At 61.7% G+C, this 50,095-nt stretch carries 45 protein-coding genes (1 of these 45 running past the window's edge); 6 read left to right on the top strand and 39 right to left on the bottom strand.

Annotated elements, in window-relative coordinates:
- Window position 1: 1 nt before the first annotated feature.
- The 5 genes from ACNA1V_RS09945 to ACNA1V_RS09925 form a co-directional block, all read right to left on the bottom strand.
- Complete coding sequence (locus ACNA1V_RS09945; protein ID WP_415833459.1) at window positions 2–1,603, bottom strand: phytoene desaturase family protein; 1,602 nt, start codon at window positions 1,601–1,603, stop codon at window positions 2–4.
- Window positions 1,604–1,657: 54 nt separating this feature from the next.
- On the bottom strand, window positions 1,658–2,173 hold the full coding sequence (locus ACNA1V_RS09940; RefSeq protein WP_415833458.1) for a flavin reductase family protein: 516 nt from the start codon (window positions 2,171–2,173) through the stop codon (window positions 1,658–1,660).
- 12 nt (window positions 2,174–2,185) lie between these two features.
- A complete protein-coding gene (locus tag ACNA1V_RS09935; protein ID WP_415833457.1) occupies window positions 2,186–3,430 on the bottom strand; it encodes a styrene monooxygenase/indole monooxygenase family protein in 1,245 nt (414 codons plus the stop codon).
- A 126-nt stretch (window positions 3,431–3,556) separates the two neighbouring features.
- Complete coding sequence (locus tag ACNA1V_RS09930) at window positions 3,557–4,345, bottom strand: SDR family oxidoreductase (protein WP_415833456.1); 789 nt, start codon at window positions 4,343–4,345, stop codon at window positions 3,557–3,559.
- Window positions 4,346–4,676: 331 nt separating this feature from the next.
- On the bottom strand, window positions 4,677–5,585 hold the full coding sequence (locus tag ACNA1V_RS09925) for a SphA family protein (RefSeq protein ID WP_415833455.1): 909 nt from the start codon (window positions 5,583–5,585) through the stop codon (window positions 4,677–4,679).
- Window positions 5,586–6,027: 442 nt separating this feature from the next.
- On the opposite strand from ACNA1V_RS09925, the gene dctP reads away from it, so the two are divergent.
- The 4 genes from dctP (at window position 6,028) to ACNA1V_RS09905 (ending at window position 9,906) form a co-directional block, all read left to right on the top strand.
- Window positions 6,028–7,014: a TRAP transporter substrate-binding protein DctP gene (gene dctP / locus ACNA1V_RS09920; protein WP_415833454.1), complete on the top strand. Its 987-nt coding sequence runs from the start codon at window positions 6,028–6,030 to the stop codon at window positions 7,012–7,014.
- Between the two features lie 93 nt (window positions 7,015–7,107).
- A complete protein-coding gene (locus ACNA1V_RS09915) occupies window positions 7,108–7,641 on the top strand; it encodes a TRAP transporter small permease (protein WP_415833453.1) in 534 nt (177 codons plus the stop codon).
- A gap of 2 nt (window positions 7,642–7,643) precedes the next feature.
- On the top strand, window positions 7,644–8,963 hold the full coding sequence (locus ACNA1V_RS09910; RefSeq protein ID WP_415833452.1) for a TRAP transporter large permease: 1,320 nt from the start codon (window positions 7,644–7,646) through the stop codon (window positions 8,961–8,963).
- A gap of 10 nt (window positions 8,964–8,973) precedes the next feature.
- Complete coding sequence (locus ACNA1V_RS09905) at window positions 8,974–9,906, top strand: ketopantoate reductase family protein (protein WP_415833451.1); 933 nt, start codon at window positions 8,974–8,976, stop codon at window positions 9,904–9,906.
- Between the two features lie 90 nt (window positions 9,907–9,996).
- Here the strand turns inward: ACNA1V_RS09905 and ACNA1V_RS09900 are convergent, their stop codons facing one another.
- The 7 genes from ACNA1V_RS09900 to ACNA1V_RS09870 all read right to left on the bottom strand — a co-directional run bounded on the left by ACNA1V_RS09900 (window position 9,997) and on the right by ACNA1V_RS09870 (window position 19,139).
- On the bottom strand, window positions 9,997–10,713 hold the full coding sequence (locus ACNA1V_RS09900) for a response regulator (protein WP_415833450.1): 717 nt from the start codon (window positions 10,711–10,713) through the stop codon (window positions 9,997–9,999).
- Window positions 10,710–13,376, bottom strand: a complete 2,667-nt coding sequence (locus tag ACNA1V_RS09895; protein WP_415833449.1) for a DUF4118 domain-containing protein — start codon at window positions 13,374–13,376, stop codon at window positions 10,710–10,712. Before ACNA1V_RS09895 ends, ACNA1V_RS09900 begins: the two co-directional genes overlap by 4 nt.
- Window positions 13,377–13,455: 79 nt before the next feature.
- Window positions 13,456–15,444, bottom strand: a complete 1,989-nt coding sequence (kdpB, locus tag ACNA1V_RS09890; RefSeq protein ID WP_415833465.1) for a potassium-transporting ATPase subunit KdpB — start codon at window positions 15,442–15,444, stop codon at window positions 13,456–13,458.
- A gap of 108 nt (window positions 15,445–15,552) precedes the next feature.
- Window positions 15,553–16,236: a K(+)-transporting ATPase subunit C gene (gene kdpC / locus ACNA1V_RS09885; protein ID WP_415833448.1), complete on the bottom strand. Its 684-nt coding sequence runs from the start codon at window positions 16,234–16,236 to the stop codon at window positions 15,553–15,555.
- An 11-nt stretch (window positions 16,237–16,247) separates the two neighbouring features.
- The gene (gene kdpA / locus ACNA1V_RS09880; protein WP_415833447.1) at window positions 16,248–17,951 is read right to left on the bottom strand and encodes a potassium-transporting ATPase subunit KdpA; all 1,704 of its coding nucleotides are present in this window, start codon (window positions 17,949–17,951) and stop codon (window positions 16,248–16,250) included.
- A 132-nt stretch (window positions 17,952–18,083) separates the two neighbouring features.
- Window positions 18,084–18,179 carry a K(+)-transporting ATPase subunit F gene (gene kdpF / locus ACNA1V_RS09875; protein WP_415833446.1) on the bottom strand — a complete coding sequence of 32 codons (96 nt, stop codon included), beginning with the start codon at window positions 18,177–18,179 and terminating at the stop codon, window positions 18,084–18,086.
- Between the two features lie 195 nt (window positions 18,180–18,374).
- Window positions 18,375–19,139: a type 1 glutamine amidotransferase gene (locus ACNA1V_RS09870; RefSeq protein WP_415833445.1), complete on the bottom strand. Its 765-nt coding sequence runs from the start codon at window positions 19,137–19,139 to the stop codon at window positions 18,375–18,377.
- A gap of 294 nt (window positions 19,140–19,433) precedes the next feature.
- Here ACNA1V_RS09870 and ACNA1V_RS09865 point away from each other — a divergent pair, with 294 nt between their 5' ends.
- On the top strand, window positions 19,434–19,736 hold the full coding sequence (locus ACNA1V_RS09865) for a monooxygenase (RefSeq protein WP_415833444.1): 303 nt from the start codon (window positions 19,434–19,436) through the stop codon (window positions 19,734–19,736).
- 140 nt (window positions 19,737–19,876) lie between these two features.
- Here ACNA1V_RS09865 and ACNA1V_RS09860 read toward each other — a convergent pair whose 3' ends face one another.
- From ACNA1V_RS09860 to ACNA1V_RS09760, 21 genes are all read right to left on the bottom strand, one after another.
- Window positions 19,877–20,917 (bottom strand): TRAP transporter substrate-binding protein, encoded by a 1,041-nt coding sequence (locus tag ACNA1V_RS09860; RefSeq protein WP_415833443.1) that lies wholly within the window; start codon window positions 20,915–20,917, stop codon window positions 19,877–19,879.
- 60 nt (window positions 20,918–20,977) lie between these two features.
- Window positions 20,978–22,270, bottom strand: coding sequence for a TRAP transporter large permease (locus ACNA1V_RS09855; RefSeq protein WP_415833442.1), 1,293 nt, complete (start codon window positions 22,268–22,270; stop codon window positions 20,978–20,980).
- Between the two features lies 1 nt (window position 22,271).
- A complete protein-coding gene (locus ACNA1V_RS09850) occupies window positions 22,272–22,802 on the bottom strand; it encodes a TRAP transporter small permease (protein WP_415833441.1) in 531 nt (176 codons plus the stop codon).
- A gap of 52 nt (window positions 22,803–22,854) precedes the next feature.
- Window positions 22,855–23,583, bottom strand: coding sequence for an SDR family oxidoreductase (locus tag ACNA1V_RS09845; RefSeq protein WP_415833440.1), 729 nt, complete (start codon window positions 23,581–23,583; stop codon window positions 22,855–22,857).
- Window positions 23,580–24,068, bottom strand: a complete 489-nt coding sequence (locus ACNA1V_RS09840) for a Zn-ribbon domain-containing OB-fold protein (RefSeq protein WP_415833439.1) — start codon at window positions 24,066–24,068, stop codon at window positions 23,580–23,582. Before ACNA1V_RS09840 ends, ACNA1V_RS09845 begins: the two co-directional genes overlap by 4 nt.
- Entirely contained in the window at window positions 24,065–25,270 is a 1,206-nt protein-coding gene (locus ACNA1V_RS09835) for a thiolase family protein (RefSeq protein ID WP_415833438.1), read from the bottom strand. The genes ACNA1V_RS09840 and ACNA1V_RS09835 overlap by 4 nt, the downstream gene beginning before the upstream one ends.
- Window positions 25,267–26,961, bottom strand: coding sequence for an AMP-binding protein (locus tag ACNA1V_RS09830; RefSeq protein WP_415833437.1), 1,695 nt, complete (start codon window positions 26,959–26,961; stop codon window positions 25,267–25,269). The genes ACNA1V_RS09835 and ACNA1V_RS09830 overlap by 4 nt, the downstream gene beginning before the upstream one ends.
- A 10-nt stretch (window positions 26,962–26,971) precedes the next feature.
- A complete protein-coding gene (locus tag ACNA1V_RS09825; protein WP_415833436.1) occupies window positions 26,972–27,448 on the bottom strand; it encodes an aromatic-ring-hydroxylating dioxygenase subunit beta in 477 nt (158 codons plus the stop codon).
- Window positions 27,445–28,863 (bottom strand): aromatic ring-hydroxylating dioxygenase subunit alpha, encoded by a 1,419-nt coding sequence (locus ACNA1V_RS09820; RefSeq protein WP_415833435.1) that lies wholly within the window; start codon window positions 28,861–28,863, stop codon window positions 27,445–27,447. Before ACNA1V_RS09820 ends, ACNA1V_RS09825 begins: the two co-directional genes overlap by 4 nt.
- 75 nt (window positions 28,864–28,938) lie before the next feature.
- Window positions 28,939–29,907 (bottom strand): PDR/VanB family oxidoreductase, encoded by a 969-nt coding sequence (locus ACNA1V_RS09815; protein ID WP_415833464.1) that lies wholly within the window; start codon window positions 29,905–29,907, stop codon window positions 28,939–28,941.
- Between the two features lie 370 nt (window positions 29,908–30,277).
- Window positions 30,278–30,790, bottom strand: a complete 513-nt coding sequence (locus tag ACNA1V_RS09810) for a ClbS/DfsB family four-helix bundle protein (protein WP_415833434.1) — start codon at window positions 30,788–30,790, stop codon at window positions 30,278–30,280.
- 206 nt (window positions 30,791–30,996) lie between these two features.
- Window positions 30,997–31,788, bottom strand: a complete 792-nt coding sequence (locus ACNA1V_RS09805) for a cyclase family protein (protein ID WP_415833433.1) — start codon at window positions 31,786–31,788, stop codon at window positions 30,997–30,999.
- A 139-nt stretch (window positions 31,789–31,927) separates the two neighbouring features.
- The gene (locus ACNA1V_RS09800; RefSeq protein ID WP_415833432.1) at window positions 31,928–32,686 is read right to left on the bottom strand and encodes a maleate cis-trans isomerase family protein; all 759 of its coding nucleotides are present in this window, start codon (window positions 32,684–32,686) and stop codon (window positions 31,928–31,930) included.
- Between the two features lie 6 nt (window positions 32,687–32,692).
- Complete coding sequence (locus ACNA1V_RS09795; RefSeq protein WP_415833431.1) at window positions 32,693–33,712, bottom strand: carbon-nitrogen hydrolase family protein; 1,020 nt, start codon at window positions 33,710–33,712, stop codon at window positions 32,693–32,695.
- A gap of 18 nt (window positions 33,713–33,730) precedes the next feature.
- Window positions 33,731–34,654 carry a fumarylacetoacetate hydrolase family protein gene (locus ACNA1V_RS09790; protein ID WP_415833430.1) on the bottom strand — a complete coding sequence of 308 codons (924 nt, stop codon included), beginning with the start codon at window positions 34,652–34,654 and terminating at the stop codon, window positions 33,731–33,733.
- 150 nt (window positions 34,655–34,804) lie between these two features.
- Window positions 34,805–35,938, bottom strand: coding sequence for a cupin domain-containing protein (locus ACNA1V_RS09785; protein WP_415833429.1), 1,134 nt, complete (start codon window positions 35,936–35,938; stop codon window positions 34,805–34,807).
- A 64-nt stretch (window positions 35,939–36,002) separates the two neighbouring features.
- The gene (locus ACNA1V_RS09780) at window positions 36,003–38,330 is read right to left on the bottom strand and encodes a bifunctional salicylyl-CoA 5-hydroxylase/oxidoreductase (RefSeq protein WP_415833428.1); all 2,328 of its coding nucleotides are present in this window, start codon (window positions 38,328–38,330) and stop codon (window positions 36,003–36,005) included.
- A 155-nt stretch (window positions 38,331–38,485) separates the two neighbouring features.
- The gene (locus ACNA1V_RS09775; protein ID WP_415833427.1) at window positions 38,486–38,941 is read right to left on the bottom strand and encodes an acyl-CoA thioesterase; all 456 of its coding nucleotides are present in this window, start codon (window positions 38,939–38,941) and stop codon (window positions 38,486–38,488) included.
- Between the two features lie 32 nt (window positions 38,942–38,973).
- Window positions 38,974–39,501: a MarR family winged helix-turn-helix transcriptional regulator gene (locus ACNA1V_RS09770; protein WP_415833463.1), complete on the bottom strand. Its 528-nt coding sequence runs from the start codon at window positions 39,499–39,501 to the stop codon at window positions 38,974–38,976.
- A 353-nt stretch (window positions 39,502–39,854) separates the two neighbouring features.
- Window positions 39,855–41,387 (bottom strand): indolepyruvate oxidoreductase subunit beta family protein, encoded by a 1,533-nt coding sequence (locus ACNA1V_RS09765; protein WP_415833462.1) that lies wholly within the window; start codon window positions 41,385–41,387, stop codon window positions 39,855–39,857.
- Between the two features lie 102 nt (window positions 41,388–41,489).
- Window positions 41,490–43,826, bottom strand: a complete 2,337-nt coding sequence (locus tag ACNA1V_RS09760; RefSeq protein WP_415833426.1) for a thiamine pyrophosphate-dependent enzyme — start codon at window positions 43,824–43,826, stop codon at window positions 41,490–41,492.
- Window positions 43,827–44,155: 329 nt separating this feature from the next.
- Between ACNA1V_RS09760 and ACNA1V_RS09755 the strand changes: the two genes are divergently transcribed.
- A complete protein-coding gene (locus ACNA1V_RS09755) occupies window positions 44,156–44,605 on the top strand; it encodes a MarR family winged helix-turn-helix transcriptional regulator (RefSeq protein WP_415833425.1) in 450 nt (149 codons plus the stop codon).
- On the opposite strand, the gene ACNA1V_RS09750 is transcribed toward ACNA1V_RS09755, so the two are convergent.
- The 6 genes from ACNA1V_RS09750 to ACNA1V_RS09725 form a co-directional block, all read right to left on the bottom strand.
- Window positions 44,602–46,593, bottom strand: a complete 1,992-nt coding sequence (locus tag ACNA1V_RS09750) for an FUSC family protein (protein ID WP_415833424.1) — start codon at window positions 46,591–46,593, stop codon at window positions 44,602–44,604. The genes ACNA1V_RS09755 and ACNA1V_RS09750 overlap by 4 nt on opposite strands.
- Window positions 46,590–47,051 (bottom strand): MarR family winged helix-turn-helix transcriptional regulator, encoded by a 462-nt coding sequence (locus tag ACNA1V_RS09745; protein ID WP_415833423.1) that lies wholly within the window; start codon window positions 47,049–47,051, stop codon window positions 46,590–46,592. Before ACNA1V_RS09745 ends, ACNA1V_RS09750 begins: the two co-directional genes overlap by 4 nt.
- 109 nt (window positions 47,052–47,160) lie before the next feature.
- Window positions 47,161–47,766 (bottom strand): DUF2239 family protein, encoded by a 606-nt coding sequence (locus tag ACNA1V_RS09740; protein ID WP_415833422.1) that lies wholly within the window; start codon window positions 47,764–47,766, stop codon window positions 47,161–47,163.
- A gap of 16 nt (window positions 47,767–47,782) precedes the next feature.
- Window positions 47,783–48,256 (bottom strand): acetyltransferase, encoded by a 474-nt coding sequence (locus tag ACNA1V_RS09735; protein WP_415833421.1) that lies wholly within the window; start codon window positions 48,254–48,256, stop codon window positions 47,783–47,785.
- Window positions 48,257–48,590: 334 nt separating this feature from the next.
- Entirely contained in the window at window positions 48,591–48,815 is a 225-nt protein-coding gene (locus tag ACNA1V_RS09730; RefSeq protein ID WP_068370100.1) for a YbdD/YjiX family protein, read from the bottom strand.
- Between the two features lie 8 nt (window positions 48,816–48,823).
- Window positions 48,824–50,095 carry the 3' portion of a carbon starvation CstA family protein gene (locus ACNA1V_RS09725; protein ID WP_415833420.1) on the bottom strand. 825 nt of this gene lie beyond the right edge of the window, so only the last 1,272 of its 2,097 coding nucleotides appear in the window; its start codon lies beyond the right edge, outside the window; its stop codon occupies window positions 48,824–48,826.

Below are 50,095 nucleotides of genomic sequence, written 5' to 3'. Positions count from 1 at the left end.
CCTACTTCCCCCCCGAAATCCGCTTGGCCGCCAAATACCCCGACTGCCCGCCCAAACCCGGCCCTGGATGCACCGACGCGCCGATATGATGCAAATCCTTCACGGGCGTCCGGCCGGTACGTGCTGCCTTCACTCCGGCAAAAGGACGCATCCAGAAAAACTGATCGGGAGAACACACACCGGAATAAGGATCGCCCCCCACCAAATTCACATTCCAAGCCTCCAGATCGGCGGGTGAAAACGCCCGTCGATCCAGCACAGACTTACCCAAACCTGGCATCACCGTCTCCAGCCGGGCCTGCACGCGATCCGCATATGCCTCCCGCACCGCCTCATTCCAGCAGCCATCCTCGGGAATCGCAATCTCCCCTGCCATATCGCCCCGCAAACGGGAAGGCACATCCTGCATCTGCACCCAAAGAATCCAGCCGCCCTCTGGCGCACGCGTCGCATCCACTGCAACCGGCTGACCAACCGCCAGCGTAGGCCGGACAGGCAAACAACCATTATTCGCCTCGGTCACGGACAAACACACCTGCTCCAAACTCTCGGTCACATGCACCATAGGCACATGCTGCAGCTCAGGCTCGCACCAATTGGGCAAACGATCCAGTGTGAAATGAATCTGCATACCGCCACGGCCATGCCGGAAACGCTGCGCCTGCTCCAAAGCTGCGGCCGTCTCCGGCAGCGCCGGCAACAACTGCCCGTAAAGCTGACCCGGCGTCACATTGCACACCACGCCGCGCCGTGCCCGCAAAGTCTGCCCGCCCGCCTGCACCCCGACTGCCCGCCCGTGCTCGACCAGCACACGCTCGACATTCATCGAAGTCTGCACCGAACCGCCAGCCGCACTGATAATGTCGATAAAACCCTGTACCAAACGAGCCCCGCCGCCCTTGACGACCGGCATCCCGCCGGCCACAACCGCCGCGCAAGTCAACTTGCCGATCAACGCGGACGACGCTTCATCCGGCCCCAGCCCGCCATGCAGCACCCAGGGCGCCAGCAGCGCGCGGTTCACATTCCCGTGCATCGACCTGTCCGCCCAACGCCGCAAACTCTCCAGCGCTTCCGAACCAAAAGCCATCAACCCATCCAGGCCGCGCTTGCGCCACTCACCGAACAACAGCCGCGCGGTAGCGAAACTATAGGGATCATTACCCATCAGGCCGAACACCAGCCCGGCATCGGCGCCAAACATGCGCTGCGCCATTGCGGCGAACGCATCGCCATCACCAGCAGCTACCTGATTCATCCGCGCCGCGCTATCGGCAATATCCTTGCGCAACGCCAAACCCGGGCCGCCAGGAATGGCAACGCCAGTACTGTAATCGCAGGAAACAAACTCGACGCCAACCTGCTTCAACGGCTCGGCCAGCTCGGCGTACGCCGGCCCACCCAGAAACAACGGATACCAGCTCGACAGCACCTCATGCGTATAGCCCGGATACAGGCTCTCCGTCCGGATGCAACCACCCGGTGCCGGATTGCGCTCCAGCACCGTCACTGCCATACCACGCTGCGCCAGCAATGCTGCGCACACCAGCGAATTCATGCCGCTGCCGACAACAATCACATCGGCATCAGGATTTTTATTCATTCTTTGTCTCCTGTCCTTCCAAAAAAACGGCATCCGTCGGATGCCGTTCCTGGCTCAGCCTGCGGCCAAACGCGTAAAACGCCCCTGATGGAACACCGCCGGCGCATGACCGTCGGCCTCATGGCGCAACACCCGGCCGATAAACAACCGGTGATCGCCGCCCTCATGGCTGCGGTAATTCTCGCAGACAAAACGCGCGCTGCAACCGTCGATCAGGGGAATCCCTTCCTCGCAATCCATATGGCTGGCCATGGCGAACTTGTCTTCCACCCTGGGATTGGCAAAATTCAACGCCAGCTCCGCCTGGGCCTCGCTCATGATATTGATAGCGAAATGACTGCAAGCCAGGAACGTCTCCAGACTGGGAGAATGATTCACCAGGCTCCACAGAATCAGCGGAGGATCCAGGGACAGCGAGGAAAACGAATTGATGGTCAGCCCCACCGGCCGGCCATTGGCGCCACGCGTCGTCACGACCGCAACCCCCGTGGGGAAATGCCCCAACGCCTGCCGGAAGGCACGGCTATCAAGCACGACAGCCGGCTTTTCCTGGATGGAAGACACAGACATGGTATTTCTCCTTCAGGCCGCCAGACTGCCGGCCGCACAATCACTGATCAGTTTTTCGGCCGCGGCCATATCCGTCCAGGCCGGGAAATAGCTCGGCGGATGATTGAAACCATTCGCCAGAAAATGTGCCAAGGCCGGATGCGCCTGCGCGCCCATCAACAGACTGAGGGCCGACGGCAAGGGCGGCGCCAGCATGGAATTGGTCCATTGAACCACCTTCCCCGCATAGGCCCAATAGCTCTCAAACACCTGCTCCATCCAGGCTCGATCATAAGCCTGCTCGCCACGGGCCAGAATGGCATCCAGATAGACCTTGGCCGCCTTGGCCGCATTGTTGGAACCCTGGCCGGTAATCGGATCATTGACGACCACCGCATCCCCCATACCCAACACCATGCGGCCCGACGGCAAGGTCAGCACCGGCTTGCGCACGGTCGGAGGGAAAGCGCCGGACAGATAGCCCATCGAGTCAGTCAGCTCGACGTTGCGGGCACGGTCGGCTTCCCAAGGCAGAAAAGTACGCAGGAAATCCAGGCTGCGCTCCAGGTGGTCGGCCGGGCCCTGCACATCGCGCCAGCGGTCCAAGGGGCCGCCCGGCACCCCCTCGAACACCATGATGTCGCAAGGGCCGGACAGCGTCAGCGACGGAAACACGAAATACTCGCCTACACCCGGCACGAAATTGAAGGAAACACGCGAATATTCCGGCGTGGGCGCCAGGCCGTGCACGTAGGTCAGCGCCAGCGCACGCTGCGGCTTATCGTAAGGCGAACGGCTGGCATCGCGCTCGAACAACTTCACCACTTCGCCCTTCCCGGCAGCCAGAATAGTCAGATCATGCTCGGCGCTGATACGCTCCAGCTCCGCCACGCCTACATCCTCGATCACCAGATTGCCGCCGCGCTTGGCGAACTCCTCCAGCCAGGCCGGCATTTTCACGCGCTGGTCCACCGCCTGCGCCACGCGATCCAGACGGGCGCTCCAATCGACCGCCTTGCGGCCAGGATGCTCAGGATCGGGCAGTGCGAAACCTATCCCCTCGACGGGCGGACAGTCCGCCGCCCAGTGATCAATCCCCAATCCCGCTTCCACATCCAATGCATTGGCGAACATGCACTGGCTGGACATGACCCTGCCATTGCGGATGTCATCCGGCGTGCGATTGGTGTAAACCGACACCTCATAGCCGCGCTGCAGCAGCCCGAACGCCACCGGCATCCCTGCCTGGCCACCACCGATAATTGCAATCTTGCGCATTGTCTTCTCCTGATCTTCTCTATTTTTCCGGCCTGCCGGCATGGGATCCGGCATATTTGGCGCGATGCTTGAAATGAAAGGAACACAGGGCCAACGACAGGCCCTGCTGCCATGCCCGCCTGGCGCTCAGCCTGCCAGCAACGGAATCGCCGGCTTGCCCTGCTCCGGCCCCATGGCCGAGTAGCCGCCATCGACGGCATAGTCAGCGCCTGTCACGAAAGACGCGGCATCCGACAACAGGAAAGCCACGACTTCACCTACCTCGGCGGGGTTGCCCACCCTGCCAAGCATGTGGAACGGTGCGGCAACGCGATCTGTTTTGGCGCGGTCGCCACCGCTCAGCTCATCCATCACCCGTGACCAGATCCAACCCGGCGACACTGAATTCACACGGATGCCGTCCGCTGCAAAATCCAGCGCCATATTGCGCGTCGCCTGCAACAACGCCGCCTTGGAGACCGGATACAACCAGCGGCCCGTCTGCGCTACCTTGGACGAAATGGAGGTGAAATTCACAATGGCGCTGCCTTGCTGGCGCTGCAGGTGCGGACGCACCGCCAACGCCGCCTGGATGGCGCTCACCACGTTCACATCCAGCGCCTTGAGCCAGTCCGCGCGGCCCGAGCCAGGGCCATCATCCAGATAGGTACACGCCAGATTCACCAAGCCATCAAGCCGGCCGAAATGCTTGGCCACCGCTTCGATCCCTGCCTGCAGCGCCGCGTCATCAGTGATATCAACCTGATGGAACACCGCACGCGATGCGTCATCGCCAGCGGCACGGCGCCCGCCATCCGCATCAATATCAAAAATGGCCACGCGGGCGCCGTAACCCAGCAGCACCTCCACCACACCCGCGCCAATGCGCGTAGCGCCACCCGTGACCAGATACACCTTGTCTTGCAAACCTTTCATGCCCCTCTCCTTTTCTGTGCTATCGCGCCGGCCACCGTCTGGCTTCCGGCCCGCTGGATATCGACGGTTTCCATGCTAGAAGCGTGCTGCCGACACTGCTATCCACCCTGTGCAGACAGCATCCGTTTCGTGCAGGAAATTGAGCTCTGGCGCGCTTCTTCAGGGCAAACCCTTAAGACGCAGAGCAGTCCGAGACCCCAAAAAACCGGCGAGATAGTGGCGCTGCGCTCCCGCTGGCGCACGGCCGATGCCGATGTGTGCCGATGTCGCGCACAACAAAAAACGCAGGCCATTACGGCCTGCGTCCTGTCCTGCTGAAATGCCGCGCCGATCAGAACGGCAAGGATGCCTTGATCAGGAAGGCACTGCCTTCCGGACGGCTGCGCACGCCCATTTCGGTCTGCCACTTGGCAGTGATCATCAACCCCTTGTCATTGGCATAGCGCAAGCTGGGGCCGATGGCGAAAGCACGTGCCTTGCCAGGCCCGGCATTCGGGCCGTGGTCGTCCCCGACCTGCCGGAACCAGAACCCGCCTATGCCTGTCACCAGGCCATTGCCCCAACCCCAGCCGACGGCATAATCCACGTGCAGCGCGTTACCCGAACGGGTATCGGTATCGCTGTTCTTCCGGTTGATATCAAACATGAACTTGGCATCTACATTCAGGCCTGTAGCCGGCATATAGCTAAAGGCCGCAACAGGCTGGAAAGCCCAGTAATTGCGCCCCAGATTGGCCGAATCCTCCTTGCGATAACGTCCGGTCGGGGCATACACATCCAGGCCCAGCACATAGTGCATGCTCGCGCTGGGGTGGTAGCCCAGCGCCGGGCCGAACACGATATCCCCCAGCCCGCTCTTGCGCTGGCTTTCACCCATGGCTTCCGCCTTGACGGTCAGCAGCGGCGCAATCGCATGAAAGGCCAGTTGCCCGCCCAGCACCTGCTGATCCGTCACCCAGACCACGCGGGGCGCCACGACACCCACATTGACCTTGAAACCCGGAATGGGAATCCGATCGCCCGAAGCGTCCCGTACCTTGTCGTAATGCAGCGCGCCGGCATAGGTCATAAAGTGCACGCCAGGAGGCGGCAAAGCGCCCGACATGAAGTTTTCCAGCCCATCGGGATAGACCGGCAGGCCGCCTCCTTCCGTTGCATTAGCCGCGCCGCCCGCCAGGGCGCCACAGAGCAGCCCCAACGTCGCCAGCCGCAACCCAGCCTGTTTTCCTTTCTTCCGCATACTTGTTGTCTCCGGTTGTTGTCTTTGGCAGCAGCTTGCGCTGCCGCCTGAATGGCGCGCCCGGCCATGAACGGGCTGACGGCCCGGTCCGTGCGCCATCTGGCTGCTACGGCTGCGCCTGCTTTTTATCCAGGCCGTTGGCGGCAATGCTAGAAAAGCGCCCCGCAAGCAGCTATCCATTTCACGCAGCCATCATCCAATTCGCGCAAGGAAATCGGATTTCAAGGGAAAACCCCGCCCCGGCTTGTCGCCAGTATCCCCTCGTCCCGCCGGCGCCATCAGGGCATACGCTTAATGGTTTCCCATCATCCCCAAATTGATATGTTGATAAATAAAATATTCAATATGGAATTAATTCCATCACAGGCATCAAACCCTGGCCATGCGGTGTCCAGACATGCGCCACGCCGTTCTTCCATGCGGTTATCTCGGAACTTGCACCATGAGCAAAAAACACCTTGCCCTTACCCTGGCTGCCACTGTGCTGGCCTGTCACTCCCTGGCGATCCAGGCGGCAGAAACGACGTTGAAGGCGGTCAGTGCCTTCAACACCGATACTTTTTTCACCGACCGCTTCAAGGTATTTGTCGATAAAGTCAATGAAGACGGCAAGGGCATTCTGCAAATCCAGATGATCGGCGGCCCGGAAGCCATCCCCACCTTCGAAGTCGGCAATGCCGTACGCGCCGGGGTCGTGGATCTGGCCAATAGCTCTGCCGTGTTCCATGCCAACATGGTGCCGGAAGCGCTGGCCATGACCTTGACCGACAAGCCTATCCAGGAACTGCGCGCCAATGGTGGCCATGCATTGATGGATCAGATCCACCGCGAAAAAGCCAATATGCTGTGGCTCGGCCGCCTGACCGATGGCTTGCAGTACCACATCTACAGCAACAAGCCGGTCAATAGCGTGCAAGACCTCAAAGGCCTGAAACTGCGCAGCGTACCGACCTATCTGGCTTTCTTCCGCGCCGTGAATGCTTCCGCGCTGCAGATTCCGCCGGGCGAAGTCTATACCGCCCTGGAACGCGGCGTCGTGGACGGCTATGGCTGGCCCTCGGTTGGCGTGCTGGATCTGGGCTGGCAGGAAAAGACCAAGTACCGCATCGAACCGGGCTTCTATAACGTCGAAGTCAGCCTGTTCATGAACCAGAAAAGCTGGGAAAAGCTCGACGATGCGCAAAAAGCCTTCCTGAAAGAAAAAGTGGAATGGATTGAGTCACTGAACAAGGAAGACCTGGCGCTGGCCATCAAGGAAAAGGAACGCCAGGCCCAGGCTGGCGTGCAAACCATCACCTTGCCTGAAGCCGAAGCGCAGGCCATGCGGGCCGTCGCCTATCAGGCCGGCTGGGACGGCATTGCCAAGACCGGCTCGCGCCACGCTGCGGACATCGAACGCCTGTTCGGGCACGGCGACGCCAAGCCCTGAGCCTGACGTACTGATAGCTTCCCTGCTCCCTTCCTGCCCCGGGTGCTGCCCTGCACTGGCCCCAGCACCCGGGATTTATCCGAAAGGCACATCATGCACACCCCTGCCATAGAGCGCCAGGAGCGGCCGCGTTCGCCCCTGGCCCATGCCTATCAGCGACTCATGTCGGCTTGCGGCGCAGTCGGCGCCCTGACCTTCGGCCTGATGGCCCTCTTGATCGGTTGCGACGTCATTCTGCGCAACCTGGGCTTGAATTGGCTGCCCTCCAGCGTAGAAATCTCCGAGTACATGCTGATGCTCGCCACCTTCGTGGCCGCGCCCTGGCTGTTGTACCAGGGCGGCCATATCCGCATCGACGTTCTGATCACCAAGATGCCGCGCCTGACGGCCCAGCTATGTGAAGTGTTGTGCAACCTGACCGGCGTCATCGTCTGCGCCGTGCTGGCCTGGCAATCGCTGCTGGTGGCGATGGATGCAGCAACCCAGGGCAGCCTGGTCTTCAAGGAAATCGTCTTTCCCGAATGGTGGCTCAATATGCCGCTGCTGTTCGGCGCCAGCCTGCTCTGCATAGAGTTCCTGCGCCGGCTTTACCTGTCCCTGCAAGCGCTGCGTCAACAAGGAAACTGATCATGGACTGGTACTACGCACTGGCCCTTATGCTGGGCACCTTGTTCTTCTTCATGGCTATCGGTGCGCCGGTGGTCTTTTCCTTCCTGGCCGTCAACCTGATCGGCGCCTTCACCTTTCTGGGCGGCGAGATCGGCCTGGGCCAATGGGTGCGCAACACAACCTCGTCGCTGGTCAGCTTTTCACTCACGCCCATTCCCTTGTTCGTGCTCATGGGAGAAGTGCTATTTCATACCGGGCTGGCCTTCAAGGCCATCGACTCGATAGAAAAAGCCATCGACAAGGTGCCGGGCAAACTGTCCATCGTCAGCATCCTGGGAGGCACGACTTTCGCAACCCTGTCCGGTTCCTCCATTGCCAATACGGCCATGATGGGCGGCGTGATGATGCCGGAGATGATGAAACGCGGCTACCACCCGACCATGTCCATGGGCCCCATCATGGCGGTGGGCGGCATTGCCATGCTGATTCCGCCCTCGGCGCTGGCCGTCATGCTGGGCAGCCTGGCGGGCATTTCCATCGAACGCCTGCTGATCGGCGGCATCCTGCCCGGCATGCTGATGGCCATCGGCTTCCTGGGCTATGTCATCATCCGCAGCCGCTTGCGCCCGCAGGATGCACCGGCTTCCGACCAGGACGGCACCAGCCTCTCCGGCATGGAGAAATGGCTGCCTTTCGTCAAAAACGTGCTGCCGCTGCTGGGCATCTTCATCGCCGTCGTGGGCTCCATGCTGGCGGGCTGGGCCTCGCCCACGGAATCGGCCGCCATTGGCGTACTGGCCTCGGTGCTGGCAACCTTTTGCTACCGTGCCTTCTCTTTGCACGCACTGTGGAAGAGCCTGATCGAAACCGCCAAGGTGTCGGTGGTGATCCTGTTCATTCTGGCCGCCTCCACGACCTTCGCCCAGTTGCTGAGTTTCTCCGGTGCCAGCACCGGTTTTCTCAGCATGATCAAGGACATGAATCTGTCGCCCACGGTCCTGGTGATCTGCATGCTGCTGGTGCTGCTCGTCATCGGCACCGTGCTGGATCAGATCAGCATGATGATGATTACCCTGCCCTTCTTCATGCCCCTGGCGCTGGCCGCAGGTGTGGATACGGTATGGCTGGGTGTGATGATGCTGATCGCCCTGGAAATCGGCCTGCTGACGCCGCCATTCGGCCTGCTGCTGATCGTGATGCAAAGCGTCGTCCCGCCGTCCATCCGGCTGCCGCAGATCTATGGCGCCGCCGTGCCGTTCCTGGTGATAGAGCTGGTGATCCTGGCCAGCGTGTTCCTGATTCCCGGCATCGCGACCGGCTTGCCCAACCTGATCAACTAGCGGACCGCCCATGAAAATCGCCATTATCGGCGCAGGCGCGATGGGCAGCCTCTTCGGAGGCCTGCTCGCCCGTACCTGCCAGCCCATCCTCTACGACCGGAATCAGGCCCATGTCGCCGCCATCCAGAACGGCGGCCTGCGCATGCGCTTCGACGACCGCGACGCAGTCGTGCAGGTGGCTGCCACCAGCGACCCGACCAGCCTGCCGGCCATGGATGCCGTCATCCTGTTCGTCAAATCCCCACACACCCGCGCCGCGCTGCTCGACGGACTGCAAAGCGCCATTACGCCCGATACGCAGGTCATCAGCCTGCAGAACGGCCTGGGCAATATTGAAGTCATGCGGGAACTGCTGGCACCCGATCAGATCGTGCAAGGCTTCAGCACCCTGACCAGCGACCTCGATGGCCCAGGCCACATTCATGTCACCTGCGACCTGAATCTGCACACGGCGATGTGGCCGCTCAACCAGCAACCGGACGCACGCCTGCAGACACTGTGCGAACTGATGAACCAAAGCGGCCTGCACACTATCATTTCCGATCAGGTCGAACGGGAAGTCTGGATGAAGCTGCTGGTCAATGCCTCGCTCAACAGCTTGTGCGCCATCACCCGGCAAAATGTCGGCCATGTGGTCGATCATCCGGGCACACGGCAAATGCTTGAACGGATTGTGTTCGAAACCGCCGACATCGCCAATGCCAAAGGCTTGGGCATCTCACGGCAAGCGGCCTTGCAGCATGTGCTGCACGTGGCCGAGAAAACCCGGGGCCATATTCCTTCCATGGCCATAGATGTGTTCAACCGGCGTCCGACAGAGATCGAAGCCATCAACGGCGCCATCGTGCGTGCCGGCCAGGCGCTGCACCTGGCCGCGCCGGCTACCGAATGGGCGGCGCAGCTGGTACGCTGCCTGGAAAACTACGATAACTGGGCCGCCTAGGCGTTGCCATTGCCGCTGCCGCTTTTCCCTGGCCGGCCTCGCGCCACCTGCCCATTGCCGGGGCGGGTGGCGACCCATACCGGCAGTCACTCAAACCGGATTACCGGCGATAGACAGGCCGGACAAGCGATACCCGACCTGCAACTCGGTCAGCAAATGCCTGGGCTGCGACACGTCCTGCTCCAGTTTCTGCCGCAGCTGCATCATATAAACGCGCAGATAATGTGGCCGGTCGGTGTACGATGCGCCCCAGGTTTCATGCAGCAGCTGCTGATGCGTCAGCACTTTGCCATGCCCCCGGATCAAGGCCGTCAGCAACCTGAACTCTATCGGCGTCAAATGCACCAACTGGCCCGCCCGGGTGACTTCGTGCGTAGCCAGATCCACCACGACATCACCGAAACCGACTTTCGATGAAGCCGCCTCCGTATTGGCCACCACTTGCGAGCGGCGCAGCAAAGCCCGGATTCTGGCCGTCAGTTCGGGCACGCCGAAGGGTTTGACCAGATAGTCGTCCGCCCCGGCATTGAGCGCTTCGACCTTTTCTTCTTCGCGCTCGCGTGCAGACAGCACCAGGATTGGGGCAAACACCCAGCTGCGCAATTCCCGGATCAGGTCCTTGCCGTCCTCATCCGGCAGGCCCAGATCAACGATGATGAGATCCGGGCGGCGCGTCACGACCTCCATGCGGGCTTGCGCACCCGTCGCAGCCTCGGACACGCCCATGCCTTCCTGCTCCAGCGCAATCCGGACAAAACGCCGGATGTTCGACTCGTCTTCGACAATCAGTATCTTGTTCCGGCTCATGTCCCAGCTTCCTCGGCATCCACCTTTGGCGCGGCGCGCAGCGGCAAACGGATCTCGAATGTTACGCCGCGCGGCTGGCCGGGTTTGGCGCGGATCACGCCGCCATGCGCCGCCACGATGGCCCGGCAAAGCCCCAGGCCCAGCCCTACCCCGGCGATGGAAGATTCTTTCTGCCCACGGGTAAACCATTCGAACAGCTTTTCCGGATCCCCCGGCGGCAAGCCCGGGCCGTCATCGCTCACCATCAGGTACATGGCTTCGCCTGCGCTCATGCCCCGGATCGTGATGGTGCTGTCCGGCCCCGTGTATTTCACTGCATTGTCCAGCAGATTGATCAGCACGCGCTCCATCAGCACGGCATCGAGTTCTACCAGCGGCAGGTCGGGGGGAAAATCCGTGACCAGTTTACGCGGGCCCAGCGTCGTTTCGATACGCGCCAGGGCGCTGCCGACGATCTCGCTCAGCGCATGCCATTCCTTGTGCAGTTTTACCCCTTCGCTTTGGATCCGCGCCAGATCCAGCAAACTGCCGACCAGGCGCCGCAACTCATCGGATTCCACGCGGATGGAACGTGCGATGTCGGATTGCTCCTGCGCGGATAGCACACCCGGATGCTCCAGGGTTTCAGCCAGGCCCCGGATGGCCGTCAACGGCGTTTTCAGGTCATGCGACACCGCCGACAGCAAGGTATTACGCATTTTCTCGCCTTCCATGCGAACGATGGTGTCCTGGGCCACCTCGACAAAATGGATACGTTCCAACGCCTGCCCGATGGCGAAACAGCAGGCATCCAGCAAGCGGCGGCTGGCCGGGGTGCTCGATAGCGCTCGGGAGCCAGGCCGCACCGCCAGGACGCCGCGCGGCGCCATCGGCCCTTTCAGGGGTAGGTACAAGGCTTGCGCCCCGTTCAAGGTCTGCGTGCCCTGCCCGGCTTCTTCTTCATGGTCAAACACCCATTGAGCGACGGACAACTCGACGAACCCCGCATGCCGCGTCGTGAAGAGCCGTCCGCCAGGGTCTGGCAACAGCAGCGCCAGCTGGGTTTCAAACAATGGCGCTATGGTTTCCTGGCAAACTTCAACGACCTGTTCGACCGCAATGGCCCCGGCCAGGCCACGGGTAACGCGCACCAGCGCGGCTGCCCGCCGCTCGCCATCCCTGGCGCCCCGCACCTCGGCCTTCAGCTTGGCCGCCAGTTGCCCGATGATCAGCGCGACCGCCAGCATCACGCCGGACGTAAAGAAGTATTGGGTGTCGCGGATGGAAAACGAAAAACGCGGTTCGACAAAAAAGAACGTGAAACACCCGACCGACAGCAGCGATGCCCAGGCGCCCGCCAGGCGCCCCAGCATCAATGCGATGGCAACGACAGTCAGCAGGAACAGCATCACGACGTTGGAGTGATCGAAAAACTGCAGCAACTGGCTCGCCAGCACACTCGTCGCCACGCAGGCTAGCGTGGCCAGCCCCAGTGCCTTGGCGGGTTCTGGCGGTTTCTCGAACGTCCAGCGCAGCGGACGGCCCGAAACGCCGTCGATACGCACGAGTACGATACCCATTTCCGGATTCGCCCGCGCCACGCGTTCTGCCCAGCCACGCCTGAAGGGGATGGGCATCCGTGCCGCCGCATTGCCCATGACGAGCTTGGTCGCATTGCGCTGCCTGGCATAGCCGAGGATCATTTGCCCGACATCCTGGCCGGCGATATTGACGAACTCCGCCCCGACATGCTGCGCGCTGGCCGCCAGGCGCAATAGCGCTTCCTGCGCCTTGAAATTGCCGTGTTCGTGCGGCAGATCCACATGCAATACGATCCATGGCGCCTGCAATTGCTGCGCCAGCCTGGCGCCTTCGCGTATCAGCGCTTCCTGGGACGCATCGGCGCTCACGCATACCATCAGCAGTTCACGCGTCGGCCAAACGCGCCGGATGGCATGTGAAATGCGGTAAACATGCACATCGGCATTCACCCTGTCGGCCATGCGGCGCAACGCCAGTTCCCGCAAGGCGATCAGATTGCCGCGGCGGAAGAAATTCTGGCGCGCCTGCGCCGCCGATGGCGGCAGATAGACCTTGCCGGCGCTCAGGCGGGCCAGCAGGTCATCCGGCGGCAGATCCACCAGCACGACATCCGCCGCTCGGTCAAAGATACGGTCTGGCACGGTTTCCCGTACCCGCACCCCGACAATGCCTCCCACGACATCGTTCAGGCTATCGAGATGCTGCACGTTCAGCGCGGTATAGACATCAATCCCGGCATCCAGCAATTCCTCCACATCCTGCCAGCGCTTGGCATGCCGGCTGCCGCTGACATTCGAATGCGCCAGTTCATCGACCACCAGCAGCCGATAGCCTGACGCCAGCGCGCCTTCCAGATCGAACTCGGCCACCCGGCGGCCATTGTGCATCTGCATGCGGCGCGGCAAGGCTGGCAGCCCTTCCGTCAGCGCCAGGGTTTCCTGGCGGCCATGGGTTTCCACGATACCGATGGCCACCGCCACGCCTTCGGCCTGCGCCTGATGCGCGGCCTGCAACATGGCGTAGGTCTTGCCCACCCCGGCACAGGCCCCGAAGAAAATCTTGAGCTGTCCGCGCCGGGACCGCTGCAGGTCGTCTTCGATCACCTGCAGCAGTTCGTCGGGATCCGGACGATCCTCTGCCATCCTCTACCTCACCGCTTGATTTGCCATGGTGCTACCTGGAGATGCCGGCTGCCCCCACCCGCCGGGGCAGCTCTCGTGTTCAGAAAAATGGGATCAGGGCCAGATCTATCAGTTTGATCCCGATAAAAGGCGCAATCAAGCCTCCCAGCCCATATACCAGCAGATTGCGCTTCAACAGGCGGCTGGCCGGCTCGGCCCGATAGCGCACCCCCTTCAAGGCCAGCGGGATCAAGGCAATCACGACCAGCGCATTGAAGATGACCGCCGCGAGAATCGCGGAACCAGGGCTATGCAGATGCATGATATTCAGCGCATCCAGAGCAGGATAGGTCGCCACGAAAGCCGCCGGAATGATGGCAAAGTACTTGGCCAGGTCATTGGCGACGCTGAAGGTCGTCAGGGCGCCTCGCGTCATGATCATCTGTTTGCCTACCTCCACCACCCGCAGCAGCTTGGTGGGGTTGCTGTCCAGATCCACCATATTGCCCGCCTCCTTGGCGGCCTGCGTGCCGCTATTCATGGCAACCGCCACATCGGCCTGCGCCAATGCCGGCGCATCATTGGTGCCATCACCGGTCATGGCGACCAGCCTGCCCTCGTCCTGATACTTGCGGATCAAACGCAGCTTGTCTTCAGGCGTGGCTTCTGCCAGGTAATCGTCCACCCCGGCCTCGGCCGCAATCGCCGCTGCCGTCAAGGCATTGTCGCCGGTGATCATCACCGTTTTGATACCCATGCCGCGCAGTTCGGCAAAGCGCTCCTTGATGCCGCCCTTGACGATATCCTTGAGTTCCACAATGCCCAGCACCTGCCTGCCTTCGGCCACGACCAGAGGCGTGCTGCCACGGCTGGAAACAGCCTCAACCGTCCTGGCCACATCCGTCGGGAAAATACCGCCCAAGGATTCGACATAGCTACGGATGGCATTGGCCGCGCCCTTGCGGATCTGCCGTCCGTCGATATTGATACCGCTCATTCGAGTGTGCGCGCTGAACGCCAAGGCTTGCGCGCCTTGCAGTTCACGGCCACGCAGATTGAATTTCTGCTTGGCCAGCACCACGATGGAACGGCCTTCGGGGGTTTCGTCCGCCAGCGAGGCCAATTGCGCCGCATCGGCCAGGGCCTGCTCGTTGACGCCAGGCGCGGGCAGGAAGGCAGAAGCTTCGCGGTTGCCCAGCGTAATGGTGCCGGTCTTGTCCAGCAGCAGCACATCGACATCCCCCGCCGCTTCGATGGCTCGGCCCGAGGTCGCCAGCACATTGGCCTGCATCATGCGGCTCATGCCGGCCACACCGACCGCTGACATCAAAGCGCCGATCGTGGTCGGAATCAGGCACACCAACAAGGCGACCAGAACCGTGATCGTGACGGGCACGCCGGTACCGGTAATGACGGTTGCAAACTGCGAAAAAGGCAACAGCGTCACGCACACCAGCAGGAACATCAAGGTCAGTGCCACCAGCAAAATGTTCAGCGCGATCTCGTTAGGCGTCTTGCCCCGCTTTGCGCCTTCCACCATGGCGATCATACGATCCAGGAAAGCTTCGCCCGGTTTGGCCGTCACCCGCATGACGATCCAGTCGGACAGCACGCGGGTGCCTCCGGTTACCGAGCAGAAGTCGCCCCCCGATTCCCGGATCACGGGGGCCGATTCCCCCGTAATGGCGGATTCATCGACCGAAGCGGCGCCTTGCAGGACTTCGCCATCGGCAGGAATGATTTCCCCGGCTTCGACCCGGACGTAGTCGCCCACCGTCAGGGCATCGCTGGGAACCGGGCTCGACGCGCTCAGGCGATCCGGTGTTTTCAATACCTGCGCCATCACCCGCTTGCGGGTAGAGCGCAAGGCGTCCGCTTGCGCCTTGCCGCGTCCTTCGGCCAGCGCTTCGGCCGCATTGGCGAACAGCACGGTGAACCAGAGCCAGGCGCAGATGGCCCAGATGAATCCAGCCGGTGCCTCGCCCTGTCCGACCAGGGCCTGAATTCCCAGTATGGTCGTGACGATGCTGCCGAGATACACCACGAACATGACCGGATTCCTGGCCTGTACCCGTGGCGACAGTTTCATGAAGGATGCACCGATCACCGCTGCCCACGACAGCGGCTTGCGAGCACCGCTGCCTTGATCGTGTTGCGGTGCTTGAGTTTCTATGGATGCCATATTTCGCTCCCTGACCTATTGCGCGGCTTGGCCTGCCGGATCGGCGGCGTCCAGCGCAAGGTTGAGTTCCAGAACATTGACGCGCGGATCGCCCAACAGGCCGAACTGCCGCCCGCTGGTGTGCTGCTCGACCAGCTGCATGACGTGTTCGACTGGCAGGCCCCGCGCCTGCGCCACCCGCCCGGCCTGCAAACGCGCATTGGCGACGGAAATGTGCGGATCCAGCCCCGACGCCGATGCCGTGACAGCATCGACCGGCACAGGTGTATCCGCGGCCAGGCCATTGACCTCGCGGTAGGCCTGGGCGCGCCCGGCAACGCCGTCCAGCAAGGTCTTGCTGAGCACGCCCTGATTGCTGGCGCCGCTGGCGGCCGCGTTATACGGTTGGGCTATCGTCTGTGCCGGGTCCTGCGGATCGCTACCCATGGTTGCGCTGGGCCGACCATGAAAATAGCGTTCCTGCGTGAACCACTGGCCGATATGCCGCGAGCCGACGAGCGCGCCGCCAGACTGGATCAGGCTGCCCTGCGCCTGCTCGGGAAACAGGAGATTGGCGACGCCCGTCGTGGCCAGGGGATAGGCCAGCCCCGTCAACAGCATGAAAAATACCGCAGAGGCCAGCGCGGGCCGGCCCAGGCCCTTGAACAGCGGTTGCGGCAGCCCGTCCGTTGACTGCCCATGGATTTTTTCGGATTGCATAATGTTCGTCCTCAAAAGGTCGTTCCGGCCAGCATGAGCAGATGCTCGACTATCGGGCCCAGGGCCAGCGCGGGCAGGAATGTCAGGCCGCCCACCACCAGCACCACGAAGATCAGCAGCCCGGAAAATAGCGGCGTCGCCGTAGAAAGCGTGCCCGGCCCGGCCGGAACGGTTTTCTTGGCCGCCAGCACGCCAGCCACTGCCAGCATGGGCACCAGTGTCAAATAGTGGCCAACCAGCATGGCCAGGCCGATCGTCAGATTGAAAAACGGCGTATTGGCATTGAGACCGGCAAACGCGGAACCGTTATTGGCCGTGCCGGAGGCATAGGCGTACAGCACCTCGCTGAAACCATGCGGCCCCATATTGGATAAGCTCTTGACCGTATCGGGCATCAGGGCCGCCAGCGCGGTGAACCCCAGGATGCTGAAGGAGTGCGCCAGCAAGGCCAGCATCACGTACTTCATTTCCCGCGCCTCGACTTTTTTCCCCAGGAACTCGGGTGTACGCCCGATCATCATGCCGACCAGGAAGACTGTCAGGATCGCGTAGCTGATGAGATTGATAAGACCGACACCGATACCGCCAAAAACGTTATTCAGCATCATCTGGGCAATCGGAACCAGGCCGCCCAGCGGGGTCAGGGATGAGTGCATCGCATTGACGGAACCGGTCGTGGCGGCGGTAGTCACCGTCGCGAACATGCTGGTCTGCGCCATACCGAAGCGCAGCTCCTTGCCTTCCATGTTGCCGCCCCCCTGCGCCGCAGTCTGGGCCTGATCAACCCCCAAGGGGGTCAGCAGCGGGTTGCCGGCCTGTTCGACGCTGTAGATCAAGGACAGAAAGCCCACGAACATCACCAGGAAAGCCGCAAAAAAGGCCCAACCCTGTTTTTTGTTCGCCAGCATGGTGCCAAAGGCATAGGTCAGCGCAGCCGGCACCAGCAGCATGCTGAGCATGTGCAGCGTATTGGTAAAAGGCGTGGGATTCTCAAACGGATGGGCTGCATTCATGGCGAAAAAACCTCCGCCGTTGGTGCCCAGGTGCTTGATCGTTTCAAAGCTGGCGACCGGCCCCAGAATGATCTGCTGTTTGATACCTTCCAGCGTCGTGACGACCACATCCGCACTCAGCGTCTGCGGCATGCCCTGCCATACATAGACCAAGGCCATCAGAAAGCAGGCTGGCAGCAACAGGCGGTACAGCGAACGCGTAAAGTCCACCCAGTAATTGCCAATGTCCTGCGCATTTCTGCTGCACAACCCGCGCATGAAGCCGCCTGCCGCCGCCAGCCCGGTGGTGGCGCTGATGCACATCAGGAATGTAATGACGGCCATCTGCGACAGGTTCGACAGGCTGGATTCGCCCGAATAGGCCTGCCAGTTGGTATTGGTCGTAAACGACACTGCCGTATTGAAGGCCAGATCCGGCGCCTGCGCCGCCCGTGCCAGCGGATCCATAGACAGATAGCCCTGCAGACGCAACAGCGCATAGCCCAGCAACAGCATCGCGGCATTGCTAAGCAGCAGGGCTATCCCGTAGCGCTTCCATGACATTTTTTCGTCAGGATTCACGCCCAGAATCCGGTAGGTTCCCCGTTCCAGAAAACTATGCGCAGGACTGGTAAAAAAGCGCGCTATCCATTTGCCCAGCAATAGAACCAGGCATCCCATTACGGCGAGGACAGCGACGAATTGCATGATATCGTCAAACATGCCAGCACCCATCAGATTTTATCAATGCCAACCGCCACACCGATGGCAAGCATAAAAAACACAATTACAACGGCCACAAAAAACACATCGTCCATTGCATTCCCCTTTCACGGCCCAGCCGCTTGAAATCATTCAAAACTTCTCGGCACGGATCAATGCATAAAAAAGATAAATAAAAAGCCCGACCGACATCACTGCCACCAATATCTCCACCCAGGATGCATGCATTTTCGCCCCTTGATTCGTTCAATTGAAAACCCGGCAAATACGGCATCAATGAATGCCGGTTGCCATTAAAAAAACGGCCTTTTTTATTGCCTTTGAATGCCGAATTTGCCAGAAGAAAATTCTAGAATTTTCAATATAAAATCGGGACAGTGTTTTTATGCGAACGCATAAAGATGGCATATGGAAAGCGGCCCGCTAGCCGGGCCAGGCCATCCGCAAGCGGGTCAGCGGACGCATCGGCCCGCCGAATGAAAACACGCGAGGACGATCCAGCTGTTCCATCCAGGCCTGATAGGCACTGCGTGCGATTTGATGCAGCACCGGCAGGTGCCTGGGCATTGCCGCCAGGATGCTGGCTTCGCTCTGCGCAGCAGGACCACTGGCCTGCAGCAGTTCCTGACGCCCGGCGCGGCACCAGTTGGCGATGCCCGCTTCGGTCACTTCCAGATGCCCCTGAAACGCCCAGTGCCGCCCGTAACGGAAGCCCTTGTTGCGGCAATGGCTGCCCATCATGGTACGCACGGCCCCTGGGGGAATATCGAACGTGTCGTAATGCCAATTAAAGATAGTGGCGTGTGCAGGCAAACCCATGGCCTGTTGCGCGGCTGGGCTAACCCAGACGTCCCCCCAGCCGATATTGGCATAAAGGTTTTTTCGGACGCTCGCGCCCATCGCCCTGGCCATCATCTGTGCCCCGAAACAATGCCCTAATATGGGAATATCGCGGCCAATGGCATCCTGCAGAAAATGCTGTTCCTGGTCAATCCAGCCCAAGGCCTCATTGGCGCAATGATCACTCCCCAGCACCACCACGCCGCCGAATCCTCTGGCACTGAAAGAAAACTTCTTCTCAGCAGCAGGAAAAATAATCCGATACGGAATATCGTTTCTTTCCAGATGATTCCGCAATACACCAGGACCCTGGGTAGCTTCATGCTGAAATATTGCAATTGGTCTCATGGATACATGGCCTGCACAACAGGCTTTTAGTCATGGAGACCAAAATTTATAATTTCCCTCATTAAATCAGGATTCTATTTTCAGCCGCCTTCATCAATAGCGCATAAATAGTTTCAACAATCAAGAGCCGGATGCATGCCGCCAGGCATCGTCCCTCCTCGCGCCCATCTATCGCCACGCCATCCCCCGCATCGCGCCACGCTGCGTCTTGGGTGTGCGACCCGCTATCATGCGAGTTTGCTGCGGTCGCCGGTACAAGGCGGCCCTTACCTTTCCTGGCGACGGAGTCTGCCCATGCCCTATCTGCTGCAAGTCGATTTTCCTTATGCCGGCCCCTGGGGCTCGGCCATGACAACTGCCATGGAAGACCTGGCACGCTCCATCGCCACCGAACCCGGCCTGATCTGGAAAATCTGGACCGCCAATGAAGCTGCCGGGCAAGCCGGCGGCATCTATCTGTTCGCAGACCATGCCAGCGCCGACGCCTATCTGCAGATGCATAGCGCCAGGCTCAAATCCTTCGGCATCCCGCAGGTCAATGCGAAGATATTTGAAGTCAATCAGGCGCTCTCCCTGCTGAATCACGCGCCGCTTTGAGCGTCTCCGATCCGCCTGCCCTGGCACGCCACGATCTCTTGAAACGAAAAAAACTGCCGACCTGACCAGGCCGGCAGTTTTGCACTTGCGATACCCTGTGAGCATCCGGCTGCCAACGGCAGCCCGGCATGACTCGTGAATCAGGAACCTGCTTTTTCCTTTTCCAGCTCGGCAATCTGCTCACGGTAGTATTGCAGCGCGGCCTTGCCATCTACGCCCTTTTTCTCGGCCGTGGCAATCCAGTCATCTTCAATGGATTGCAGGCGTTCACGCAGCGCCTCCAGTTCCGCGCCTTCCAGCTTGGTCGTTTTCAGGCCGGCATCGGTCAGGCGCTGGATGGCTTGCTGCTCGGAGTCGTTCCACTTGCCGCCGAATGCACGGGCGATATGCTCACCCGAAAGTTTTTCAATGGCGGCGCGGTCTGCTTCGGACAAGCGGTTCCACTTGCGCTCGTTCATGAACATGTACTGGCTGCTCTTGCCGAAGCCGCCCGGCGCTTGCAGCGCACTGCGGATCAGGCGGTCCAGCTTGAAGTTTTCGATCTGGTCGTACTGGAAGTACATCCCGTCGATCACCCCGCGCGACAGCATTTCATAGCTTTCCGACGCCGGGGCATTGACCGTCACGAAATTGAGTTTCTGGCCGATGGTATCGAACAAGGGGCTGGGCGAACGCAATTTCAGGCCTTTCAGGGAATCCAGGCCATCGAGCGATTCCTTGGTCGTGAAGATCACCGTTGCCGGGCTGGTCCACAGGCCCAGCAGCTTCACGCCCCGGTGCTCGCCGGCGTCCTTCATGAACTTATCGTAAGTCCGCCAGTAGGCAACCGAGTTGACTTCACCATCTTCGGTCGTCAACGGCAGCTCGGCGAATTCGATCAGCGGAAAGCGGTTGGCGGTATAGCTGTGCACCGACATGCCCATGTCTGCCACGCCATTGCGTACCAGATCCAGGTGCGCAGGCGGCTTGCCCAGCGCGTTGATGAATTCCACCTTGACCCGCCCTTCGGTGGCTTGCTCGACATCCGCAGCCCAGGGCATCAGCATTTCCTGCACGATGTAGTGGGTAGGCGGCAACCAGTTGGAAAAGCGCAGCACTTCCTGGGCAACGGCGCCGCGCAGCGGCACGATGGCAGCGGCCAGGGACACCGCGCCAAGACAGAGGATTTTGGATAGCTTCATGGCTTTCTCCAGAGAGGGAAGGATGCATGCCTGGGCATGCAGAAACAAAAACCGGCAGGTTCAACCCATGCTATTGGGCAAGACCATGATGATCCAGGGCACCAGAATCAGGATCAGCAGGCGCGTGATATCGGTCAGGACGAACGGAATGGCGCCGAGTATCAGCGTGCCCAGGCCGATCTCCGGCATGATGTTTTTGATCATGAACAGGTTCAGGCCCAGGGGCGGCGTGATCAGGCTGATTTCGGCCGCGACGACGACCACGATGCCGAACCAGATCAGGTCATAGCCCAGCCCCGCGACGACGGGGAAGAAAATCGGTACAGTCAGCAGCACCATGGACATGGTTTCCAGGAAGCAACCCAGCACCAGATAGATCAGGCAGATCGCCAGAATCACCACCAACGGCGGCACATCCATGCCTTGCACCCAAGCCTGCAGGCCCGCCGGCAAGCCGGCCACATTGAGGAAGTTATTGAAGGCCAGCGCACCAATCACCAGGGCGAACATGACGGCCGTGGTTTGGGCGGCTTCGATCAGCACGGTGAGGTACAGGCGCGGATTCCAGCCCCGGCGGTACAAGGTCATCAGGAAAGTGCCGAATGCGCCAATCCCCGCAGCCTCCGTCGGCGTAAAGATCCCGCCATAGATACCGCCCATGATGCCCACGAAAAGCACTGTGATAGTGATGACGCCCTTGGCCGCCGACAGGCGCTCGCGCCAGGATGTCCGTTCGCCAGGCTTGCCCAGCGCCGGATTGATGGCGGTCACGATGACGATGGTGAGCAGGTACATCAGGATGGCCAGAATGCCAGGCAGGAATCCCGCCGCGAACAGCTTGCCGATGTCCGTATCGGTCAGAATGCCATAGACCACCATCATGACGCTGGGTGGGATCAGAATCCCCAGCGTACCCCCGGCGGCAATACTGCCCGTCGCCAGACGGTCGTCGTACTGGTAGCGCCGCATCGCCGGCATGGCCACGCGCCCCATGGCAGCTGCCGTCGCCATGCTGGAACCGCACAGCGCACTGAAGGCGCCACAGGCCAGGATGGTCGCCATTGCCAGGCCGCCCCGGAAGTGACCGATGAAGGCATAGGCAGCGCGATAGAGATCGTTGGACAAACCGGACGCATTGACCAGATTGCCCATCAGGATGAACAGCGGCAATACCGTAAAGCTGTAGCTCATGACGGTATCGAAACTGAGTTGCGCCGCCATGGAAAGCGCGGCATCCATACCGGCAAAGAAACTGAAGCCGACGACACCGACCAGCAGCATGCCCCAGGCAATAGGCAGGCCGATAAACAGGCAGATCAACAGGGCCAGCAGCCCGAGCAGGGATATGAGCATCTCAGGCTCCCTTGTGAGGTTCGGACGCCGCCAGGCGGAAGAAGAAAGGACGCAGCAGGGCAGCAACCGCCGCCAGCGCCGTCAAGGCCGCAATCAGCCAGGCCAGCGGTGCCAGGGGCATGTTCAGCGCATTGCTGCGGTCGCCGAATTCCGCCATGCCGTTGGCATGCAGATGCAGCTGCCAGGCCAGCACGGCAAGAATGCCGCCGGACACCCAATCCAGCACGCCCTGCTTGATCCGGCGGCCACGCGCGGAAAAGAGGCCATCGACCATGGAGACCGTCAGGTGGGTGCCGTGCCAGGTCACACGCGGCAAGGCGGTGAATACCAGCACACCCAGCAACAGCTCGTTGCTCTCGTAGGCCCCATGGAGGGGGGAATGAAAGAAATAACGGCCCACCACATCCACCGTGGTCACCATCATCATGATGAAAAGCAGCGTGCCCGCCACCCAATCCAGAATGGCTTCCAGCACCCTGGCCGGCCCTCTGGAACAGGCGACAGCCACCACGGGCAAGTCATTGTCTAGCATGGAAACTCCTTTGTCTCCTGAGCCGGCAGCGTTCAGTCCGGCCCGTTCCGGCTCAAATCACCAGCGTCCCGACGCTGGCGCCACCACAGACGTACAGCACCTGTCCGGTCACGAAGCCGTTGGCCCGATCCCCGAAATACATGACGGCGCGCGCCACATCGTCCGGCCGTCCCAGGCGCTGCACCGGGATCGACGCGGCAATCTTGCGCTCACGCTCACTGCCCGCTTCGACCACATCGTGAAACATGTCGGTCTGTACCGGGCCTGGCGCCACCACATTCACGGTAATCCCCTGCCCCGCCAGTTCCAGCGCCCAGGTTCTGGCCATGCCTATCATGCCGGCCTTGGTCGCGGAGTACGCCGTACGAGTCTGCAAACCCAGCGCGCCGCGCGAGGACATCAGCACCGCCCGGCCAAAATTCCGGGCGCGCATGCCGGGCAGGACAGCCTGCATGATGTCGATGGCGGCCCCCAGGTGCAGCTGCGTCAAGCCCTGCAATTCCGCCTGCGTGACCTCACCCAGCAACTTGGGCCAGATCACACCCGCGTTGTGCACGAAATGCGTCACCGCATGGCGGGCGGCCACTTCTTGTGCCGCCTGCCGGGTGGCTTCGGCATCCAGCAGATCGACCAGTACGCTGCTCAACCTGGCATGACGCCACTCCGGCGCCCTGCGGGCCAAGGACACTACCTCATAGCCTGCATCCAGCATCTGGCGGCAGATTTCCGCGCCTATGCCTGCACTCCCGCCCGTCACTACTGCAATATTTGGCTCACTCATGATTCGTCCTTGTTTGCCATCATGGATTCGGGTTGTCCGAATAGCACTGCCATGCCACCGCCATCACGCCGCAAGGTGACAGTCAGGCGTTCGCCTGGCTCCCCCTTGCATACTTCGTCCACATGCACCACAGCCGCCGGCCCGCAATCCAGCCTGACCATGGCGATACGCCACGGCAACCGTGCCTGGAAATAAGGGAAATGGCTGTGATGCAAGGTAGTACACGACACCAGCCTGGCGCCGGTGGCGACGTCCTGCCAATCCAGGGTGCCGTCCAGGCAGGCCACGCAGACGTCACGCGGCGGATACTGCACCTGGCCACAACCTCCGCACACCTGCAAATGCAGGCGCCCCAGGCCGGCATGGCCCGCCAATATCCGCCCGGCTGCGCTGCGCAGCTGCGGTGTCAACTGGTCTGCCGGCAGATCCAAAGGCGCTTGCGGCCAGCGCTCCGCCAAAGGCGTCGGGCTTTCATCGCGGCTCATGATTCCTCCTTTTGCAGCATGGCGGCTGAGGTGCACAGGCCGCGGTCGTAATTGATCATGCCAAAGCCCGATACCAGACCGACGCGCGCGCCCTCGACCTGCATGGCGCCTGCCTGCCCGGTCAATTGCCGCAAGGCTTGCACCAGGCCGAGATAGCCCCCCGCCGCTCCCGCCTGCCCCGCTGACAGCTGGCCGCCGGAGGTGTTGAAAGGCAAGGAACCATGAATGGTGAAATCGTTGCGCCGCACGAATGCCGCCGCTTCGCCCTTGCCGCAGAAGCCCAGGTCTTCCAGTTGCAGGAAGTTGATCACCGGGTAATCGTCATAGGCTTCGAAAAAGTCCACGGCATCCGGCCCCAGACCCGCCTGGGCATAGAAAGCGTCGCGATCCATGGCCCAGCCGCCCCGGTACTGAATGTCATCTTCCGGATAGGCGTTATGGCGTTCCTGCGTCGCCAGCACCCGAACGGCGGGCAGGCCCAGGTGCCTGGCCCTGTCTGCGCTCATCACCAGATAGCCTTCCGCGCCAGCACAGGGCATCACGCAGTCGAACAAATGGATAGGATCGGCAATCGGGCGAGCCTCCAGGTACTGTTGCAGGCTCAAGGGCTTTTTCATCAGGGCGTGCGGATTGCGCAAGGCGTTATCCCGCTGGGCGACGCACAGCTTGCCGAAATCCTCTCGCGTGGCGCCATACCGTCGCATGTAGTAATCCGTCAGCAAGGCGAAACTAGCATTCGGGCCGCCCGCGCCATAAGGCAGGACAGCATCTTGGCTGAAACGCGAGAACTGGCTGATGGTTTCCTGGAAGGAGCCGGCCTGATTCGTGTCGCCCGCCAGGCAGGCCACGATTTCGGCATCTCCGGCCTGCACGGCGCGTGCGGCACGCCGCAGTGCCACGACGCCACTGGCGCCGCCCATGGGAATATGTTCCAGAAAACGCGGCGACAGCCCGAAATGCTGCACCAGCCCTACCGCCGTATCGCTACCCAGCGTAAAACTGGAGACGCACAGGCCATCGACAGCATTCTTCTCCAGCCCGGCGCCCTGCAGCAGCTGGCGCAACGCCTGCCCCAGCCACCAATGCGCCGTCTGCCCGGAAAAACGCTGGTAAGGAACGGTCACCGGAACAACCACGGCAACCCCTTCATAGCCGCGCGCCCCCCTGCCCGCAGCGGCACCGGCCTCTGCGGCCGCCATCATGCGGCCTCCTGGCGTTTTTTCATGGTGCGGGTATCGGTGACGACACCCGGCTGCGCCATCAGCCGGCGCGCCAGTTCCCGAATCTCTCCCCGCTGGATTTTGTTGGTCGCCGTGAGCGGCAACGCCTCGACCCAGGCCACATAGCCCGGCACCTTGTAATAGGCCATCTGCCCCAGTGCCCATTGCACCAGTTCCGTCGCTGCCGCTTGCCTGGCGGCCGCATCACCCGCCATGGCATGCGGCACGACCAGCGCGAGCACCTCATCGCCACGCACTTCGTCAGGCACGGCCGCCACAGCCACCGATTTCACCGCCGGATGCTGCAGCAGGACGGTCTCCACATCCACGGCAGAAATATTCTCGCCGCTGCGGCGGATGACGTTTTTCTTGCGATCAACAAAATGCAGTTGGCCGTCTTCGCCCCGGCTGACGATGTCACCGGTATGAAACCAGCCGCCCTGCCAGGCTTCTTCCGTTGCCTGCGGATCTTTCCAGTAGGCGCTGAAAAAGCCGTCCCGCGGATCCGGGCCGCTGCTGCGCACCCACAATTCTCCGGGCATGCCGGTGGCCGCTGCGCTGCCATCATCGGCCACCAGACGCACTTCCATGGCGGCGCTTTCCTTGCCGAAGCAATGGGTACCGACATGCCGGGGCTCATGATTGGCGATCACCACCGCTCCCGCGCCGGTTTCCGTCATGGCCCAGGCCTCCAGCAAGGGAAAACCGAAGCGGCTTTCAAAAGGCGCATGCAATTTGCCATCCACCCCGGCGCCAAAACCGAAGCGCACTGCGTGCCGGGTATCGCTGCTGTCTGCTGGCGCTTTCATCAGAATGGCCGGCATGACGCCCAGATAATGCACCACGGTAGCGGCGGAATCCCGTACGCTTTGCCACCAGCTGCGCGGGTGGAAACGATCCAGCGCAATCAGGCAGCCCCCTGTCATGACCATGGCCATGGTCGAAGTGGCCATCGCGTTCATATGGTTGAGCGGCAAAGGCGTCAGCATGCGTTCGGCGCCCGGCTGCAACGAGACCAGCCCATCAAGCTCGGCATACCACTGCCCGGCACGCAAGAAATAGCGATTCGACAACATGCAGCCCTTGGGGCGGCCCGTCGTGCCCGAGGTATAAAGCAAGGCGCATTCCGTACGCAGATCCGGCGTGCCGGCTGCCGGCGCCGGCAACAAGGCAGCAGGCGGCTCGGCCTCGGCCGTCATCACCACCAGGGGCCGGCCCGCCCGCTCTGCCGCGGCCAGCAGGTCAGCGTGGCGCTCCGGCAATGAAACCGCCAGGATCAATTCGGAGTGGCCAATCAGGTATTCCAATTCGGATGCCCGCATTTCCGCACTGATGGGCACCACCGAGACACCCAGCCGGTTCAAGGCAAACCAATGCGAGAAAAACACCCGGCGGTTTTCCAGCAGCAGGCCGACCCGGTGGCCATGGCCGTAGCCCGCACGAGCATAGGCCTGCGCCAGCGCATCGACCTCGGCCAGCACCTGCGCATAGCTCCATTCACCGGCTGCCACGCCGTAGATCTCGGCGGTTTCCGGCAGGACACAGAGAAAAGGCCGCTGCCGCCAGCGTGCCGCCGTGCGCGCAAACGCCTCATATACGGATGGGGCCTGGGCCGGGTGCGCCAGCGGATCGGCGGCGGAACGCTCCGGGAGGGAACTGTGGCTCTTGGTCATCTCTGCCTCGTTACATGAAGAGCTGGATATTGCTGAAAGGCGCATCGCAATTGAGCAAATCGACGCGTTTCAAACGGATGCGCAGGCCTGCCGGCGTTTCGACCAGGTGGTGCCGTGTCCAGCCCACATACATGGTTTGCTGGTCCTGCCGGGTTTCGGTGTAGTGAAAGGCGGTACGCACCACATGCTCGCCCTGCTCGCCCAACTGTTCGACGACCGGGCGTTGCAGCAGATGGTGGCTGCGGCTCTTGGGCTGCTGCGAAAAAGTCCGCTGCCCGGCCAGGCGCTCGACCCGAATGCGCAGCAGCAGGCCGTCTTCGTACATCAGCGAGTTTTCCAGCAAGGGGTCGGTCTGCCCGTGGCTGAGCGGCATCCAGTAACGGCCATCTTCGGTAAACAGCGCCAGCCATTGCTCAAACTGCTGCTCATCCAGCAGATTCGCTTCGGCATAGACGAAATCCACCAGGTCTTCCTTGGTCACGCTCATGCCTGCTCTCCTTGCATATCTGCCAGCATGTAGCGCAACCATGCCCGGAACTGCGCCCGCATCTGCATTTCATTGGTGCCGTTGGTCACGACATTGGTACGGCCCTCTTCCCCGGCTTCAAACAGGCGCCCGACGTTCATCCAGTCGCGCCCGCGCGATTGCAGCCCTTCCTGGGCGCGTTCATACATTTCCAGGTCGTCATGCCCGACGACGGAGGTCGGCGCATTGATCAGGCGGTTGTACATCAGCGTGCGTTCGAGCAATTTGTCCGGCGCGCCCACCAGGCGGAAGGTCCATGACTCCACCAGGGTCTTGTCCACGGCCACCGGTTTGAAAATGCGCAGGGTCTGGATCGGCCCTTTCACCATGATGTGCGGGAAATACACCGTGTTGTGCCGGACATCGCCCAGAATGGCCTTGGCCCGTTCTTCGCCATAGGCGGCCACCATGCCATCCCAATATTCCGGGATCTCCGAATAGGCCGCGTGAATCGAGTCCGCCACCCCTGTATGGCCATGCCCGTTCTGCCACACCCGGATCCCCATCCCTTCGAAGAACTCATAAGGCGACATAAAGGGCGCGAACAGTTCGACCGCCATCGGCTTGGGCGTGCCCGCCGGCGCTTCGTTCCAGACCTTGACTGCCGTCCCTGCCGAGGATTCGTGCGCCACCATCGGGTGACAGGTATCCGTCTGGTTGTCCACCAGCATCTTCCAGTTGCAATTGTGCATATAACGCACGACACCGCCCGCCACTTCCAGGCGGCCTGCCGGGGAACGATCCACCATGTTGTCCAGCGTGGAGAGCGATTCGCCAAAGAAGCTGTGGAAATCCTCGCCTTCCGGATTCAGGCGACAGAACACAAAGTCGCGATATACCTCGACTGCACCCACGGCTGCCATGCCTTGCGTAGCTTCGCTGTTTTCGAAGCCGGTGTTCTCATAGCCTTTCTTCAGCGGAATGGCGAGCAGGCGGCCATCCGTCCGGAACGTCCAGGCGTGATAGGGGCAACGAAAGAACTTACCGGTATTGCCACAGGATTCCGCCGCGATTTTCACGCCTTTGTGCGGGCAGCGGTTGTAAAGCACCTTGATGCTATCGTCGCTGTGCCGAACCATGATGACCGGCTCGGTGCCGACGGTCGTCGTATAGAAATCGCCTTTATTCGGTATCTGGCTGGCGTGCCCCACATAAACCCAGGTATTGGCAAAGAGATGGCGCATCTCCAGCTCGAACAGCTCCGGGTCGATATACAGATCCTTATGGACTTCCGTATCGCGCACCAGGGCGCGTATGGCCGCCGGATTGTTGCGGTACTTGCCGCCAGTTGCGTCTGTACGGCCCCACTGGCCGCCGCAGCCGCCATGCAGCGCTTCAGGCGCTGGCACCGCCATGCCTTGCGTTTCCGTCGTCATGCTGGTCTCCCTATTGTTGTCCTGATCCTGGCGCGGCCGGCGCGCCGCCAGGCCGGCCCGCACAAAGTCCGCCCGCTACAGATCGAGCACCAGACGCGGACTTTTGGCGCGTGAAATACAGATTTGAATGACCTTGCCCGCTGCTTTTTCCGAATCGGACAAGAAGTAATCGCGGTGGTCCGGTATCCCTTCCAGCACATCCACCGAACAGACCCCGCATTCCCCGCGCTTGCAGTCGTACATGGGATCGCAACCCGCCTCTTCCAGCACATCGGCAATCGTGCGATCCGCGGGAACTTGCAGCACCAGGCCGGACTGCTTGAGCTCGATTTCAAAGGCTTGATCGCCCGCCTGCGGCGCCGCCGCCTCAAACAACTCGAAGTGCAGCTGGCACGCGGGCCAGCCCAGGGTCTTGCCATGTTCCAGCACCTCATCGAGCATGCGCCGTGGGCCGCAAACATAGAGATGGCTCTCGCGCGGCAGGCTGGCCATCAGCGCCGCCAGCGCCAGCCGCCCTCCCGGCTCATCAGCCGCATGGACTGCCAGCGTCTCTCCGGCCACGGCCTGCAATTCGGGCAGGAAGGCCAGGTGTTCACGGCTGCTGGCGCAGTAATCCACCCGGAACGGACGACCCGCCCCTTGCAAGGCACCGGCCATGCTGAGAATGGGGGTAATACCGATGCCACCCGCGATCAGGACGGCAGGACCGGCATGCTCCTGCAGCGGAAAATCGTTGCGTGGCAAACTGGCCTTGATGCCGTCGCCCACCTGCAAACCATGCATGTAACGCGAGCCGCCACCGCCCTCGGGCTCCAGACGTACCCCCAGGCGATACGCCTGCAGCCCCTCGTTCGTACAGGATTCGTTTGCCGCCAGCACCAGCGAATAGCTGCGCGGCTCATCCAGGCCAGGCACGGAAATCTTGATATGAGACCCTGCCTGCGCAGCCGGCAAGCGCTGCCCATCCGCTGCACGCAAGGTGATCTGCCGCACCAGCGGGGTCAATTGCCTGGTGTCGCTCACGACCAGATCCAGGGTTTCCATCATCGTCTCTCCTACGTCCAGCGCCCCCAGGCACCAAGGCCAAGGACTTATATCAGTGATGAATAGTTTATTTCTAAACATATTCCACTGAAAATGGTAGGAAACCATTAAGCGTATGTACTGATGGAAAAAACTTCCCTGGAATGATTGAAGAAAAACGTGAAAAGTGGAGCAATTGGTCAAATTGACCCACAGGAACCCAAGCCACTCATACGCCAGGCCGACCCGTCACCGCCTGGGGACAGCCGCACCTGAAACCCAAGCCGTTCTGCACAGTGGACTCGCACGCACCGCATTACCGCCAAGCCACGCCTTGCATCTGCAAGATAAGCGACTCAAGCCATGGCAACGCGCAGGAAAACGTCGTCAGTCAGGCGATGCCATTTGCCTTTTTCCATGCGCGCAAGCGGCCGCGTGCATTGGCATAGGGCGACGAGGTATTGAACTGGATCATCCGCCCCTGGGTGTACTTGCCATACCAAGGCATGCCATATAGCGCCGCCTCGCTTTCCTGCTCGACCCATGCCACGATCTGGCCATGCACACCGGCGAACTGGCGCAACAGATCGGGATAGGGAATACCGGCATGATCGGCATAAAATTTCTGCGCCAACCGACCCAGCTCATTCCACTTGTAGCCGGTTTCAGGAAAACAGACCGCTACCCCCCTGGCCTTGCCATCGCACCATTTCAATACCAGCAGATTCCAGCCGATCAAATAGGCCACCAGATCGGACACGCTCATCTTCGTGTTTTTGACATGCCCTTCCAGGGTCGCTTCATGGGCGCGTTCAAGCGGCACCGTCGCCAGTTCAGCCGCCAATTTCTGGTAGGTTGTGCGAATTGCGTCCAGCAACTCCTGTTTGTTTTGCGGCACTGCCATACCGTTCCTCTCGACGCCTCGGCGATATTGCCGGATGACGTCTGCATTCTAGGCGCTGCGCCCACACGAAATGCAATACCCGGCTTCATACGAAAAAAAACAGCGCCTGGCTGACGCCAGGCACTGTCATCAATACGCGCGCCCGAAACCCGGCAACGCTCCCCACATGGCACACCGGCCTGCCAGCCGGTGCACGCGCAACCGGCTTACGCGCCAGGCACCAGGGCCAGCACACGCAAGGGACTGCCGGAACCGCCCTCGATCTTGAGCGGGGCAGACAGAATCACTGCGCCTTGCGGCGGCAGCTTGTCCAGGTTCTTCATGCACTGCAAGCCATAACGGTTGGCGCCATGCATCAGGGTATGGCAGGGATACGGCACGGGCCAGGCATAGGATTGGCCGGCATCGGTATTGATGGTTTCCACCCCGAAGCCATGCACCTTGCGTTCGTGAATCATCCACTCCACGGCTGCCTGTGAAGGCCCAGGCGTATGCGCGCCGTCTTCACGCATGCCCAGGAAAGCTTCCGCGTCATCCGCCCGCAAGGACCAATCCGTGCGGAACAGCACCCAGGCGCCTTCAGGAATACGCCCATGGCGGCTTTCCCAATCCAGCAGAAACTCAGGCGTCAAAAGCCAGTCGGGATCCTGCGCCACTTGCGCGCTGGCATCAACCACCACTGCGGGACGCAAGAAATTTTCCACCGGAATGGTGTCCACGGTATTACCGGGATGATCCTTGCCGGTAATCCAGTGCGCCGGTGCGTCAAAGTGCGTACCGGTGTGCTCGCCACAGGTAAAGTTGTTCCAGTACCAGCCCGGGCCGTTTTCATCATAGCGGCTGATGCGCTCGATGCTGAAGCCTGCCGTCTGGCCGAATTGCGGGGGCAATTGCAGCGAGGGAAAACGCGGCGACAGCACTTGGGTCAGATCCACTACGCGCACGCCGCCGCTTGCCAGCGCCTGCACCATGGAACTCAGAACTTGTTCTCCAGCCATTTGTTGCTCCTCCTCTTGCCCGGCAGGCCGCATCCAGGCCACCGGTTCTTTACGGATGTCCGGCCCAGTGCCGGACGGGTCGCGCGGCCAGCCTGAGCCCAGGCCCACGCCTGGAAACAGGCCTACCGAGCGCACTGGCTCAATACTTGCCCGACAACAGCGAACCGAAGCCCGGCACCGAGGTATCCAGGCCCAGACGCTTGAGCATCATGTAGGTCGTCGCAACCGAAGAGGACACCACCGGCAGGCCGACGCGATCTTCGATGGCCTGGATGGAAGCCAGCGAGGGCATCTGCACGCAGGCCGACGCGACCACGGCATCCACGCCATTGGTATTGAGCTTTTTGGTGATTTCGATCGGTGCGCGCGGGTCTTGCCGCCCCACTTCCAGGTTGTCGGGGATTTCCAGCGAAATGCTGTCCACGACTTCGATGCCTTCGCTTTCGATATAGTCGATCACCAGCGCCGTCAAGGGCTTCATGTAAGGAGCCAGCAGCGACACTTTCTTGGCGCCGATGGCATGCAGCCCATCGACCAGCGCGCCAGCGCTGGTCACCACCGGGGCGGGGCCGCCATTTTCCACCGTCCGCAGGTGCAGGCGCTCTTCCGACACACGGTGATAGCCTCGGCCCATGCTCATGATGGCAACCAGGCAGGCATAGCCCAGGACATCCACACGCGCATCCGACAACTCCAAGGCGCAGCGGTCGCTGTCACCATCCATCTTGCTCAATTCTTCCTTGGTCACATGCTTCATGCGCATGCGGCTGGAATGGAAAGTGAAGCGCTCCGGCGCCACCAGCTCGCGGGCACGCAGGATGGCCGGAATCTCGGTTTCCATCGTCGTATTCGACGAGGGTACGATCTGGCCGATACGGTAATTCATCTTGTTGCTCATATTGCTTTACTCCGCGTCGCCGGGACGAACCGGCTCGAGGTCAAATTCAGGGAGCGGCGCGCCGCCGTCGTTGAACTGGGCGGCTTCCAGCGGGCGCCGGTTGACGCGCAGGTCGAACACATCGAAGCGGTTGTAGTGGCCGGTAATGTCGTGCATCTGGCGCGGCTGAATGCAACGCGACAGATCCAGCTCGGCGTACACAATGCCTTCTTCGTCGATCAGCGGCTGGCCGATCACGCGTCCGTCCGGGCCCAGGAAACCGGAAAAGGCGCTGTTGCGGCGGCTCAGCAATTCGCGCGCCTGAGGATGCGTGGCCTCCATGGCGGCAATGATTTCCTCTGACACCGTCGAGCAGGAAACAATGGTGAACAGCTTGCCTTCGAAGCAATGCGCGGCAGCACGGACCTTGATGGCTTCTGCCATGTCGTAATCCGCGGGCGCCACCGGCAAGGCGATATAGCTGGCCACGTGCACCAGCTCACCTTGCGCCAGCAGCGCGAAACGCGCCAGCGTATTGGTATTCTCGCCGCAGGCCAGCGCCCCCAGCGGGCCGATATTGGTCTGGTGCACGCGCAAGGCGGAACCGTCGCCGGGCGCCCAGGTCAGCTTTTCGGCCCAGGTCGGCACCAGCTTGCGATGGCGCCCCAGGATGCGGCCTTCATGGCTGATGGTGACAACCGTGTTGTAGATCGTGCCAATGCCATGGCGCGAACGCTCGTTGACGCCGATCACCACATTGATGTCGTGCCGCGCCGCTGCCTGCGCGATCTTGGCAATCTCCGGGCCAGGAATTTCGATGGAAGAGCGCACCAGTTTTTCGAACCAGGGGCTGCCCTCCACCGGATTCATGATCCAGCTCCAATAGGGGTAGCCTGCCACGAAGACTTCCGGGAAGGCAACCAGCTTGGCGCCATTGTCGGCGGCTTCGCGAATCAGCGCGCAAACCTTATCGACCGTCGCATCGGTATCGAGGAAAACCGGCGCCGCCTGCACGGCAGCTGCCTTGAAACGGGGAAGATTCAACATGACAGGCCTCGTTCTTGATTAGTCCAGCGGCGTGGCGTCAACCACGGGATGACGCAGTTCGCCTATGCCTTCGACCACGGCATGCACCACATCGCCCGGCCACATCCATTCCTGCGGCGAACGGCCTGCGCCCACGCCTTCAGGCGTGCCGGTGGCAATGATGTCGCCCGGTTCCAGCGTGATGGCAGCGCTGATGTCGGCGATCAGAGTATCGACCTTGAACAGCATGTGGCGCGTATTGGACGATTGCTTGGTCACACCATTGAGGGTCAGGCTCAGATCCAGCACATGGGGATCAGGAATTTCATCGGCAGTGACGATGACCGGCCCGAAGGGAGCGTAGGTATCCTGGCCCTTGGAGTAAATCCATTGACCGGCACGGCGGCAATCACGGGCGCTGACATCAATCATCACGCTGTAGCCGAACACATAGTTCAGCGCATCTTCCTTCTTCACACGGGTGGCGCGGGTACCGATGATGGCAGCCAGTTCCACTTCCCAGTCCAGTTGCTGGGTGATCTTCTTGTTGTGCTCGATGGCATCCCCCGGCCCGATGATGCTCGTGGGCGGCTTGGAGAAAATCACCGGTTCCTTGGGCAGTTCCTTGGAGGTATCCAGCGTGCGGCTGGACTCGGCCACGTGCTCGACGTAGTTCAGGCCGATGCCGAAAATGTTCTTGCGCGGACGCGGAATCGGGGCCAGCAACTTGACGTTGGCCAGGGGCAGCGCCACGCCGACCGGGAACTCGCCTTCCATTTCAGCCAGCAAACGGCTGGTCAGCTTCACGGCCGACGGGCCCAGATCAATGAAGTCCAGCATGTTATCGGGCAGAGGCTGGCCGGCGACATCGCCGAACAGCTCCATATCCACGACCAGATCGCCCACGATGGCGCCCAGGCGTCCGGCGGCTGCCGGTTCGGTGCGGTAAGTGACAAGACGCATTTCTTTTCTCCGTAATGGGCCGACGATACGCTGCGGCCCTGATTCCCGCCGCCGTTTCTGGCGGCACTGCTGGACCGCGCAAGCCGTTACGACTGCGCGGCGGTGTGATGGAAACTCCCTGGCGGCACCATGCGCGCCAGGGTGACTGCATTACTCTTGCGACAGCACCGGCTGATGCCCGCCGTTATCGGCCAGGGCTTCCTCACGGTATAAGCCGAGCTTCTCCATGACCGGCAGGTCATTGAAGCAGAACAGGCAGGCATCTTCGCTTTGCGAGGCATTGACATGCTCATGCCAGGCCCAGGACGGGACGCAGAAAATATCCCGTTCCTGCCAGTCGAAGCGTTGGCCGTTGATGATGGAATACCCCTTGCCTTTGGCCACCTGATACAGGAAGCTGCCGGTGTGGCGATGCGCTTTGCCGGCAAAGCCCGGCCGCAGCAGCTGCATGCTGGCGCCAATGGTCGCCATGACATGACCGCCGCTCACTGGGTTGGTGTAGTGCATCAACGCACCGTCAAAGGGATTGTCCTCGCGCGCGCCGGACAGCTTGCGCAACGCTTCATAGGTCGGTTCCCACTGGTACTTGAAAAGCGGCGAATAGGGCTTGGTCCAGCCCACGTTCTGCGGCCGTAAGCCCGCAGCGCCCCAGATCGACACGGAATCATCCACCGGGTAGCCAACAGCCTGGCTCAGATCCGGGTGTACCGCATAGAAACCGGCTTCCAGCGCATTGACGAGCGGGATATCCAGGCCATCCTGCCAGATGCAGGGGAGGCCGTCCGCCTCCACGCCATGCTCGTGCCAGGTGCCATTGGGCGTCAGCACGAAGTCGTTGGCGCCCAGCGTCATCTTGTGCCCATCGACAATGGTGTAGGCGCCCCGCCCTTCCATGATGAAACGCAATGCGGAGGACGAATGCGCGTGAGCGGAGGCCGCTTCGCCCGGATGCATCACCTGCAGGCCGGAATAAAGCCAACCCACGGCAGCCGACACGTCCTGGCGGCCGGGATTGTTCAGATAAATCACGCGGCGGCCGGCTTTTTCCGGCGTTACCAGCGCCACTGAGCGCAGCACGTGATCGCGCAGTTCGCGGTAGCGCCACAGCACCGGCACCGAATCGGATTTCGGTTGCCATGGTTCGATCTTGTTGGCCACCGTCCAGAGCGCCCCGGCCTTCAGGCGATCCAGATCCTTGTAGTAGGCAACCAGTTCTGGCGTATCTTCCACATCTGCACGGCCAGCCACGCTCTCGCGATAAGTGTCGTAACTTGTATTGCTCATGATGTTTTCCTTTGCCTGACTCCGGGCCGGCCTGCCGCTGGCCCGGGACTCACCCAGCAACGCCCTATGCCGCGATGGCGCCGCGCTTGCCCTGCCGTTCCTGCCAGTCCTGCCCCCAGAAATACGCTGCCGGCCAGGGTGCATCCTTGCGGTTCAGCTGGGCTGTTTCGTGCAGCAGCCAGTTCGGGTCAGCCAACAAAGGCCGCGACAGCGCGCACAGATCCGCACGTCCGGAAGCGATGATGCCGTTGGCCTGATCCAGTTCGCTGATATTTCCGACCGCAATGGCAGCAATCCCGGCTTCGTTACGGATGCGGTCGGCAAACGGCGTCTGGAACATACGGCCATAGACCGGCTTCTGATCCGGCGTCACTTCACCGCTGGAACAGTCCACAGCGTCCACACCCGCTTCACGCAGCATGCGTGCGATGGCCACGGCTTCATCTACCGTCGTCCCGCCCTCAGCCCAGTCGGTTGCGGAAATCCGCACAGACAAGGGCAGCGCATCCGGCCAGGCAGCCCGCACGGCGCGCACGACTTCCAGCGGGAAGCGCATGCGGTTTTCCAGCGAACCGCCATATTCGTCGTCACGCTGATTGGTCAGCGGCGAAATAAAGCTCGACAGCAGGAAGCCATGGCCCGCCTGCAGTTCCAGCCAGTCAAAACCGGCTTGCGCGGCACGCTTGCTTGCTGCCACAAAGGCTTCCGTCACGGCCTGCATACCGGCGCGATCCAGCGCCTGCGGCACCTGGGTGCGCCCCGGCTGGTACGCCAATGCCGATGCCGATACCAGCGGCCAGGCGCCGTCCACCAGCGGCAGGTCAGGCTGGCGCGGATCCGCCTGCGTCGCGCCGCGGCGGCCGGCATGCCCCAATTGCACGCCGATACGGCTGCCCGTGTGCTGATGCACGAAATCCGTTACCCGCTTCCAGGCGCTGGCCTGCTCGTCGCTCCAGAGGCCAGGGCAAGCCGGGGTGATGCGGCCATCCGGCGTCACGGCCGCCATTTCCGTCATGACCAGCCCGATACCGCCCAGGGCGCGGGCGCCCAGATGCGTCAGATGAAAGTCATTGGGCATGCCGGTGCCATTCACGCAGGAATACGTCAGCGTCGGCGAAAACACCATGCGATTGGGCAAGGTCACGCTGCGGGCGCGATAAGGAGTGAATACCGGCATCGGCGCCTTGCCATCCGCCAGGCGCGCCGCGCCGGCATGCTCGGCCAACCACGCCTCATAGCCCTCCAGCCAGGCCAGATCGCGCAAGCGCAGGTTCTCATGCGACAAGCGCTGCGAACGCGTCAGCAGGGAATAGGCGAACTGTTCGGGCGCCAGGCCGGCATAGCGCGATACGTTTTCGAACCATTCGGTAGAGTTGCGGGCTGCGTTCTGAATCTTCAGCACTTCCACGCCGCGCAGCGCTTCATAATCCTGCAAGGCGGCTTCCAGCGGCTTGTCGCGCAGGCGTTGGGCCAGATCAATCGCGTCTTCCAGCGCCAGCTTGGTACCGGAACCGATGGAGAAGTGCGCCGTATGCGCGGCATCGCCCATCAGTACGACCGGCACACGGCGGCCGGGCTCAGGTTCCGTCCATTGCACCCAGTTGCGGCAAATGACACGCGGGAAACGGATCCAGATGGCCGAACCGCGCAAGTGGGTGGCATTGCTGATCAGACCATGGCCATCCAGGTAGGGCTCGAACAGTTTTTCGCAGTAAGCGATGCCCTCTTCCTGGCTCATCTCGCCGATGCCGGCCTTCTGCCAGGTTTCCTCCGGCGTTTCCACGATGAAGGTGGAGGTGCCGTCTTCGAAACGATAGGCATGGGCCTGGAACCAGCCGTGCTCGTTTTCCACGAAAATGAAATTGAACGCGTCGAACACCTTGTGCGTGCCCAGCCAGACGAAGCGGCAATTGCGCTGGTCGATATCGGGCTTGTAGGTCTGCTCATAGCGTTTGCGCACGATGCTGTTGATGCCATCGCAGGCAATGACCAGATCCGCGCCATACTGGCGGGCCAGATCCTGGTCGTCCGTCACCTGGGTTTCAAACACCAGTTCGACGCCGACTTCCTCGCAACGTGCCTGCAGAATGTTCAACAGTTTCTTGCGGCCGATACCGATGAACCCATGGCCGCCGCTGCGCAAGGCCCGGCCCTTGAAATGGATTTCGATATCGTCCCAGTGATTGAAGGCGTCGCCAATCGTCTTGGCCGACACCGGATCAGCAATACGCAGATTCTCCATGGTGGCATCGGAGAACACCACGCCCCAGCCGAAAGTGTCATAGGGGCGGTTGCGCTCCACCACGATCACTTCGTTGGACGGATTCTGCAGTTTCATCAGCAATCCGAAATACAGGCCAGCCGGCCCGCCACCCATACATACAATCTTCATGGCTCTCTCCACACCTTTTTCCGCACCCGCCGCCGCCCATTTTTCGCGCCGCCGCCTGCCGGACCAGAAAACTACCGCGTGATTATTTTTATTGCTGAATATTTTATTTATAAAGTATATGGGCAAAAAAATTGCCGCGTATATGCTCCTTTTCCCTAGGCCGTTCCCTCTCCCGCGACAACCTCCTGAGGCAGCACATAAGCCTGCATGGCCTGCCGGATTGCGTCAGGGATCTGGATCGCCTTGTGGGTCACCAGCGAGGTCGTCACGATCACCTGGTTCACCTGCATGCGCAGCACGCCATCGGTACCGACACAGCGTAGCACCAAACGCAGCGAGCGGCTGCCCAGGTGCTCTACCGCCAGGCTGAGGACAACATCATCGCCCATCCGGCTGATGGCCTTGAAATCGGCCTCCAGGTGGACGGTCGGCATACCGACATGCTGGTTGCCGATCATGTCGTGGAACCCTGCGGGCGTGATGGCATCCACCCAGGCTTCGAGCAGATCGTTGAACATCACGAAATATTGCGGGTAGAACACGATGCCCGCCGGATCGCATTCGGAGAACCGGATGCGGTGCGGGCGCTGGAATACAGTTGTATCAGTCATCTGCCACCTGTCATGAAATTTGCGGAACCGGCTCAGGCCTGCTGGCCGGCCGCCTGATTGACCAGGTGGACCCGCAAGGCGCCCAGATGCTGATGCAGCTGGCGAACCGCCTCGGGCTCCAGCCCGGAAAACATCTCGGTCACCCAGCCCGCGTGGGCTTTGGCCATGACCTCGAAACTGCTGCGTCCTTCGGGGGTCAGCCTCAGGATCCAGGCGCGCCGATCCGTCGGGCTGCTGGCACGCGACACCAGGCCTTCCCGCGACAACTCATCGGTCAGCCCGGTAATGTTGCCGCCAGTGACCATCAGATAGCGTGACAGCTCGCCCATCTTCAAGCCGTCAGGATATCGGTACAGCTGCGCCATATAGTCGAAACGCGCCAGGGAAATATCAAAGTTCAGGCGCAGGCGGCGGCGGATTTCATCCTCCACCTGCTTGGTGCAGGCCATCATGCGCAGCCACAATTTGAGGCTGGCCGGATCCTGCGAGCGCGCACGCCCTTCGTATCCCAGTTCCTGGGCTTCGTGCAGCAACGCGTGCGAACTATCCTTGTGCTCCATGCTGATGTCTTCCTGCTTTTTGGCTATCCGCCCCGGACGCCGGTCCGGCCTGGCGCTGGGCCGGCCTGCCGGAATCTGCCTGGGCGCAAGCAGCATGCCCTGATGCGCATCCTGCCGAGGTAATGTAGGTTCAGTCAGCGACGCCGATCCGAAGGCCGGCAAATCGCCACCGCGACGCTCAGGAGCGACTGGCTCCTGGTGAGCACTGCCTCGCTTGAATCCGCCAGCAAGGGCGGGAATGGCGCTTTGGCGTGTGGTCATAGTCATTCTACATTAATTACTTGATAGGTAAACAATTCAGAAGCACAAATACTTGATCTGGAGCAATCCGTTCCAGCCGGCCCGTCTGCCCGTCAAGCCAGCGCGAAACGGCGCAAGGCGGAATCCAGTTCCCGGCCATGCTCATCCGCCAGCGCAGCCTCGCGCAAGCTGCGCAAGGTGTCTGGCGCCAGCGTTTCACGCTTGCTGGAAACCGCGCCCATCAAGGTCTGGAAATTCTTCCAGCCACGCACATGCGTATCGCCATAGCCCTTGACCAAGCGCTGGCATTGCACAACTTCCAGCGCCAGTGCCGGGTGCGCCGGCGCAAACGCCTCGACATGGCCCAACCATTCTTCGATGCGTTGCTGCTCTGTCGCATAGCGCAGCGTGTTGCGGCGCCAGCGCTTGAAGCCGGACAACAGGTACAGCGGCAGGTAGCCCCGCAGAGAACTGGTGCGCATGACGCGGCCCTGGCGGGTAAAGCGCCGCACCAGCCAATTGCCCCAGGTAGGCCGCATCAACCAGCGTCCCACTGAAGCCACGGGCAGGATTTCGCTGATTTCTTCCACTCGCGGATGCATAAATTCCTGGATCGCCAGGATTTGCTCTTCCTTGGCCCGAACTTCGCCGCGCACCCGCTGAAAACGCGTATCGCGTGTCTTGAGTTCCGCCACGCGAATGGCATCCTCATATGACATCCAGAGCGCCAGATAGCGCGCCGCCTCGCGCAGCAACACGGCATCATCCCGGCGTGCCGCCTGACGCACGCGCACCAGGCGATCCAAGTACAGTTCCGCATAGGCAGCATCCTGATAATCCACCAGACGGCGCACCCCCTCCAGGGCCAGGTCACGGGCATCGGCGGGAATATCACGTTCCAGGCGCGCCAGCAGTTGCTTGAGCACAGGATCCTTGGGTTCCGCCGCAGGCCTCACGGCGGCAGCAGCGGCGGCGCCATCGGCAGCGGCCTGGCCGGCGGCATCGGATTGGGTTTTGCCAACCCGATCAAAGGCGTAGCCAAACGCGCGCAAGCTGGGTTTGACCCCTACGCCACCGCGTTCAATCGTGGCTTCGAATTGCTCGCGCGAAAATGGCAGCACACCCGCTGCAGCCAGCGCGCCGAACAGCACGGCGCTGATGACGCTGCCGGTTTCTTCGGCAGCCTGTTCCATATTGAAATGGATGAAACGTCGCGCGGCCTTGGTGGCATGGCGGATCAGCGCCTGATTATCGACACGGCCATCCCCCATGGCCGACTTTTCCGCAATGGAGTACACCCGGTGAGTCGATGACAGCAGCGTGGTGCGATCCGGCGTCACCAACCCGCGCTGTACGGCCCTGCCTGCCTCCATCAGTTCTGAGGCCAGCACCACATCCACATCACCCGGCATGGGCATCAACGCCAGCACCGGCTGCTTGCCGATTTTCCGGGCTTCCTCTTCGGGGAACAGCTCCACGTAATAGATCGTTGCACCGGTACGCTGGGCCACGCCAGGCACCGACGTCGTCTGGGCGATATAGCCATTGTGCTCGCCCAGGCTGACAATCCAGTCGGCCAGCACGCCGCCGCCCTCGCCGCCCATGGCGAGAATGGCGATCTTGATCGGTTGTACGTTCGTCTTCATCATCTTATCCTGCCGCGCGCCGGGGAGCACCCGCACGCGCCATTGTTCCTGTGCCATTCATGCCGGACTACGCCATGAGCGCCGCCCGGCTACCCGCCTGCCTCAGAAGGCCAGCCTGGCGCGACGCTCCGCATCGCGGCGCTGCAGCCAGCCAATCACGCTGGTACGCAGTTTCTGCCGGAACTTGTCCCAGCGTGTCGGGTTGGTGATGATCTGCGCCCGGTAGAACGAGGGGCACAGCACCGCCGCGTGCGACACCTCGCCACACAGGCCGCAGCCCACGCAGCTATCCATCACGCGCGCCACCGGATCGGTGCGCAGAGGGTCAGGATTGGGACGAATGCTCAGCGACGGGCAACCCGACAGGCGAATGCAGGAGTGGTCGCCTGTGCAGGTATCGGGATCGACCCCGAAACGCTCGCGCACCACCCGTTCGCCCGCAGCCATGGCCTTGCGCACTTTGGGCTTTTCACGACGCTGCAGATTGAGCATGCACTCGCTCTGCGCCACCAAGACCTTGGGGCCTTTTTCGCTGGTCGTCAGCGCTTCGCGCAGCGTCGCCGTCATGGTTTTCAGGTCATAGGTGCGCTTGACCGTCCGCACCCACTCCGCCCCCACGCCACGCACGGCTTTTTCAATCTCGTGCCCGGTGCTGCGGGTGGCATTCAACGCCTTGGACGACAGAATGTCCTGGCCGCCAGTGGCCGAGGTATAGCTGTTGTCGATCACGATCGTCAGGTTGTCGCTGCGGTTGAACACCGCATTGGCGACCCCGCTGACCAGGCCGTTATGCCAGAAACCGCCATCGCCCATCACCGAAATGGCGCGTTTGCCGGCCTGGGTATTCAGCGCGGCCGCACCGGCTCCGCCCAGGCCATAGCCCATGGTGGTATTGCCCAGGTTGAAGGGCGGCAAAATGGAAAACAGGTGGCAGCCGATGTCGGCACTGACGTGGTGCGGCCCCAGTTCCCGCTCTACCAGCTTCATTGCCGTAAAGATCGGTCGTTCCGGGCAACCCGTACAGAAACCGGGCGGCCGCGCATGGACATGCTGGTCCAGGGTATCGGTTTCCGGCGCCTGCTCCACCGCAGCCGTCACGCCCTGCCCTTGCTGGCTGCCGGCCGCTGCCTGGGCGATGGCGACGCTGGCCGCAACTGCGGCCCGGCTCTCTGACAAGTCCGTCTCGACGGCCAGCGCCGCGCGCTCGGCCACCGCCGTGCCGCCGCCAGGCGCCACGGGCTCGGGACGCTCGCGAGCCACTTGCTGTGCCACCAGGGGAATGATCTTGCGCTGCACCGGCTGCGCTTCGATACGGCCATAGCGCTCGAAAAAGGCACGCATGCCCTTGACCATGGTTGCCGTGTTGTACTCCCCGGCCATGGGCAGCACATCCTTGCCATGCAAGGCGGTATCGCAGCCCTCGCGGCGCAGGATGGTCGCCATGTTCTGCTCGAGGAAGTTGGGCTGCCCCTGTTCCAGCAACAACACGGCGCGCTTGCCCTGGCAGAAGCGCAACACTTCTTCATCCACCACCGGATACACCACATTCATCACATACAGCGGAATGTCGGTCTGGCCATAGACATCCGCCAGCCCCAGTTTTTCCAGTGCGCGGATCGCTGTGTTGTAATCGCCGCCAGGCACGATGATGCCCAGCTCGTCCTTGCCGTCCGCCAGGAATTCATTGAGCCCGCGTTCCTGGATGAAACGCACGGCATTGGGCCAGCGATCACGGATTTTTTCCTGTTCATGCAGGAAGCTGGCAGGCGGCAACACGATGCGGTTCACATCGCGTTCCGGATTTTCCAGCGCTTCCTTGAGCGTGAACTTGGCGCGTTTGTTGTCCGATGCCACGAACTGCCCATGCACGTGACAGGCGCGGATACGCAATTGCAGCATCACCGGCGTATTGCTGGCCTCGGACAGATCAAAGCCGTCCTTGACGGCCTGCACAATACAGGGAAGACTGGGACGCGGATCCAGCAACCACATCTGCGACTTCATGGCGAACGCATGGCTGCGCTCCTGCATGATGGAAGAACCTTCGCCGTAGTCTTCACCCACGATCACCAGCGCACCGCCCTTCACGCCACCCGAAGCCAGGTTGGCCAAGGCATCCGACGCCACGTTGGTGCCCACCGTGGCCTTGAACGTCACGGCGCCGCGCAGCGGATAGTTCACCGAAGCCGCCAGCGTTGCAGCAGCGGTTGCCTCGCTGGCGCTATTCTCGAAACGGATGCCGTTTTCCTGCAGAATGTCCTGAGCGTCTGCCAACACATCCATCAAGTGCGAAATGGGCGCGCCCTGATAGCCCGCCACATAGGAAACGCCGGACTCGAGCAAGGCCTTGGTGACAGCCAGAATCCCTTCCCCACTGAATACCTCGCCCTCGCCCAGACGCAGTTTCTTGACTTCTTCGACAAATGACCTTTCCGCCATGTCAGTTCCCCTGTGCGCTAGTCACACATGCATTTGCAATTAATTCCACATGAATATATTTATTTATGAACTAATTTAAAATCATGGTTTTCCCTAGACAAATCCCTCAGGGAAATCCTTCATTCTCTCTGGAAAGTCGCGCCACATCTGGGTCGGCGGCATGCGCAAGCCCCTGCCCGCGCACCCGGTGGGCAGGAAAACCCCAATCTTCTGTCACGCCTCGTCATGCCCCTGCAGCCTGGGGCCAAGCGCAGCGCACATGGAAACAGTTATAGTCGTGCCAGCGCAATGACCGGGATGCCGCACAGGGCCTCCCTCACACAGACAATATGCCTGCAGAATCCACGCACACCTTCATCGACGACTACCTGCCCGCTCTGCTGGCACAAGCCAGCCAGCTGATTTCCACCGAATTCCATGAGGTCGTCCGGCGGCATAACCTATCCGTCACGGAATGGCGGATTCTTTCCACGCTATTAGGGGCCGGAGAAATCAGCATCGGCAATCTGGCCCAGATCACGCTGACCAAGCAACCCACCGTCACCCGCCTGCTGGATCGGCTGGAAACCCTGGGCCATCTGCGCCGCATCGCCCATGAATCCGACCGCCGCATCACCCTCGTGCGTATTACGGAAACTGGCCAGGCACTGATTGCAGACCTGGCCGTACAGGCCAAGCGCCATGAGGAAGAAGTGCTGGAACGCCTGGCGCCGCTGGACAGTGAGGCCTTGAAAGCCACGCTGCGCCGCGTCATCGCGGAGTACCGAGAACCTATTTAAGTCGCCGCCGCCCCCCTGGCAACCGGCCGCTGGACCAGCGTCTGAGCCAGGGCCTGCGCGGCATCGAACAACAAGCGGGTATCCACGCCCGGCGCATCTGCCAGGCTGGCCGCGCAACGGCGCAACGCCTGCACGGCCCGTTCCGGGGCATCTTCCACGCGCTGCAAACGGATCAATGTCGCCGCCAGACGCCGGGCAGCCTGCGGCGTCTGGCCTGGCCTGAGCAACACCTCATCCATATGCATAATGGATGCCCCCACCAGCATGGCGGCATACCCTTGTTGCATGACGGCATCGCGGCTGCGCCCCGACTTGTCGGCCCAGTGCACCAGCGCCAGCACGCGATGGCTCAAACGAATACGCCAACCGCTGCGCCGCCGGGAGACGCCTCGGCGCGCCGCCATTTTCTGCAATTCCTGCATCATGGCGGCGTTCAGGAAACGCATGCGGCGCGCGCTGTCCACCGGGAACACCAGCGCGAACGCCAGCAAGCCCAGCAAGGGCCCAAGCACCACGGCGCATGCCGTCTGCAAGGAATCCAAGAGGCTGGCCGCATCCGCCGCAGGCAAGGGCCAGGACGGCTGCAACAGCAACAGGAACACCATGCTGAAGTCAAAGCCCAGCGGGCCGGCGCCACGCCTGTGGCCCATGAACAGGCCACCCAGCAACACAAAGGGCAGCATAGAAAAGACCAGCCCGGCCTCGCTTTCCATATGCGGCCAGACCAGCCAGCGGCAAGCCAGCGCGCCCACCACGCCCAAGGACTGCCCCAGCACCACCAGGCGCAGCAAACGTACCGGATTATCCGCCGTGGAAAAAATCGTGGTCATGATGGCCACGCCCAGCAACATGAATGGCCCGGCCTCCCATTGCGTCCATTGCCAGACAGCACCGGCAAAAAGAATGGCCAACGCGGCCCGGGCCGCCGCCTCTCGGCCGCCGCGCCAATCGCGGTGCAAGGCGACCTCGGCCTGCGTGTCTTGGCGGGCTGACCAGCCCGCCGCGCGCTGCACGGCTGCCACACTCCTGCTGCCCACGGTGGCCGCTTCGGCCTGGTCATAGCGCCGGAAGGCCTGCGCCATGCTGGCCAGGGCATCCTGCAAGGTGCGCGATTGCACCAGTGCCGCTGCACGGCTCAGGGCGGCTGCGGCCTGACCGGCCGTGCCGCCACTGGCCAGCACGGCGGCAGCATCTTGCAGGGCCTGGCCAAATGCCGGCGTTTCCGGAGCCTGCGGCAGGCGTCGCATCCACAGCAACAAGGCCACCTGAGCCGCCAGTTGCCGACGCAAGGCGCGCACCGCGGCGCGCGCCTTGAGCGAGCCCGCCCCCTGGCCCTCAAGCGCATCTTCCGCCGCGGCCATCTCTGCCAGCAACTGCTGGCTGCGACGGTGATCCGGCCCCTTGCCCGGCACCCAAGCCTGGGCCAGCAATTCCAGTACTTCCCTGCCCAACTGGCGTGCCTGCTGCGCCAAATTCCGATAGTCGCTCTTGCGTGCAAAAAACCAGCCCAGCGCCAGCGCCACCACCACACCCAGCAACACGGTCAGCAAACGATCCAGGCCCACGGCAAAAGGATTATCGGCCTGCCGGCTATGCAAAAGCGCCACCATTGCGGCCGAATACCCCGCCAGCATGGCGCCGTAGGCTGCGAACCCACGCAGCACATTACCCGCCCAGGCGCACAGGCCGATCCACAGCGCCAGGCCCAGCACCAGCACCCAGGCCTGCCCTTGCGCCAGTGCCAGCAAACCCGTACCGAACAGTGCCCCCAGAATCGTGCCCTGCACACGGAACACGCTTTTTTCCAGCAACTGCCCGCGCATCGGCTGCGAGGCTGCCCAGACCGTCATGCCCGACCACTGCGGATGCTCGAATCCCGCCAGCCAGGCCAGCACCACCGCACAACAGGCGGCCGCCGCCGTACGCAGCGTAAAGCCCAGGCGGGCACGATCAAATCCCCAGTGTTCCAGGCGTTCCGCGACACTCATGCTGGCTCCTCCAGCTCGCGCACGGCGCGCAAACGCTGATCGAGCTGCTCCAGCCGCTCGGTCAACTGCTGCATGGTGTCGTCATCCCAATCCGCCAGCATACGCGCCTCCGCCCCATCCAGTACCTGCTGGATACGTGCCAGCATGGCTTGCCCTGCTGCCGTCAGATACAGCAAATTGGAACGCCGGTCTGCCGGATCCTGGCGGCGTTGGATCAAGCCCTTGGAGCCAAGGATATCCAGCAAGCGCACCAGAGTGGAAGTATCTATCCCCACCCTGGCGGCCAGATCCTTCTGGCTGATTCCGCCGCCGCTGCGGCCGATATGCACCAGCGGACTCCAGGTGGCGTCCGACAGGCCGACTTCCGCCAGGCTGGCGTCCAGCGCGGCACGCCAGCGCCGCGCCACACCGACGAACAGACAACCGAAACGCTGGCGCGGAGTTTCCTGATAGGGCATATTATCTTTTGATTAAAATAATTTGAATGCCAATTATATAGCCCAGCCCATACCTGGATAGGCCAGGGCAGGGCAGGCACCTGGCCCGCCCCGGCTTCCGCATTTGCAGCTATGCCCCCGACGCCAGTTGCAAGGCGTGGTCCCTGATATCGCCAGGCCAGGCCGCAAGCAAATCCCGAAACGTATCGGGGTCGTTCGCAAAAAGCGCCCGGGTCACTGCTTCGAATCCGGGCAGATCGCCCGCGATGGCAAGCATGAAGTGGTACGTCCGCTCTTGCGCCTGGCGCACCCTGTCTTTTTCGCCACCGGACCGCCGCGCTTCCTCTACCAGCTTGCGCAATGCCACCGAAGCGCCACCCGGTTGCCCGGCAAGCCATTCCCAGTGGCGGGGCAGCAATGTCACTTCACGCGCAATCACGCCCAGTTTGGGACGTCCCCGGCCCCGGGGCCCTGCCGCGTCCTCCGCCCCGCCCAGGCCGGCAGACGGATCTGCCGCCGGCGCGACGGCCGCCAAGCGCGCCAGCACCGCTTCTTCCGAACCACGGGTATCGACATCCATGGAACGACCGGTCGTATCGTCGAAGATCAGGATGGGGCCAGCCGCCCCGCTTTCGCGGGCCCGCTTGACCGCCAGGGCATTGGTCTGCAATGACCCGGTGGCAATGCGGCGATAACCCTCGAAACTGCTGTAGGACTTGGAAATGGATGGATGCATCAATCGGTACCTCTATTTATTGTGGTGCGGCACAGACGCCGCGATAGCGCAAATGAATGAGTGGATAGGGCCTGTCCTGTCCATCGTGGGTGGAACGGCCGATGGGCACGAACCCCACATGCTCGTAGAACGCAAGCGCTTGCGGATTCTGTTCATTGACATCGACAGTCAGGTCGGGATAGGCGGCCACTGCCTGCTGCACGAAAGCCTTGCCCATCCCTCTGCCGTGATGGCCGGGCTCGATGAATAGCGCTTCCAGATGACCCTCGTGCAGGAACATGAAGCCCTGAGGCATGCCCGCGGCATCCAGCGCCAGCAAGAGGCTGACCTGCGGCAGGAACGCCAGCAACTCGGTCTCGATCGCCGCGCGATCGGCCGGGGCAAGAAAATCATGCGTGGCATCGACGGCGTTGCGCCAGATATCCATCACACGAGGCAGATCCTGCCCGGCCGACTTGCGGAACTCGAATTTATTCACGAATGTATTCATTACGTACTCTTTGGGATTGATCAGGGGAGCCGCTCATCCCCGCACATGCCTGGGCCGTCGTCTGCGATAACTCGCACCAGCCACCAGCCACCAGCCACCAGTAAAATATTACCCGGATAAAATTAAATCACAAATAATACCCGGGTAAAAATTTTCAGCCGTTGCCGCATCACAACGTCCTATCCTCGCACTGACAACGGCTTCCTCCCGGCAAGCACCGCCTCCCTACCTCTCCCCCACCACGCTGCCACGGCAGTGGCCAGCCCTCTCCGGCCCTGAAAAAAACAGGCCCGCGATCATCGCGGGCCTGCCTGGGCAAGACAAGAGAACAGAATCAGCAGCAGCCTATCCGGCCCTTGCCTCCGTATCTCGCCTCCTGACGTTCCTTGAAAAACGCCTCATAGCTCATGGGTTCCTGGTCCGGGTGCACACGGCGCATATGCGCCACGTAGGTGTCGTAATCCGGCACCCCTACCATGAGGCGCAACGTGCGCCCCAGGTAACGGCCCGCCTCTCCCGCGGCGCTGGCCGCCCCGGAAAAACGTCCAGCCAGGTTCATGCGGGCCATCAGTGCGCTCCCGCTGCCACGGCGGCTTCGGGCGGCAGTGGCTCGTATGGCGTTTCGTTGGCAGTCGGCTGCGATTGGCGGCGCGCCAGCAGCACCGAACGGATACCAAACACCAGGATGCTGACCACGACGAAGATAAAGATGCCGCACAGCGTGGCATTGACGTAATCATTGAAGATCACGCGGCTCATCTCGGACAGGGACTTGGCCGGTGCCAGCACCTTGTCTTCGGCCAGCGCCTGCGCATACACCTTGGCGTGGGCAACGAAACCGATCTTCGGGTTGCTATGGAAGATCTTCTCGAAACCTGCCGTCAAGGTGCAAGCCAGCAACCAGATAGTCGGCAGAATCGTCACCCAGGCATAGCGATCACGCTTCATCTTGAAGAGCACCACCGTGCCCAGCATCAGGGCCACCGCAGCCAGCATCTGGTTGGCGATCCCGAAGAGCGGCCACAAGGTATTGATCCCCCCCAGCGGATCCACGACGCCCTGGTACAGGAAATAGCCCCAGGCCGCCACGCACAAGGCCGTCGCCAGCAGATTGGCGGGCAGCGATTCGGTGCGGCGCAGGCTCGGGGCGAACGTCCCCAGCAGATCCTGCAGCATGAAACGCCCTGCACGCGTCCCGGCATCCACGGCGGTCAGGATGAACAGGGCTTCGAACAGGATGGCGAAGTGATACCAGAACGCCATCATGGCCTGCCCGCCAATCAACTGCTGCAGGATGTAGGCCATGCCGACGGCCAGCGTCGGCGCACCACCGGCACGGGAAATAATGGTGCCTTCGCCCACATTGGCCGCCATCTGCGTGAGCTGGTCCGGCGTGATCAGAAAGCCCCAGCTGGACACAACCTGCGCCGCCTGTTCTGGCGTGGTGCCGATCAATGCTGCCGGACTGTTCATTGCATAGTAGATCCCCGGTTCGATCACGCATGCAGCCACTAGCGCCATGATCGCCACGAAAGACTCCATCAGCATGCCGCCGTAACCGATATAGCGGGCCTGGGTTTCGTTTTCGATGAGTTTGGGCGTGGTGCCGGAAGAAATCAGAGCATGGAAGCCCGATACCGCACCGCAAGCAATGGTAATGAACAGGAAGGGAAACAGATCTCCCGACCAGACCGGGCCGGTTCCGTCGATAAAGCGCGTGGTGGCCGGCATCTTCAGTTCCGGCGCGACGATCAGGATACCCAGGGCCAGCCCGATGATGGTGCCGATCTTGAGGAAAGTGGACAGATAATCACGCGGCGCCAGCAGCAGCCAGACCGG

This window comes from Kerstersia similis (assembly GCF_965139615.1).
Taxonomy (GTDB): domain Bacteria; phylum Pseudomonadota; class Gammaproteobacteria; order Burkholderiales; family Burkholderiaceae_B; genus Kerstersia; species Kerstersia similis.
Note: the sequence above shows the minus strand (reverse complement) of the source record. Positions and strands in the feature narration are given on the sequence as shown.

Excerpts from the sequence above, each read along its gene's own strand:
- ACNA1V_RS09780 (WP_415833428.1), bottom strand. The coding sequence starts at position 38,330 with ATGAAGATTGTATGTATGGGTGGCGGGCCGGCTGGCCTGTATTTCGGA.
- dctP (WP_415833454.1), top strand. The coding sequence starts at position 6,028 with ATGAGCAAAAAACACCTTGCCCTTACCCTGGCTGCCACTGTGCTGGCC.
- ACNA1V_RS09850 (WP_415833441.1), bottom strand. The coding sequence starts at position 22,802 with ATGCTAGACAATGACTTGCCCGTGGTGGCTGTCGCCTGTTCCAGAGGG.
- kdpF (WP_415833446.1), bottom strand. The coding sequence starts at position 18,179 with ATGCATGCATCCTGGGTGGAGATATTGGTGGCAGTGATGTCGGTCGGG.
- ACNA1V_RS09810 (WP_415833434.1), bottom strand. The coding sequence starts at position 30,790 with ATGGCAGTGCCGCAAAACAAACAGGAGTTGCTGGACGCAATTCGCACA.
- ACNA1V_RS09795 (WP_415833431.1), bottom strand. The coding sequence starts at position 33,712 with ATGTTGAATCTTCCCCGTTTCAAGGCAGCTGCCGTGCAGGCGGCGCCG.
- ACNA1V_RS09730 (WP_068370100.1), bottom strand. The coding sequence starts at position 48,815 with ATGAACCTGGCTGGACGTTTTTCCGGGGCGGCCAGCGCCGCGGGAGAG.
- ACNA1V_RS09935 (WP_415833457.1), bottom strand. The coding sequence starts at position 3,430 with ATGCGCAAGATTGCAATTATCGGTGGTGGCCAGGCAGGGATGCCGGTG.
- ACNA1V_RS09800 (WP_415833432.1), bottom strand. The coding sequence starts at position 32,686 with ATGAGCAACAAGATGAATTACCGTATCGGCCAGATCGTACCCTCGTCG.
- ACNA1V_RS09865 (WP_415833444.1), top strand. The coding sequence starts at position 19,434 with ATGCCCTATCTGCTGCAAGTCGATTTTCCTTATGCCGGCCCCTGGGGC.
- ACNA1V_RS09805 (WP_415833433.1), bottom strand. The coding sequence starts at position 31,788 with ATGGCTGGAGAACAAGTTCTGAGTTCCATGGTGCAGGCGCTGGCAAGC.
- ACNA1V_RS09900 (WP_415833450.1), bottom strand. The coding sequence starts at position 10,713 with ATGAGCCGGAACAAGATACTGATTGTCGAAGACGAGTCGAACATCCGG.
- ACNA1V_RS09735 (WP_415833421.1), bottom strand. The coding sequence starts at position 48,256 with ATGAATACATTCGTGAATAAATTCGAGTTCCGCAAGTCGGCCGGGCAG.
- ACNA1V_RS09895 (WP_415833449.1), bottom strand. The coding sequence starts at position 13,376 with ATGGCAGAGGATCGTCCGGATCCCGACGAACTGCTGCAGGTGATCGAA.
- ACNA1V_RS09910 (WP_415833452.1), top strand. The coding sequence starts at position 7,644 with ATGGACTGGTACTACGCACTGGCCCTTATGCTGGGCACCTTGTTCTTC.
- ACNA1V_RS09785 (WP_415833429.1), bottom strand. The coding sequence starts at position 35,938 with ATGAGCAATACAAGTTACGACACTTATCGCGAGAGCGTGGCTGGCCGT.
- ACNA1V_RS09835 (WP_415833438.1), bottom strand. The coding sequence starts at position 25,270 with ATGATGGCGGCCGCAGAGGCCGGTGCCGCTGCGGGCAGGGGGGCGCGC.
- ACNA1V_RS09790 (WP_415833430.1), bottom strand. The coding sequence starts at position 34,654 with ATGCGTCTTGTCACTTACCGCACCGAACCGGCAGCCGCCGGACGCCTG.
- ACNA1V_RS09840 (WP_415833439.1), bottom strand. The coding sequence starts at position 24,068 with ATGAGCCGCGATGAAAGCCCGACGCCTTTGGCGGAGCGCTGGCCGCAA.
- ACNA1V_RS09855 (WP_415833442.1), bottom strand. The coding sequence starts at position 22,270 with ATGCTCATATCCCTGCTCGGGCTGCTGGCCCTGTTGATCTGCCTGTTT.
- ACNA1V_RS09740 (WP_415833422.1), bottom strand. The coding sequence starts at position 47,766 with ATGCATCCATCCATTTCCAAGTCCTACAGCAGTTTCGAGGGTTATCGC.
- ACNA1V_RS09815 (WP_415833464.1), bottom strand. The coding sequence starts at position 29,907 with ATGGAAACCCTGGATCTGGTCGTGAGCGACACCAGGCAATTGACCCCG.
- kdpB (WP_415833465.1), bottom strand. The coding sequence starts at position 15,444 with ATGAAACTGTCGCCACGGGTACAGGCCAGGAATCCGGTCATGTTCGTG.
- ACNA1V_RS09765 (WP_415833462.1), bottom strand. The coding sequence starts at position 41,387 with ATGAAGACGAACGTACAACCGATCAAGATCGCCATTCTCGCCATGGGC.
- ACNA1V_RS09940 (WP_415833458.1), bottom strand. The coding sequence starts at position 2,173 with ATGTCTGTGTCTTCCATCCAGGAAAAGCCGGCTGTCGTGCTTGATAGC.
- ACNA1V_RS09925 (WP_415833455.1), bottom strand. The coding sequence starts at position 5,585 with ATGCGGAAGAAAGGAAAACAGGCTGGGTTGCGGCTGGCGACGTTGGGG.
- ACNA1V_RS09825 (WP_415833436.1), bottom strand. The coding sequence starts at position 27,448 with ATGAGCGTGACCAAGGAAGACCTGGTGGATTTCGTCTATGCCGAAGCG.
- ACNA1V_RS09930 (WP_415833456.1), bottom strand. The coding sequence starts at position 4,345 with ATGAAAGGTTTGCAAGACAAGGTGTATCTGGTCACGGGTGGCGCTACG.
- ACNA1V_RS09775 (WP_415833427.1), bottom strand. The coding sequence starts at position 38,941 with ATGACTGATACAACTGTATTCCAGCGCCCGCACCGCATCCGGTTCTCC.
- ACNA1V_RS09820 (WP_415833435.1), bottom strand. The coding sequence starts at position 28,863 with ATGACGACGGAAACGCAAGGCATGGCGGTGCCAGCGCCTGAAGCGCTG.
- ACNA1V_RS09945 (WP_415833459.1), bottom strand. The coding sequence starts at position 1,603 with ATGAATAAAAATCCTGATGCCGATGTGATTGTTGTCGGCAGCGGCATG.
- ACNA1V_RS09845 (WP_415833440.1), bottom strand. The coding sequence starts at position 23,583 with ATGAGTGAGCCAAATATTGCAGTAGTGACGGGCGGGAGTGCAGGCATA.
- ACNA1V_RS09770 (WP_415833463.1), bottom strand. The coding sequence starts at position 39,501 with ATGGAGCACAAGGATAGTTCGCACGCGTTGCTGCACGAAGCCCAGGAA.
- kdpA (WP_415833447.1), bottom strand. The coding sequence starts at position 17,951 with ATGTTTGACGATATCATGCAATTCGTCGCTGTCCTCGCCGTAATGGGA.
- ACNA1V_RS09745 (WP_415833423.1), bottom strand. The coding sequence starts at position 47,051 with ATGCCCTATCAGGAAACTCCGCGCCAGCGTTTCGGTTGTCTGTTCGTC.
- ACNA1V_RS09755 (WP_415833425.1), top strand. The coding sequence starts at position 44,156 with ATGCCTGCAGAATCCACGCACACCTTCATCGACGACTACCTGCCCGCT.
- ACNA1V_RS09860 (WP_415833443.1), bottom strand. The coding sequence starts at position 20,917 with ATGAAGCTATCCAAAATCCTCTGTCTTGGCGCGGTGTCCCTGGCCGCT.
- ACNA1V_RS09760 (WP_415833426.1), bottom strand. The coding sequence starts at position 43,826 with ATGGCGGAAAGGTCATTTGTCGAAGAAGTCAAGAAACTGCGTCTGGGC.
- ACNA1V_RS09830 (WP_415833437.1), bottom strand. The coding sequence starts at position 26,961 with ATGACCAAGAGCCACAGTTCCCTCCCGGAGCGTTCCGCCGCCGATCCG.
- ACNA1V_RS09905 (WP_415833451.1), top strand. The coding sequence starts at position 8,974 with ATGAAAATCGCCATTATCGGCGCAGGCGCGATGGGCAGCCTCTTCGGA.
- ACNA1V_RS09915 (WP_415833453.1), top strand. The coding sequence starts at position 7,108 with ATGCACACCCCTGCCATAGAGCGCCAGGAGCGGCCGCGTTCGCCCCTG.
- kdpC (WP_415833448.1), bottom strand. The coding sequence starts at position 16,236 with ATGCAATCCGAAAAAATCCATGGGCAGTCAACGGACGGGCTGCCGCAA.
- ACNA1V_RS09750 (WP_415833424.1), bottom strand. The coding sequence starts at position 46,593 with ATGAGTGTCGCGGAACGCCTGGAACACTGGGGATTTGATCGTGCCCGC.
- ACNA1V_RS09870 (WP_415833445.1), bottom strand. The coding sequence starts at position 19,139 with ATGAGACCAATTGCAATATTTCAGCATGAAGCTACCCAGGGTCCTGGT.